Genomic DNA, 57671 nt, shown 5'->3' on the forward strand with positions numbered 1-57671 from the left:
GGGTTTGTGGCTGATAGGTGGCTTTTTATGATGAAACCATTACTTTACCTTTCTTTGCTATCGCCGTGTTTCGGTTGGGCTTTTTGCTTTGATGAGGCAGGGAGATTTTATAATGTCGATCCACAGCTTTTAAAATCCATTGCAACGGTAGAGAGCAGCCTAAAACCGAATGCGTATAATGAAAATAAAAACAAAACCGGTCAAGTGATCAGTCGTGATTTTGGATTGATGCAAATTAATTCCCATTGGTTTGATCGACTATCCGAATTTAATGTGAATGAAACAAGCATCTATAACCCTTGTTTTAATGTTCATCTTGGCGCGTGGGTATTAAGTTCTAATTTTTCTAGTCATGGTTATAACTGGAACAGCGTCGGCGCTTATAATGCGGGTTTTTCAAAACGCACCGAGAACGCCAGAAAAATATACATCCAAAAAGTCCAATCGGTTTATTTTAAGATGAACGTTCAATAAAAGGCTTTGCACCATAACGGTGCAATGTCTTTGGCTTTTCCTCTCGCTTTCTTCCTTCAATTTCCAGATCCCCGCATCCCTCGTTCGTCAGATTCATTCGCCACCTGGTCGGCTTTTGTCTTTCGCTGTCAGTTTTTCCCGTCGCTTTGATTAAGGAACTCAGATCATTCGTTCTGAGTTGTTGGTTAGTTGAGTTGGTGACCACACACCACGCTAAATCGAAAACGATTTAAATGGTTGTCTGCTTTAAACATAAAGACAATACAATCAATAACTTATGATATAAATAGAAGAGTGAATATTTTGGGGGGGAAATTTTCAAAATTTCAACTAATTAGCCGCTGAAATCCAATGTAGATTTACATCATAAATGCATCAATTGTACTTAATCCCTTTTCGAGAAAGGTCTGAGAGCTTGTTTAAAGTGGAAGTGATGTACTAGTGATTTATTAGCAATTAACTCGATGTTTTTAATGATAAATAGTGAGCTTTTTTGCAAGCATGTGATTTAATTGTAATGTAGGTAAAGTGTTGTTTAGAGGGAAATCTAAGAAAGGATGGTGGGATTATGGCGAAAGCTTTTTCTGTACAGAGTTACATTCGGGGTGAATTGGAGCAAGATTTTAAGGTGTTCAGAGACAGAGAAAAGTTAGGTGATGCGGAAGCCGTCAGGCAACTTCTCACGCTGGCATTGAGGATCAAACTGAACGATAAGGAAGATGAGCGGCCGTCTAACCGCGAGTTGATGGAAGAGATGTATCGACGGATCAGGATGATCCAAGGGACGGGTAATTTAACCCACACACAAAGTTTTGATGGTGTCGCGTTCCATGAAAATAAAAAAGATGCAGTAGAAATGCGTAATTTGGTTTCCGCTGATGTGGATAAAAAAGTGGATGCTTATCTTGCAGGCGAAAAAAAAGGGTAGCAGCAGCTACCCTCTTATTATCGCTCTAACTCTCTGTCGATTTCTCTGTCTTCCCAATGTCTCTCTTTCTCTGATTGATTAAATTCCATCTCTTGTTGAGGTGAATATTCTTTTGGCTCAAAGTGGTCGAATGATTGGCTGTCGAGTTCTGTTTTCTCATTATAGTTGAAGGTGTCTAATTCCCTCTCCTGATGAGACGTGTGCGGCTCACTTAATTCAAGGTTATGTGCACTGTTATCTCGCTCTAGTTTATCAATGCACGATTTGATGTCCTCTTTAAGGTTATCATTTGACATGAATTGGATGTCTCGGCCATTAAAGTTCTCGACGATTTTTTCAATGTTGTTCGGGTTTAAATCGTGATTGCCATGATTTAATACAATAATGATGTTCTGTCTTAGTTCATCGGTAGAGATGTTTTGAATGTCGTTCTTATGATTGAGGTTAATAATATCAATCTGTCCTTGGGTTTGGTCTCGAATTAGAAACGATTGTTCAATCGATGTGCTGATGATGGTGGTGTTTAAATTCTCCCCTTGATGGAATCTTGTTAATTGTTTGGATTTCGTCCCTAGGGTTCTTGGGTTAATGTCTAGGGAGGTATCTTTATTTCCTTGAGTGTCTAAATAGGTCACTTCAATGGCTTTGGTTTCGCCTTCTTTATTGTGGATGTTGGTTAGCATTGCAGGGTGAAGGGATCTATCTTCGGATGAATAGACCGCCGGGTGGAATTTTACATGGTTGTTTTCAATGTTATTGACACCGAGCTTGTTTAAGTACGTTTGGGCCAGTGTGTTATCCATCGGTAAGCTTTGATTGATATAATCCTTAGCCCGTTCTTCAAACTGCGCAATATGCCTTGGGGTGGTGCTCAGTAATTTGTCGTGTTTACTGTTTTCCTCCAGTTGATATTTTTCCGGTTCGTTGATCATCTTGTGCGCTTCATTCATCGCGGCTTTATAATTCATTTCCTTATGACTCATGATTAGGTTAATCAATGCGCCTTTTTCGCCTGTGGTGTAGTCTTTGAAATACCCGCGATGCTCTCCAGTTAAGGTGACTTTAATGGCCGATTTTCCAATACCAAAGGTTAAATAATCCCGGTCTGATTTGGATTGATTCGGCTGGCCTAATAACTGAATGGCGAGGCTTTCGGTGTATTTTGGTAGCTGCGTATTGATGTGCTCCCTAAATGTGTTGTAGTCAAAGTCACCGCTTTTATTTTGGAACCGGACGTCCTCATGAGGGAGTGCATTACGGTTAAAGTAGGTGGTGTCTTTGGGTGGAATTTGGTTGAGGGTTTCTATCGCACTGGCTTTATGGCTCTCTTTAGAAAGCCAGCTTTTGACCAATTGTTTTGTGTTGTCGGTATAGAGCCGAATGTGCTGACTGGCACGAGTCACATCGATACCGGCGCGTCTTAAGTTGGTCAGTGCGCCTTTGCTTTGTATCGCGCTAATGACGTGTTGATAGGTGGACCCTTGCGCCATGTCTGCGGTTCGACTGTAAGCGTAGTCCCAGTGCCCGTCTTTAAGCGCATTAGGGTTAAGGTTGAGTGTTTGTCCTGTCTTAGATTGAGCGATAACACGGTCTGTAGTCGCTTGCGTGATGCGGTACTCCACGTTGGCTTTGATACTGCGCTCTTTATCGGTAAAACGGGTGATGATTTTATCGCCCGTTGAGAGTGGTTTTTCTGACGTAGAGAACAGGGTGGTGAAGCGGTGGTCACGGTTGCGCGGTAAGAATGGCCTAGTCTTACCTGTCGCTGCGTCTTGAAGTGTCACCACGCCATGCTCTGAGTCAACGTGAGTGATTGTCGCGTACTCACCGGGTCTGGTGCTCAATATCAAGCCTTTTTGATACGGCATCATGGTAGTGAGCTCTTCACCCGTGGCGCCGATTGAGCGTAGCCGGGTTGCGACGACGTTCTCTTTGCCTAACTCACTCTGTTTCATCAAACCGACACGGATGTGTTCGGTGATGGTGTCTCGCTCCTGGTTGGTGTACGCGATAATCAGTGTGTTGTCTCGCGTTTCGGGGGTGCGCTCTAAATAGTCTTTGGCGACCATGTAGGGCAGCTTCTCTGTGGCGGTGAGCTGCGCTCTGCGTCGGTCTTTGTCGTTTTCATCCAACGTGGAAATGACATGTTGACTGTTGCTTTGAGTATCAGGGGCTTGCTGCTGGAGTTTATCTAGGGCGCTGAGTGGCTGTTTATCAATGGTGTTTTGCTGTGCATTGTGCAGGGTGTCATTTTGTGGACGTACCATATCGGTCATGTAAGCGGTATCGATGCGGCCTTGGCTTATGGCCAGCTCAAAGGGTTTACCGGCACTGAGTGATAAAAGCTGCTCTTTATCGCCCAATTTGGCTGTTTTGGACTGACTGTCATTGACCAGCTTTGTGAACTCATCGGCTTGCTTGTTGCTGACCATGGAGCTTTCATCGAGAAAGAACAAGGTGTGTTGATAGTCACTGGCTTCTCGATTGCCTTGTCGGATGTCAGAGAGCAAGCTTTCCAGGGTTTGCGCTTTCACGCCTTTGCTTTCGAGCTCTGCTACCGCTGCGTGAGTGGGCGCAAGACCGATGACGCTTTGCTCTGGCTGCTGGCTGGCTTCTTTGACTAACTGGATAAGTTCAATATTGGATTCAAGCATGGTGGACTTACCTGTACCGGCTAACCCTTGGATGGCCACAAAGCTGTCCTTGGTGGTTGAGATAAGGGTGATGGCGTCCTTTTGCCCTTGGGTTAAGCGAGGCTTGGTATCGAAAAAGTCTTGCACCTGCTTAGGCGTTGCAAAAGGTTGATGTTGGCCTTTACCATCATCGATGTTTTGTAAGATGCGCTTTTCAGTCTCCAGCGCGGCTTGCGTCGTCCAGCGTGTGCCGTCACTGTACTCTGCAGAGAGGGTGTTGCTGCGTTTATTCAGCTCTGTTTCAACCTGCTCTTTGGTAATAGAGCCTCCGGCTTCTTCAAAGGCGTAACGCACCGCTTCCACTACTAAGGCTTTTTGGCTAAAAGCCGCTTCTCGCTCTGAGAGGTGGTTCAGGGCAAAGCTGACCGCTTTTTCGATGAGTGGGGCGTTTTGCGCTTTGGCTAGTGCTGACAGTGCCTGACTGACATCCTGCTTTAGCAAATCTTGGGTGGCGTCGTTTAGGTAGCGGTCGTTGACGTTTTGCGTCTGCAGTACACGCTCAATGGCTGACGGGGAGACCTGCTCTTTTTCAAGTGCGCTTTGGGCTTTGTCTGGTTTGTCGGTGAAGATATCAAGGCGCTCTATTTTTTCAGTCAGGTCGCTTATCAGGGGCTTAGATAGGGTAAATGCTTTGCCTGACAGTAAAGTATGGGCTTTTGGCTCAATATGGTGGGCGCTATGAACGTAGTCGTATTGCAGCGGCGCGTCTTTTAGGCTCTCTAAGTTGACGCGCTGCGTTTCCCCTTTGCTCTCAAGCGTGAGGCTTTCTTTGTCAATGTGAGTGACAAGGTAGCTTTGGTTCGCGTCCAAGCCAGCAGGGAAGTGTTTGCCTAGCGTTTGAAGGCGTTCGCCTTGGGCGATATTGAGACTTTGCGGTTTATTGATTTGCATCTTCATGTGCTTAAAGGCGCGACTGGACGGGTCAAAGGTGTGTGATTGTCCATCGCGTTTGCTGAGTGCGGTCATGGTGTTGCTCTCTTTGTCGATACTGGCGATGACAAAACTCTGAGGTTTGTTTTTCTCCCAATGGGTGAGTGTCATGCCTGGTTTGTAGTGTTGAACGAGGGGTTGTTGCGCTTTAGAGAGGTGGTGAGGGGTTTGAGTGAATAGGGTGGTTTCGTGTCTGGCGAGGGCGCCGGTATTTTTGAGCTGGCCCCGTATCGCTTCGGTTAACCGCCGCTGCTCGACGCTGGAAGTGGCAATCACTTGCGTGTTGGCTTTATCGGGGAGGTCGGCGTACACCCGCGCTATCCTATCGGTATCATTGTCATGCAGTTTTACGTTGGTGTTGCTGGCTCGCTTGCCAACCCAAGAATGACTCTCCACATTGCCTTTTTGATACAGCGAGATAGCGTTATTGGCTTTAAATCCCTGACGGCTTGATACGCGGTTAAGCATCACCACTTTACTGCTCGATTGTTTGGCTTTATCGGTGAGGGCCAACAATTCATTGGCGCTCATCTTATTGGCGTCATCGATGAGCAAGACATCTTTATTGGTCAGCGGCGTATCGCTTTGCAATAAGCTGTGGGTGGTGTGGCGCTGCTCTTCTGAAAAGAGCTGACCAACCCAAGCGCTGAGTGTTTGACTTTTGCGCTGTACGCTCTCCATGCTATCAGCCTTGGCTTTCACGCTTTGGGAGACCAATTGGACACGTTTACCGCTGTGATTACCTACATTGAGTAGTTGCTGCGCAAGATCTTGTGATGAGCCATGCACATTGACCACGTGGAACTGTTTGGTGGAGTGGTACAGGTCGGTCAGTATACGCTGCTGGTTTTCAGAGATAGCGAGCTTGTTGAGCGTGCTGGATTCAACGTGGGTGCGCATGTGATGCGCACGACCTTGGGTGCTGTCGATAAGCGCTTGTTCGTTATCAATTAAGCCTTTGGTGGTGTATTGCCCTTTGTGACTGAGTCCTATCAAGTCGCCCTGCTTAATCATTTCATCCGCGACTTTTTTGATATCAAGGGCGTTGAGTTGCACGCCGCCTTTGGTGAACTCTGAGGCGGTGAGTTCAATGATTTTTTCAAGGTGTAACGCGGTGCTGTATTGCCCTAGATGGTCAATGGCTCTGCTGATGGCGGCTTTGGTTTCACCAAGTGGTGGGGTGTTTTGCGCTTCTTTTACTTGTTGCGCCATGGTGACAAGCTCTGCGGGTTCATACCCTTGGTCTTTTACGGTGCTTTGCCACTGTTTGTTGAGGTTGTCGTTACTCTGGTGGGTTTTGCTTTTACGAGTGTCGAGGGTCGCGACATCTCGCGCGGCGCGAGAGTCAAAGCCTAAATCGAGTGTGCGTTGATCAATTTGCTGTTTGCGAGTGGACGATGCATCAAGAATAGGCTGAGGGACACCGCTGATTTCGAACTGACCGTTGCCGACGCCTCGCGTGGAATAACCGAGGGTTTCTGCCTCCTTAGCTAATTGGCTCTGGTACAAGATACCGTAGTATTTTTGGAAGTTGTAGATGCGCTCGCCTGTGCCGTTAATGACGCCCCCTTTTTGTTTTAAGCTGGTTGATAAAGCGCGTAAATCCCCTTCTTGGTCTCGAGTCATGTTAGCTGCGAGAGCGTGCGAGTGCACTTGCATGTCGTTTTCACGGCTGGTCTTGTGGCGCACGACCGCAAATATCATCGAATCCGTATTTTCGTATTCTTGAACGCCTTTCTTATGAGTGACTTTGACTTGTGCAACGTCTTTTTCAAGCTCTGTTAAGGCGAACTTCACTGCGTTGTTATGCGCTTCTATTAGGCGGGTGTCCCCGCCAATAAGCGCGAGAACACTGATGGATTTAGGCGCAGAAAACGTCAGGTCGAAGCCTGATTTGTGTTTCCCCCTTTTCCCTTTAATAGTTTCATCACCAAGACTGCCTGAGAGGACCGATTCTAAGGTGGCTTGCTCTACGGGTTTGCCAGCCAGTCCCGCTTCGATGGCCAGCTTGCCATGCCAGAAGGTGTTTTCTTCTTGGTCTTTTTCTTTGAGGTAATAGTTATCACCGGCATCTTTTTCTAAAGAGACGTCAGGTAGGTCTTTGGGGGTTTCTTCGCTTAGGTAGTACTTTGCAGCGCCAGAAGCGGATTTAAGAGGGCTGATAGAAAGCATGACGGTGTTCCCTTGTGTAATGCCAATCACCAATGATGGCGATGAATTGAGTGGTGGGTGCTGTTACTGCGGTTACAAAATGATCCCAACACAAGCAAATGAATTGCTAGCGGTTAACGTTCTTTCTTCGTGAATGGTGACGCCATTTTCATCAATGTGAATGGACGTAATGCCCGCTTTAAATCGGTCTAACGCTATTATTTCTTCCTTGGTTAAATGCTTGCCATGAGTCAGGCATTCTAGACGGTTAAAGCTATATTCATCGGCGGCCATTGCTGGTTTCGAAGAATCAGAATGCTTCATGCACTCATTGCCATACAGCCAATCTTGAGCACACTCTATATTTGGCTCTAACTGGTAAGTCATATGATGGGTGACGCTTGAAAAAGAATGGGACCGGCTTGTCCATTTGTAGCTCACTTGAAAGCAATCAACCTCATCGGGAATGACGGCATACCAACCTCGACTTTTGGGGGAGGTATCTAAATAAACAGACACGTAGCGTTTGTTTGGCCAAAAGCGCTTTGTTTTTGGATTGCCGTTTGGTTTAGCCCAGTCGGGTCCTATAAATTCAAAATGAATGTCTGTTACCTTGTTGCTGGTAAGCTCAGGTGTCAGAAATATTCTGGGCGTAAATTGCAGGTATCGTTCTTTGGGATACAGAGGTAAGTTGATGTTGAGTTGGTGTTTAAGAGCGGAGCGGATCTCAGAGTGCGCTTGAGTGTAGCATTCTGACCATTCAAGATTTTTTGCCGCCTCAATGGGGGACATTCCACGTGAATATAAATAGATATAGGGTGTCCAATCTATTTTGATGTATCGGTATGGGATTTTTTTGATATGAGCTACAAACGCCTTAAACCATCCTTTCCATTCAGAGTCATATTCGTTGGTCATTTTTCCATTTAAATAATTGAAACCTTTTTGTGTAAAAGATACGCATGTTTGCGTGTCGTTGAATTCTAGATACCCCTCTGAAACCAGTTGTCCTAAGATGTCCCTTACTAACATGCCAGAGCGCGGGTAAACATCTAATGAGCGCTTTTTTACTTGTGGCTTACTCAAGTTAATTCGCTTTTCTTTCACGTGCTCTAAATAGTGATTATTTATAGGGGCCACTTGGTGATTTTTGGTGGTAGGCCAGAGCCAATCTAAAAGGTCGGAAGCATAAACAGTATTGGGACCTAGTTCTAATGTATAGGACGTCGGGGCTTTGGGTAAGGGTGGAAGATCACCTTCCTTGCCGTTCATGGCGTTTCGCTCTTCGGGAGTTAAGTTCCTTAGAATGACACAGGCAAATCCTTCAATGTTGTCGATGTGCTCTCCTAGACTTACCCTCACGCTCTGAATAAAAGGGATAATGGACACTTGGTTAAATACAATGTTATGGGCTGAGACGTGGTGCGTTACTGTCTGCGCTTTTAAGTCGTCCCAGTCGCTATAACCTATCGCTTGAGCACAAATCGATAACCATGTGTTTTTTTTAATTGGGCTGTTTGAAATAATTTCAGCATCGGTAAGTTGATTGAGAATAGTGTGTAATTGTTTTTTTAATATCGGTAAATGGTCAGAATTCAAGATGGTCTTACTTGACATGGTAATTCCTTGATAAATGAACGTAAAAAAGCCTTGCAATGGCAAGGCTTGGGACGGGGGTTGAGTGATTAATCGTGATGATAAGGCTCTAGGGTGTAACCTCTATGTTGCGTAAGCTGGATTAGTGAGTACAAGGGGTCACCAGTCGTTGCCGTCGAGCATATCGAGAACAAAGAGTGATTCGGGTTGTTTTTCAGGGGACATATCATGGTGGGTGTTTTAGTTTTTTAATCGCGCACTGTGTTGACGTTTGTGTCGGAATCTTGGTTTCATTGGTGCTCTCCATTGAGGGAAACAACGTGAGGCAAGAGTGGGTGAGGCTCTCCAAGTAGTACTAGCGTTGGAAATTTAAGTTATTAAAATGCAGTGTTTTGATCGTTCCATTCTGCAAATTTTCCCTATTAGTCTTGTTATCATATCCGCCAAAGTTGTCAATTAGCGTGATGGTGAATAACCTCAAATCCATATCATCAAGAATGCTTAGATTGCAGGATACCCACCTAACAAGGCAAAGCAAAAGCGCTGCTTATGGTCGCGATATTACTTTGCTTGTACAGCAGGAGGGGCAACAATAGAAACTCTTAAAGCATATGTAGAAAGCCAATAACACCTAACACCAGATTAAGCCGCTATCGCGACTGACGCCTTATATCCCCGCCCGATCGAGCGAGGATATAAGGCGAAATTGCTAACCTTATTGGGATCCCTTAAATTTCAATTTAAAGTCCTTCTTGACCCTAAAAAAATTATTCACGAATACGTATAGATAAGGTTCTGTTATCATCATAATCAGATGATAAACCAAGAGAATCATTGCTCCTATAACCAGTACATTCCAAATTTTGTTGATTATCGGTAAGGCAATAAGAAAACTCATAGCCGGGTAGGAGCAGCTTTATTGAAGAGATCCCTCCCCTAAAAATATCAGGGAAGTTCTCATTCGTCCCTGTCAGCAAAGGATATTGAGGTCCATGTAACTGAAGGTCCATGTAAGCGAGGCCTATAACATTATTCAAATCACGCTTTTCAATAACAAAAGAGCGATAAGAGTCATTTCTTAAATCACCAAAATAATTACTATCAGCATAGTAGATATCACATGTGCCCCCTAGGTTAGATTGAAGGCAAGCTTTCACTTGATATTGTTTATCGTGCAACCTAAGAGAAGAACTAGTAATACCTACATCCCCTAGCTCTGAAGCATTGTAAACATGGTTAAGCTGGAGCATTTCAAACAATGGAGGCTGTTGGTCTCGATGAGCAAAGAGTGTCGCTAAAGTTAATTGCGGTTGGTCAATTATCTTAACCCCACGTGTGACGTCATTGTCAGAGGCAGCTACGAGTTTTACCGTACCAGTATAGGGAAATTGACAACTGTCTTCCGTCCTTGTATTACAAAGGAGTACTTTTTTCCCTGGAGGCACAACCAAAGATGAAATTGATCGATAGAATGCCCTGTCGTAAATGTCAGTTGTATCATAGAATGCGTTAGTTCGATCAAGAGTCAACTTTTGGCCTTGAAAGTACTGATCAGTATAGAAAACAACATTTTCTGGGTATAGTTCAAGCGGACCAACCTCAAGATGGACAATAGAATCGTTCATTTCTTCGCCCACAAAATCAAGATCCAGCCCCCATACAGTCAAACAATTTGAATAATCAGTACTTTTACATAAGCGAACGTAACTTTTTGGCCCTACCTTAATCGACGAAATCTCTCCTATAGCATTTATCTCTTCAGCAGAAGACCTTCCGTAATTAAGATGGGTCAAGGATCCTTGAAAATTAATATCCTGATAGGCAAGAACAGGAAAACGTTCTAGCTGGGCATCTGTACTCCGCTTCTTAGTATATTGAGAAACACCATTCCAATTATACTCCTCTGATTCTTTACGCTCATCGTTACCCAACATTCCTTCCCAATATTGCTTGGCGACTTGTTCCGCATTGTTTCGGGCACCTACTTTTATAGTATACTTAGTTGTCTGATCTAACTGCCCCCAATAAGAAGCATTGGGAAACATAAGATATTGCTTATTTGAATTGAACTTAGCAGGATTTCTGATCTCGTTTAAAGCTTCTGCACCATATTCACTAATGAGATAATAATCGACTTCATTACTATGAGGAGATGCTTTCATTCTTGGTTCTATAAAGCCATTTGGAGTAATATCGGCGTCTGATATCCAACCACTATAGCCCTCTGAACCAATATATTTTATAAATTCTATATTTTTTTCTTGTTGTAATGTAGTAATCCTACTGTCACTTAGCGCTGAATCAATTTGATTAATACAGGTTTCTCGCTGTTGCTCCCCAGAAAAACTTTCAACATTTAAAAACCATCCTTCAAAATTCAGTCCGTCAGCCAATTCAATGAGCTTTGTCATCAAACTGACTGTCCCTAAATCTCGACAATCTTGAAAATTTCCTCCATGGGAGAGACTAGGCAAAAAGACGCTGCCATAAATCTTGACTCCTTTCACATGAGCTTCTTCAATCCATTGAGGGTCAGGGGCTAAAATTGTGCCTTCTTGAGAGCTTCCTCCCCAAAAGACCATTCCTTCAAGATAATCCCAATAATCAAATCGAACACGGTCAGGGCTAGTGATAGCGTCAGGAATTCTTTCTAATGTAGCCCTAGGACGGACTAGGGCGGTATAACGATGATTTAGCTTGTTTAAGGCAGTATCTGGATCTAGACGATCTTCTATTCTAGCCCAATGATAAACCCAAGGTTGAATAACCCCATCAACGAGAATACCAGTCTGTCTTTCTTTCGTATTTTTACTCAAGTAATCTTCATCACTCAAGATGTCATTTACAGTTAGATCCTTCAAGGAAGGAGCTGACGAGGTTGCATTATTTGGCTTATTGATAAACCAAGTGTAGGTTTTTTTCCCTTGGGCATAGGTTTGTGAACTAAAAATTAACCCTCCGATAAAAAAGATGAAAACACTCTTTATCCAAGTTCCCCATTGACGTCGTTCTCTTTGCTTTTCCATATAAAGACCTCTCTATAATTTACCCTGTACTCTGACTGAGGTTAGATTTAAGGTGGTTTATGATTTATAGAAAATATAATTACCCCTATTTAGTAGACGCCTTAAAAATAATCTTATATATTAAATTATTCATTATTTATATAAATTGCTCTTCTATCATCTCATGGTAATATTTAGCTATTTTCCCTTTCATCATTCAGATATATCGTCCATCCCGATATCTTGAGATATCGCCGACTCTTCGAGATCTTGTTGAGCGCGCTTTTGATAGTGACCGTCTGATTTGAGATTTTCTGCATCATCATTGACAAGATTTTTGACCGTTTTGCTTTGCGTGGCTTCTTTGATTTGGGCTGTCTCGAGCTTCATCTCTTCTGCAGTGTCAAATTGCTCTGATTGGCGGGTTGAGAGAGCATTACGCTCTTCTTCACTAAGGAAAAGCCCTGGAGCAACACACTCACAGTAAACGGCTTCTTGGTATGCTTTAATCATCGCTGGAGATAGGGTGTGTTCACGTTTGATAAAGGCTGGTGTCACATCTCGCATCTTATCAAAGTGCAACTCTAATTGAGTGATAAAGCTGCTTCCTGGTACGCGAAGGTAACATTGTAAATCATCCATGGCTTGGATTTCACTGCTAGAGACAACAGGGCGGGTGACGGTTTGGTGACCAATCGATACCCCATCACGCAACGCATTTGCACCGTAAGAAATGTTCTCTCTTGAGACGTCCACCTCTTGCTCACCCAAATCTTTGGATGAGATTTGCGCCATCTGCGCTGATGGGGCGCGAAAGTAAAAGCGAGAGTTGAGTAAATCAAAAATAACGTCCGCGGTATTTTTTCCGTAGGTTTTCACGAGCTGCGCATAAGACTGGAGACCAATCACATAACAGCCCCCAAACTTACGCACTTCTGAAATGATGTTATCCAGCTCAGGCAGTTTATGCAGACTAGGCATCTCATCCATAATCACCCAGATACGGCGGTCTTCATCGGCTTTGAGTCCCAAAATAGCGTTAGAGGCAATGGCAAGCCAAGTTGAAATTAAAGGACGCAGTGAAGCGTGTTGCTGCGCGTTACTGGATAAGAATAAAAAGCCTTTTTGTTTATCATCTTGTACCCAAGCGGTGATGGAAAACGGCTTGCGTTTGGGTTGACCTTGACCGTCTTTTTCATCCAGTCCATCTAAAAAGCGCAGACTCTTAATGTAAGTGGCCAAAACGGACTTAATCGAGATGGCGGTCTTTTTGATGTCCTTGGAGACTAGGGAAGCAGACTCTGTGCCTTGCAGGAAGTTACCCAACGCTTCGAGCTCTGAGGTTAAAATTAGGCTGAGCAATCGAGCGGTCGAGCAGGGCTTATTATCTTTACTCATGCGATACGCCGCACTAGAAAAGATAGTCCGTGCGGAATCAACCCAGAACGGATCACCTTCACCATGTTGCGGGATAAGCGCGTTCGCAATGTTTTCAAAATCAGGGGCATCCTTAGCATCACACCAGACATCCCAATTGGCGCAGCGTTCATCGAAGGGGTTGAGTAAGGTATCTTGGCTAGGGTCAAAGAACTTACTGGTAAAGGTGCAGCCTTTATCATAAATAATGGCTTTATCCCCACGTTTACGTATCCAGCGCAGGAGTTTACGAAGCATGACGGATTTACCTGCCCCTGTGGTGCCGTCGATGAGCATATGCTGAACTTCAAACTCACGCTTAAACAAGGCCAGCCCATCCACTTTGAAATCAGAAATCCGTCCGTTGCCTACACCCTGTCTTTTGAGTTTCTTTGCCCGTTTTTTCAAATCATTTGTGAGCACTTTGGGTTCTGCGTATTGAAAGCCTCGAACGTGGAAATCTTCACTTTGCTTTTCGCCTTGTCGTTTAAAGAAACTCATGGCGAGCATCAAAATAGCGAAGGCAATACAGATGGCAATTAAGAAGTTGATTTGTGCTTGGCGAATGACGTCATCATAAAGGCTGATGAGTTGGGTATTTTCCAGTTGGGAGGCGAGCGTGCCAACGTAGCGTTTTCCACTCCAGAACGTCGTGACTTCGCTGTTAAGATTGTGCCCAAAGCTGGCATAGATATGATTGCGCCAGTAGTAGAACACAGACCAAAAGGCGTTATCGGGCGCGCGTAGCCAGGTAAGAACGCCAGTGAGCGCTATCACCGACCAAATGGCGGCGTAGACTAAGGTATTGTTGACTTGAAAGAACATCCGAATGGAGTGAAAAGTAATTTGTCCGCCACGGGTAAAGTGGTTGCCGGACGCGCGTTTAGGTCTAGGCATCGTGGTTCCTTGAGAGTGAAATGCAGTGCTTTTTTAGGTAATTACCTGCGTATGCAGATGAGCTGGCCAACAATTGAACGGTTGTTGGCTAATGGTATTGCGGTGTAGGGCTCTGATATGAAAAAAATTTACGCATGCCGAAGGTAAGTCACGGATGTTCACCTCTCCGACGGGGTGGGGGTCTAGAGCCCCGACATGCTGGCAAAACTTGGGTGGTTTATTTCCTTGCGCTGATAATCCTCACGGTCTCGAATGTGGTCAGCGTTATGCTCGAAACCTTCAAAGCAATCCTGATTACTCTTTTTAAGAAGAAAAGCGAAATTGGTCTCTGTGTAATAGAGATGGTGAGCTTTATGTTGATGATGGGCATCACCGGACAGGGATTGGTCGAGTGTTTTTAGAAACGAATGGCTTTGAGCTTATGATTAAAAATGTCCTCGTTGCTTATTGCGCTGGACAGTTATCCATCGTATTCGTATTTTCCCGCGTCGGCTGATTTCAAGGCGATTTCATGGTAAATTTGTCAGAATGATAAAGTTCCTTAATGACCTTCAACTTCTATGAATGACCAACTAACCCCAATCAACAAAGACCATTTAAAAAAACTTATCCGAGCAGAACTGGAACCGACATGGTTTGATAAACAATCAGTTAGCCCTGATATGTCTTGGGTGACTCCTGCTGTGTTTGAAATATTGTTTACTGAGTTGATAACTCATACGCGCGGTAATCAGTCTAAGGCTGCTAGGGTTTTAGGGATTAACAGAGGTAATTTCACCAAAAAGTTAAATCAGATCACAACTCGTGAATTTGGATAGGATGAGAGCTTATAAGTAGGTATCCGCCTATTGGTACCCTAACGAGGGTGCAGAGATTAACCAACCCCCATGACCTCTCAAGAAATCAATGGTAGTTGCTCTAATTTTCGCTTCAAGGAGCACTGGCGGTAATCTACTCCAATTGCAAAGTAACCATCATTGGGCTCTTTTAGAAGTCAACGAATATACCCGCCTCTTAGTGTCGCGATAAGTTTTATAATTGGCGCTTTTTACTTCAATTTGAAAACAATTATCGGCATTTTTAGGTGATTTCGATCTATTTGGTACCATGAGCATAAACTCAACCGACGAAGGTTTTAGACAGGTTACGCCCCAACTTTGTGGATAACTGCTTTAATTTGTTATAAAAAAATAATGTTAGGTTGGAATTTAACGAAGCAAGCAAAACGGAAGGCCAAATTAACCATGGAAAAGATAATTCACTACGATATTCTCAAGGTTAAAGTTAGAAGCGATAAAGAAAGCACTCGACTGACCAGCCAATGGGATCAGGTTCTACAAATCTGTCGTGACAAACCACTCGGAGAGATCGCGAGAGCAAGATTAGCGTTTAACCTTGTCGATTACATCACAAGTGAAGATCTACCTTTTCGCTTATTCATCACACGCGCACCACAAGCTATGGCCACCATAGGCGAGGAAACACGAGTGTATAAAGAGCATCGAGTTATTAATGGTAAACAAAGCGGAATGATTTACGCCAAAAGCGAACAAATGTTACCAAGAGAAATCCACTATACGAATGAGTTTGTGGCAACCCGCTACGTTGCTGGGACAAAAACACCACTCTCTGCCACCTCCCTCGTTGATTGCCTCAAGGCTGGAGATGTCATAACACCACTCGATGGCATCTTGTTTTTAGGCTGTAAACGAATCGCCAGTGATATAGCACGTCTTAAAAAAATCGAACCCACCATGAACATCGAAATGAAACGTATCGAAGTATCAGACAACTTCACAGGCACAACAAGAAAGATGGCAAGTTACGAATGAATAACGAGGCGTAAACGATTGCCGCATGCTTTAACATGACAGATATAACTGAAACTAATCTTCGGACAATTCCGAGTTATGAATCATAGAACACTCTGACCTTTCGAATTACTTCTAATATTATAATCATTCAGCTAGCCTACATCTGGCTGACCAATTCCTCTCATACACTACATATTGAAGTACTATGATTAAAGATAGTTAAGCATGCGTTGATAGACCTTGAACTAGGCCGCCTATGAGCACTAAGTCCAACGATAATGTGACACTCTCTTTCTTTCGAATATTTCGAATGTTGACTTTTTTCGAATATTTCGGATAATGTCATGGTGAGAAGATTTGTATACCATGACATCAGAAACTAAAAACTAGAGAGAAACACGATGAATACTGCTACAAAATTGCCAAGCGCTGAAGAAATGGCACTGGCTAAGCTTGGTAGCCAAGAGTTGTCAGCCGTTATAGAAATTAATGGTGAAGCTCAAAGGATTAACGTTGTCGATAAGTCTGGTAAGACTCACGAAGTAACTATTCCAGCAAGCGCATTAAATATGATGATCGAGATGCTTACTCAATTAGGTCAAGGCAACTCTGTTAGCATCACACCTATTCATGCGGAACTCACAACGCAAGAAGGTGCTGATATGCTAAACATGTCTCGTCCTACTTTCATTAAGCTTCTTGATTCAGGTGATATTCCGTTTAGCCGTACTGGCAACCGTAGAAAGGTAGCTTATACTGATCTTATGGAGTACAAGAACTGCCTAGAAGAGAACAGACTAGCTGCTCTTGCTGAACTATCTGCATTAGACCAAGAAATGGATATGGGATATTAATGGCGTCATATACGGTAATTCTAGACGCATGTGTAATGTACCCAGCTCCACTCCGAAGCTACCTAATGTACTTGGCCAATACTGGCCTGTTTAGAGCGCGATGGACAGAACAGATACATGATGAATGGACTCGAAATCTACTGAAAAATAGGCCAGAGCTAAATGCAGAACAACTGCAAAGAACTCGACAGTTAATGAACGCAAATGTTCCAGACTGCTTGATTGAAGGGTATGAGTCTTTAATTGATGGCCTTACTTTACCCGATGTTGATGATAGACATGTTGTAGCTGCCGCCATTAAAGGTCAGGCTGAGTCTATCATTACGTTCAACCTAAAAGACTTTCCTTCTTGCGAACTCGAGCCTTTAGGTCTAACAGCAATACATCCAGACGAGTTCCTGTGCGATATGTTCGAATTGGACAGTAGCGCATGCGTTAAGGCTGCTCAGCAACAAAGAGCTTCATTAAAAAGGCCACCAATGAGCCAAGATGAGTTCTTAGCTTGCTTACAAAAGCAGAGACTCCCAAGCTTCATCTCACACTTAAAGAGCTTCAAATTGATGCTTTAACTTTGAATTAGTAGATTTTAAACTAGGCCGCTGATTGCGGCCTTTTTGTATACACTCATTCGCGTCTGAAATGTGTTTACTATTTAGCTGTACTCTCCCCGATATTTAAGAGAGCATCATTCGATGTTCTCTTATCTTTTTAACACTTTTGGCATATAAGAAAAAGTACGGTGATTTCAGTAGCGTGATCTGCTACTGAGTAATTACGTTAACGCAGAAAAGGGCACTTTCGAGTTAGAAAGTGCCATAGGTAAAAATTCAGCCTGTGAAGGTTTTGGACAAAACCGGTGTTTCTCCCGTCATTTTCTACTCTTATTTGTGCCGTATACCCTTTGATAATACCGGTTTTTTCAAGTCTGTTGATGCGTTCAGCGACTGCTGTTCGCGACAAGCCGATGTTGCGAGAAAGATTAGCAATCGATTCTCGCCCATTGGAGAGTAGATTCGAAAGAATTTTACGATCTAGTTTGTCTAAGCCTTGTAAACTAATGTTGGACATCATGTGTTCTGCCTTTTCTGAATTATTATTGTATTTGTATTTGTATTTGTATTTTTACTATATGGCTTCGGGTAGAGTGAAGTTATACAGCTCCGCTAACGTAAACGGGTTTTTCTGAGTCAAAGGAGTGATTCGCAAGCTCAGATCTCTGCCTGATACTTTTATATCACTCACGAAGCTACCGTTATGGGTATTTGTTAACGTTGAGTCACCAAATAACCGATAGATAGCCCATTGACCATTCTTGCTCAGTACATGTTGTTTACCTTCGTCTGTTACATCTTGAATTGTTATACTGATATTGAAATCTCCATTTTGAGGAGGCCACTCAAGTTCACGAATTCTGCTGGGACCATGGTAATAGTTGATATTTGAGTCCGCTATTTTTAAGCTTGCTCTGATCGCACTCGAATCCAGATCAAGTACCTTCGCACTAAATGGAAGGTACAAACGGTTTGTACTCTTGTTGATTAGTGTATCTCTGATGACATTGTAATTTCTTAACTGAACAAGTAGTTCTGGTGAGAGAGGCATAATTTCACCTTCTACTTGTTTTGGCGTCCATAGGTTTGTGTCATAAAAAGGAGCGAAATTTTTATCGATAAATGCATCAAGCAAGCCTCCCGATGCGAAAAGCAGCTCAAAGTCTTCGATCGAAATTTCTTCTGTTGCACTTAGATCAAAAGGGTACCTTCCTAAACCTAACTCTTTGAACTTAGAATAGATCTCACTATACCAAAGAGTCTGTATTCCTTTTGATGATTCAGAAATCATCACGGACCAGCTCTGGTTAACTACGTCTAAAAGCCAACTTCTTACTGGCTCAGGAGATTTTTGTGCAATTTGTTTTAAACGAATCAGAGGATCGGCATCCGTACTACTCATCCGGTGTTGTGCTGCAGACAACGCTGCCATTTGAGGGGCCGGTGCGTCTGCTATATCTTTCATATACGTACGAACTCTGCTCAGTGCAGTTATCGTTTCATCCCATGGTGTAGGGGAGTTAGGGGTTTCGTTAATTTGTAATTGATTCAAGATGTGGAAAGCTTGTTCAACTCTTTTCATTAATAAGTAGTCAGGCTTTACAAGTTCTTCAACGAGTTCTGGTGCTGCATTTACGGCACCAGCAAGTTTAGGGTTAACCTGGGCCATTAATGCATTCTGTTGTCCAACCGGGGAAAACTGAGTGTTTGTATAAACTTGTTTTAGAACGGTTGTCATAGGAGAAGAGGGACCAGAGATCAGATCAATGGCGTTAGTAATCTCCCCTATATTGTTATAACGCTTTACTTTTAGTTCGCTTAAAGCATTTCGCCAATAACTGATGTAGTCATCCGTATATTTTTTTCTTACTTGCTTCTTGAATGTCTCTTGTTCTTTGTCTGTTGGGATTACGTGGTTTGACAAACCCAATACCCAGTTGTCGGTGATGACTTGTTGCGACATTAAATCGACGCGAGGGCGGTAAAACGTACTGAAGCCTGTAGATGTGTAAACTTTATCGATTTCTAATCGTTGAGGATCCAAGTTGTCGTTGAAGACATTATTAAAGTCGAAACCGACTGCTCGCTGTAAATTCAAAGTGCCTAAATCAATGTCACCTGCTTGTTGTAACAAGCTGGCGTACACAAGATCTACATTTGAACTAGAGAGTAGAGAACGTCTTGTCGCACGCACCATATTCATGTTGATCGATACAGGTTCAAAATCAGTGCGGAAATATGCGTCCAAATATTTCATCACTGTCGTGATCGTGTCTGGTTGATCACTGAGTTTTTGGAGCGTTGACATCGTTTGCTGACGTAGAAATTTTATCTCGCGTTTTGTAGGATCATTCAACATTAAGTAACCTTTTAGTAAAGGCAGTGCATTATTAACGTTGTCTTGATTTTGTGTTAGTTGCAAACGATAACCTTGCTCAATTACTGGCATTAAGTGGTTTCTAATTTGCATTATGAGGGCGTTATAAGCGATTTTCGTACTTTCATCGAGACGACTTACATTCATATTCACAAGTTCATTATCTAGCGCTTGTGAGCCACTAAGCCATGCTTGATAAGATGGTTGTACAGTTTGGATCGCACTTGAAAGAGAACTTTCAAAAGAATTGCCTTTTGGGTAAGACGATTGTGAATCATCTATACCAATAAGCTGACTAATCACTCTCAGGTTGTCATCTAAAGTCGTTGAAAACAGGTAAGCACCACTACCTAGTAAAATAATGGAAGCTGCAACGGCTAGACGGCTCTGCCTCTGGATCATCCTAAGGTAAGTCTTGTTTTCACCTGCGAAATCAGATTCAGGCAGGATCTGAGAGTCCATTAAGAAACGCGTAAAATAGGGCGTTTCTGTTAACTGAGTATGTTCCGACGCAATGATCGGCAAGTTAAAGTAGTTGCTGCAACTCTTAGCTAATAGGTTGTATTTTCTACCACCTTGGATATTCGATATAAAAAACACTTCACGGATATCAAGAGAATAAGACCCAGTATTGAGTTCTGAAAGTCGTTCTATCACAGAAGCAATTTCAGACTGACACAATTCGAATTGTTTAGGGAATGCTAATATGGCTTGCTTCTCGTTAACTTCATTAGAGTGAGACGACGAATCTAACGCATTGCTCTCCATTACTTTTACTAAATTACGGAAGCTATCATGGTAGTACTCAACAAATACACCTTTAGCTTCCTTTAATGGAATTGATAGAAATTCAACCGAGGTCTTTAAAGAACTAAAGTGTATGTATTCCTTAAATCCTTCTAGCTTGTCGAGCTTAGACATCATTAAATATAAAGGGATCGCTGAAGATGTTTTTTCACTTACTGATTCTAATCGATGGTTAAGCGCGGTTAACGTGTAATCGATTTGTTCGGTTTCAGAGACAATTAGAAATTCAAAATCGATAAAAAACAAGCAACCAGAAAATGGCTTTCTAGGCTTGTGTTTAATGACCTCATCTACAAATGTGTTCCACAGAGCGCTATCGTTACTTGATACTTCTTGAAACAATAGGCGTTGATCCGGTTTGATATACACGGCGGAGTCTGACTCATACCATTCGAAAAAATCATTCTTTGCAGTACGAGTCTGATCCATTGGCTTGATTGCACTGGAGTTAAGTAGAAACTGAGTTCGACCCGCGTATTTATTGCCAATCATTAAATAGATTGACTTTTTATTGGAACCAGAAAGAAGCGGACGGATGACCATGGCTAATGCTTCTTCTTCTGTTTCCAGCTTTAGGGCTTTAGTGTTGTTTTTCTTTTTTAGCCACAACGTTACCTGAAACAACGAATAGAAAATTGTTATAGCACCTAAAGCAATCCATAGGTAAAACTTGTCTGTTATATCTAGCCAAAGGATATAGATTGCAGCGATCGTAGCAGCAAGAAAGAGGAAAATGGCCGTTGATATAACAACAGGGTTCCTCATTAGTTTGTGTTTTAACATAAGCCTATTTCGTTGTTTTGAGTTTGTTGTAATACCGAGTCTTAAGACGGTTTTATGAGTTTTACGGTTTATTTGCTGACAGATCTGATTCTAAGGTTTTTATTTTGTGTAAATAGACGTTCAGTATCCGAAGAGATTTCTGTAGTTCTTTTTGTTGTTGTTCTTTTTCTGCATATTCAATGCGGCCAATCAATGGAAAAAGAGAGTTACTGTACTCATAAGCTCGTGCTGTCTTTTTACTTTCACTTCCTCTAATTACATTCGCAAATACAGTCCTGGCGTTAGAAAAGCGTCGGTGAAGTTGGGCGTAATCTGTGTTTAACTTTTCTTGTTCATTGGTGAACTCTTGGCGTAATCGTAGAATAGAAGACGAGTCCGGATACAGCTTGGTCAAATCAAGCGTCAATCGGTCTAAAATATCGATCTGATACACTTTGATTGGATCGGCAACCCAACCTTTCATTAGTGTGTCTAATTGGTTTACGACATTAGGTCTAACATCTTGAGAAATAGGAGCATATTCATATCTTAATGAATGTGCTATTTCATTAAGTTGTGAGATATCAGATGTGATGATTTGTTTAGTCAGATCTTTTAGTTGGTATTGCTTATAAAAGAAGTGAGAGGACAATGCTAAAGCAAGAAATCCGGCTAACAGGTAGACGACTAAATAATTAGAGGGTGTTTTATCGTCGACTTTCGATGTTGTTGCAGATTGCTTATTTGACACATCAATTTTAATGGTTGATGGTTGAGCCACTGGTGTTGGTTGTTTATTTTCTTCTGGAGCTCGGTACTTTCGTTGATTCTCTGCTTCGCGCAGGTTTGCTTCGGTCTCTTTATGTTCATCAACCCATTGCTTTAAGATTCGACGTACCCCACCTAATGAAGGTGCTTTTATACCGTAATGTAGTCTTAGTTCTTCTTCAATTCTCATACATAAGCGATGGCAAGTTTCGATCAGCAGTACGTCGTCGGGGTTTGTTTTAATCGACTTTATTCGTTTTTCTGTGTGTTCAACCATCCAGTCTATCGCCCCAATCCTTGCGTTTGATTTTGTAACTTCTGGATATGCGGTAAACCAATAAACGACGCATAAGTCCAGAATAGAACTGAGTCCTTCAGCTAAACCTTTTAAGCCATCATTATGTGTTGCTGCGACAGTAAAGTAGCAACTACAACGGAAATCTTTGCTGTTTTTCGAAAGTATCGTTTTTGAAAGAGACTGAACCTTTTTCCAAGAGACTCTCCCTGTCACCTTATTAAGGTTATTAATTTGACGTTTTATCTCTGTAAAATCATCTAATGCGTTTGGGTTAGTTCCGCTAGGCTTTTCTTCGTCAATAGGCCGTCTTGTGAAATCTGAGGAGAACATAATCTTGATATCCAACTGTATATATAACGAAATCGAAATTTAGCGATAACTAATAAATTTAGCCTCGCTTGTTTTTTATTTATATTTTTCAAGGATTCTATAGTCAAACAGAATAATTTGAATGTTAAAAGATTTGAAAAGTTCTTAATTTCAGCACTATGTGACGTTATTCACAAAAATGTAACAATTTACGACTAGGCTTTATAAAATTTCAGTGATGAAAGTCACATTTATGGTCTTTTTGGGGAGAAATAATATGAATCTAACTATTCCTACGTGTGGTTCTTTATTGATTAATAACGGTGTTTTTCAAGGTAGTTGTCATCATTTGCTTACTTATTAAGCAGCTTCTCTTTCTGGATTTAGGTGAACGTCACCAACAGGTTCACAGTTTCTGATATCACCAGGCCAGCGTTCAGGGTTTAGCTCTTTTGCAGCGAGTAGTACCTCCGCTCGGCGCTTCAAGATCTCTTTATCTTTTCCATTGTGACGCTCTGAAGGCGTGACATAATTCAGCTTACTGTGCTTGTGCTCCGTGTTGTACCAGCGTACGAAGGCTTCAACCCAACTTCGACTACTGTCGATTGTTTCAAAGCCCTTTGTTGGCCAGCTTGGCATGTACTTTACCGTGCGGAACAATGACTCAACATACGGGTTATCATCACTGACTCTTGGGCGACTATACGATGAAGTAATACCTAACTCTTCCATTTTTGCTTTGAACGTCAACGACTTCATCGGCGCACCATTATCTGAGTGAAGAACCAGTGCTTGATTGAAGCACTGCTCTCGCATTAACGTTCGTTGCAGAAGTTGTGACGCTAGCTCACCGCATTCATGCTCATACACTTCATAACCAACAATTTTTCGACTGTAGATGTCCTCAATGACATACAGGTAATAGTGTTGGCCTCGAACCTTTGAAGGTAAGTAAGTGATATCCCACGTATAGACTTGGTTTGAGTCCGTCGCTGTGTAACTGGTTGGCTTCGCTTGCTTCTGTCTGCTCCGCTGACGACCTCGCTTGTGAAGTTACCCCTGCGTACTCAGTACTCGATAGTAGCTCGACTCAGAGGCGATATACTCACCTCTATCAAGCAGTGTCGGGACGATTTGAGTTGGAGGCAAGCTTGCGAACTCAGAGCGGTTACACACCTCGACAATCGCATCACGCTCTTCCTGAGACAGCTTGTTAGCAGGCTCAGGTCTGATGCATATTGGCCTTTTGTCAGCTTGAACTTCTCCTTGCTGATACCAGCGACGATAGGTTCTCAAGTCAATTTGAACTTCATGGCAAGCTAGCTGTAAACGGCATCCGCATTGCTTCGCTTCAAGGATTAGAGTCACTATGGTCTGCCTTTCATCGGTTGAGGTTAGTCGTCCTCTGGCTCTTCCCCGTAAAAGGCTCTCAGCTTTTTTCTTAGTACCAAGAGGGCGGCCGTTTCAGCGAGTGCTTTTTCTTTGAGTCGTAAATCTTTCTTCAAATCTTTGATTTCAAGTTTGTCAGCTTTAGCCTGCTTCTTTGCTTCAGCTTCCTGCTCTTTACTCGACTTAAACCCTTGCATACATTCGCTGCGCCAACTTTGGATTTGTTCAGGGAAAAGACCTTTTTCACGACAATATTGGCTGAGTTCACTTTCGGTCATCGAGTAAGTCTCGGCAACAATGGCGAGTTTAGTTTGAGCAGACCACTGCTCTGATGAAGTGTTGCTATTTGGCACGGCGGCTCCTGAACCTCTGAGTTGCTGGCGCCAATGATACAGGGTCGCAGTGCTAATTCCTTCCTCTTCCGACACTTCTTTCACTGACATCGAATAGGGAGGTAATAGCTTCTTTTCTTTCTACTGAGATACGAGACACAATTACTCTTTATCGCCCAAACTGGTTAAATTTTAACAGTGACAACTACCCTGCCAGATAGGGAAACCTTGCCAGTGCCTTTTCTAAATTAGAAAACCATCAATAACTACAGGTATGGCAAATTTACTTGTGAAGTGCTAGTGCGGTGAGTAGCATCGCGCTAGCAAAAGTATTGGGTTAGGTGCGCACTAAGTGCCGTTAAATTAAATTAAGGCAAAATCACACACATCTAAAACCTGATCTATACTCATAATGCAGTAAAGATTAGCTTTCATGACACTCTCTAAGAAAAAGCCTCCCGATTGGGAGGTTTTTTTTGCATCTAAATCTGGGTTCGCACTAAGTGTCGTTATGGTAAATGTGTATTCAGCAACGTTAAATACTACTGTGAAACTACCTCCCCCTCTCTACGCGCCATAACGTATTAAGAGCCAACGTAATGGAAAGGAGGAGGCTTCCACGGATACCGAAATAATGAGCTTTTCAAGCTCACGCTATGCTTACCTTGCCATAAATAACAGGGTTTAGCATGAACGCTAATTGATCAAAAAACCATCATACCTCAACGCTAATTTGGGGTACGTTAATAATTATTAACATTAGTGATAGCAGAAGATAAAGTTGTTGTTTTGTACTTCCAATAAGTAATTTTAGTTGCTTGATTTTTTCCAACATTTCCAAAGTAACTTTCCCAAGCATCGCTACTTGTTAGTAACTCAGAAAACATATTACTCAAATCGCTAGTTGTCCAAACCTTTTTATAACCTTTAGTCCCTGTAGGAGCTGGACTTTTCTTATTTACATAATTATCTACTTTGTACTTATCTTCATAAGCCATAAAAATAGTGTATACAACACCTTGAGGCGCTGATTGTTTATACCATGGAACAACTACAAAATGGTGAACAGCTGACCCCATTAAAAAATGCCACACTTCTGTTTCTGAGTTTGCTCCGGAAAAAGCAAGAGCCGTATTTATTTGACTCTGCATATTTCCTTTATTTTCAATAACAGAACCATTGCCAGAATCGTTCTGAACAGAACCGTAAACAGCACGACTAAATTCAACTGGTACAGATGGGCAATTACTCAATTGCATCAGTTTTGAATTATTCTCTATAGCTAAAATTAGATCTTCACCTGTGTTACTCATATTTTGCTCCGTTAAACGTATAAATCGGGAATAAAAACCAGCCAAATATACTGTATATAAAAACAGCATTCAACCAGGGGCAAGGCCGCTATTTAGTTTATAAAATGGCGCTCCTTATCCTTATAGTAAAGAACACTTAATATCCCTGTGATCATCCTCATCGGGCGAGGTTTTACTGCGAAATTGCTAATTCTTATTGACGCAAGTTTTAGATTGCGGAGGACGGCTTTAAAATTGTTGCAACACAACCTCACAAAAATCGGTGTTTATTATTACTATTTGGTAAATGTGCGAGTTTGCTATCAGAAACAGCCCTCAGACCACCTCAAACGCTCTTAGCGAAGATTTTAGACACTTGATCAAGGCGGTATGCTTCCATAACGCCTTGTAAGTTTGTGACGCTTTAAGATCGGTTTGTAGAGCAAAAGTCATCGAGTTGCTTTGAACTAAGAACTGCACTCTGATACCCAGTTTACGTTCTTTTTGAGTTTGGGTGTCAGATTAGTTCTATTAGGCCAAAAACCACTCGACTGTGAATGCAGACTTTTTGGCGAAACCAATTTAGGTCGGGTAGACGACACTTGTTACCAAGTGCCGTCCCCCTAAGAACCCAGCGTGCAACTTTCACTGCACTAGGCTCAAGCCTTCACGAAGGCATCGTTTGATACCCAGCAACTTATAAAGCAGCGAGAGTAGGCTCCTTCCAAGAGTTGCGAGCTTGCCTTTTTGACTTTCTCTTAGCCAAGTATTCTTGGTGTTGAGGGTCATATGGTGTCGCTGCACTTCGGATTTTTTACATGTCTCTCGATCGGTACTTTGGCTATTTGGAAGAGATTGAACTGGCAATCCATATCCATGATCTTCTGCCAACCATGAAAATGCCATTGGCCTTTTCGGTTGACGAAGTATTTAAGGGCCACCCAAGTTTTGGATTTTGTCGGATGACGCCTCACTACCCAGTACCATAATGCAAGAAATAGCTTATGACCTACATATCCGAATACCTGTTTAGCCACGCAATGGCGATAATAATTAGCCCAACCCCTTAATTTCGGATTTATCAGTTTGATAAGATCGTTTACAGAGGTTGTTGCATGCTTTTTGATGAGTTCGCGCAGATTGCTCAAGAACAGCAATGTGTTAGATTTACTCGGTTTAATGAGCAATTTCCCTTTGTACTTTCTGTGATTGAACCCTAGAAAGTTAAAGCCGTTATCGATGTGTGTAATGTGCGTTTTCTCTTCGGATAATGTTAAGCCTCTTTCCGCTAAAAATTCAGCGATCAACGGTTTGATATCGTTCTCCAACACTTCCTTTGAAGCGCAGGTGACGACGAAATCGTCGGCGTATCCAATGAAATTGGCTCTACTACCCTTTTTGAGGGCCGTAGACTTAATATGCTGCTCAAGTCCAGCAAGAGTCATTAGCATCAAGGTTGGTGATATTATCCCACCTTGCGGTGTTCCCTCATCGGTGCGATAAAACAGACCTTTGTCCATAAAGCCAGATTTTAGCCATTGTTCCAACATTCTCTTATCAATAACGATGTTATCAAGAAGCCATTGATGGCCAATCTTGTCGAAACAAGCTTTAATATCCCCTTCAAGTACCCATTTAGCTGATTTCTTTAATGCCAAACATTTGAAACACTGCCCAACTGCATCGGCAGTACTGCGATTTGGCCTAAATCCATAACTATTAGGGTCAGCAAGCATTTCCGATATAGGCTCTAATGCAAGAAGATGGAGGGCTTGTTGCGCTCTGTCAATCATGCATGGAATGCCTAATGGTCTGAGCTTGCCGTTCTTTTTAGGGATGTAGATACGCTTGAGCGGTTGGGCTTTGTACGCCTTTCGACTCAATTGATTAACTGCTTTTATGCGGCGTGCATCTGTGTTCCAGATGACACCATCTATTCCAGACGTTTTACTACCTTTATTTTGAGATACTCGCCTTACTGCAAGAAGCTTGGCTGAGCGAGAATGGGTTAGTATCCACTGCAAGGCTTTCGCTTTACCGTGTTTACCTTCTCTAGTTGCCTTTGCGATACGCATCTGAAGCTTTAATACATGCGACTCAATAGGTTTCCAGTCGATAGACTGCCATTGAGCACTGTCAGGAGAGGCACTAATCTCTTTAGAAATCATCATTTGCGTTTCTCCTTAAATAAAGTTCTTCAAACTCTCTCGCAACGAAAGACCAGTCGGAAGTGGGCTCACTTTCGTGACCAGACACGAGTCTGTATCTGCATCGTTACAATGCAGCCTTCGCTTTCTCCGACCTCCTTTACCCGCATCACTATCGGCCACAAGGGCTTTCCCATAGGGAGCGATACAGGCTTACCCTGTTCCGTATGTTACGTAAAATGTCAACTTAGATGCCCACTCTAGTGCGGAGAGTACTTTGATCACGAAAGGCCAATGCCCAACTCCTTTCCGACTCTCGTTGCCGTTTTGGCCACAGCGTATTAACCACTTCCGCTGCTTCATCATATGACGCACCTTTAATGGATTCACATACGTTCATCATATTGACTCCCTAGCACTTACCCGAATTGTGGTTTTCAGGAGGAACATCCTCTCACGATTTTGTTCCCACTCAGCCTAACGGCCAAGTTTCGTTACATTGTCAGATCCGCTACTTTATTCAGGATCTTAGGGTCATCTGGTGATACAGATGGTTCACTCTTGTCGTGGTGAACAACGCTTCATACGACTTCAGGTCGCACGGGCAGAAATGAGCTAGAGCTACTACTCTAATGATTCATTAGAACGAATAGCAGCGTACCGATGCGATCGCTGCCATTTTAAGAGGATACTTTATTGCTTGCTACTCATGGAAACAGGAACGTAATACTTTCTTGGGCTATATAAGGGGTTAAAGGAACGTTTTTGTGCCCAAGCAGCGGCCAATGAATACCTAGTCTAGAATAAAGACATTTAACCCGTTCCTACTCTCTCGTACTGGCCTTATACCTGAAATTACATTCACTCTCGATGGATATCCTATGCCGAGATTAATATTTCCAGCCGTTAAATTGTAACGATTTAGGGATAGGGCTGTAGCAAGGGTATTCGGTTTGTAAGCCGTAGTTAATAATCATTGAAATATCAACGCCGAAGGACCCTGCATAGTTTGCTCGTCTGAACTTCTGCGGATCGTTTTTGGCGGTTTTCTCAAGTACCATCCAGATCATATCTTCAAGGAACTCAGGGTGGCGCCTTGGATCGAGTGCCATTGTATCGCGCATACAGAACCAGCTTCCTCCGCCTAGCTGTTTTTGATTATAGGCATTGTCAAAATACGCAGTATGCAAACCTTGTAGGTAGGCGTTTAAGCGTATGGACTCCACGGTGTCCGTCTCGTCAATGTGCTGCAAGAAGTAGGGCAGTTTGGTGATGTCCGGCAGGTTTTGGGAATATGGTCTTTTATTTATCATTGCGAGTTCGTACTGCTCGTGTATCTCGCTCAGCAGTTGAGTGAGCTCGGGAGAGTGGGGTTGAGCTTGCACGCTCGCACAGGTAAGCAGCAGTAATGGTAAGACTGTTTTCATGGTCATTCTCCCTCTAGATACCTGATCATAATACCAGTATTTAGGCGGTACATAAAGTTCTTTTTTATGCACCTAGTTAAGTATTATTCTTTCGAGTTTTGTGTGTATCTTGGCACCGCAGGATAGGCTTGGTCGGAGGTGACGTATTCCGTCCTTTCGGGTCTAGTGATCTCCTTTTCTACCTGCGACTTGACTGTCAGTTCAATCATCGGCTCAGGTTTGATGATGGGTTTCTGCGCTTCCTCTTGTTGAAGTTTTACATCATCGGTAACCCCATCAAAGCGCGCTTGATTAAAGAGTCCGCCCGTTCCCTTGGTATGCAGCATCTCGGTGCGGGTGTGTGCCACGGTATCGACGGTACTAGCCCATCCTTTCTCCATCGTGTTGTTTTGCTCGGGTGTCAGTTCTGGTTGTTGGGTTGGGGTGGTGGTTTCATGCGCTTTCTCCATTGTTGCCACAATCTTCGCCGTGTCACCATCGAGTCCCGCCATGGTGGTGAACTCTTCAGTGCGTGTGTATTCTTGCCAAGACTTTTTAGCATCAGCAATATCTTCCGGTTGGTAAGCGGTCATTAGGCGTTGGACGTCTGGTTGGTTTAATCCTATGTCTTTTTCCAAGTAATTCTGGAAGCCTTGAATCGCGTTGGCCGTAAAGCTGGCACTGCCAGAGTCGAGGCGCGTTTGAGTATTCGAGAGGGCGTTCAAGTCCGATTGGCTTTGCATGGCACTTACACCAAGAGACTTGGTGTTGCTGGCGTTAATCGCAAAGTCATGCGCAAACTGCTCAACCGAAGTTCGGGTGTCTTTATTGTCCACCTGCGTGCCGGCACTGGTCACGGCATTGGCCCCTTCGGTGTATTGCTGCGTGGCTTGCTCAAGCTGCTGCTTTTGCTCGGTATTCATCTTGCTGTAAGCCGTACGTTCATCATCAGACCATTTCACGCCGCCACTGGCGCCTAAATTGAATGGCGATGCCCCTTTACCGGTGCCTACGCCGCCCTCGAAGCCGCCATAGACACTTTGCAGGTAAGCTTGTGATTGGTCTTTCGTCCAACCCGTTTGTTGAATCACGCTGTCAACCGCCGTTTGCATGTCATTCATACCTTGGCTGACTTGAGTATTAAAGCCACTGGTGCTGCCTTCACCGTAAGCCAGGTTTTTACCCACACTATCATGCCAGCGGTCGCTCAGCGCCGCGCCTCCTTGGAGGGTTTGACTCAGTTGGGTACTGGTTTGTTCAAGGTTTTGCTGCGTTTGATTGCGGGCATTCGCCACACTCTCTTGCAGCATGCTTTGCGTGTTGGCGCTGATGTTGCCGCGACTGGTGGTTTGTGAGCTGTCGTAGGTGGTGCGCCCATCTCCGTGTTGTGTGGTCACCGAGCCGTCTGGGTTTTGGGTGTAGCTGTGACCTTGGTTGGCGAGGGTATTGGTATCAAACTTATTGGCATGGGTGTTGTTCATGCTGTGGTTGTCAATCTGCATACTGCCAAAATCCAGATTACCCGTGGACGCTGCAGCGCTCGCTCTGGCATTGGTCGAGTTAATCATGCTCGAGAGCTGGTAGTTCATGCTCGACATGACTTCTTGACCGCCTTTTAAAATGCCTTTGGCTATCATAGGGACGCCTATCATCAAGATACCCGTGATCCAGGCGAAGCGGCTGTGAAGCTCATCCGCGGCATTCGCGTTGGAAAGCACTAGCCCCCCGAACTTCCCCGAGACATCCGTAGACAGAGATTCCAGTCCCCAAAGCTGAAAGCCGTTGATGATGGCAAACAAGGCTGGCCACGTGGCCAAAAAGGCAAACGTCCCAAAATAGTTTTTTAACACCATCATGGTCAAGCCAGGAATGACCGCGGCACCTGCAACAAAGAAGCCTAGGCACGCGAACAACATAAACATCATGGTATGGAGCATCGGCAAGTATTCTCTTGCCATCAAACCTAATGACGCCCACATTGAGGTGGTTTGCAGTTTATTGGTGGTATAAGCGTAATTGAGCGCAGCTTGCGTTGGGTCAAGGCTATCAAGGTTGTAGCGTAGCTCGTTCATCAGCATGTTTTGTTTGATGGTGCTGGACGCGCTGGTACTCATTCTAAAAAATTTGTCGTAGCTGCGGGTGAGTGACTGCACCACTTGCGGCTTATAACGGTCCGCGTCTTTGCCAAGCAATTGATGCGCTAACAAGCTCATGTTTTTATTGGCGGCATCATCAAAGCGCTGCTTGATGATAGGGTAAGCTTCTTCACATCGCTTGTAGGTGCTTCGGCCGCCGCCCTCATCAAGATAAAGGGCGCGCAACGGGCTTTGCCTAACGCCGTCTAAAAAGGCAAAAATATCAGGGGCGGTAAAGAGTTCATCCCAGGTGTATTTCCCATTGATTCTCACATCCCCAATCATGCAGTTATGAAAGTAGTCTCGCCAGAGTTTTTGTAGTGCCAGCTCATTGATTCTGGATTGTCTTGAGAGCTGATACAGCTCCGAGCCAAACAACATCCCAGTACGACCATAACGCTCATCGTCGGAGGTGGTGAAAATGCCTTCCACACCTTCGGCCATCCCCACCATGATAGAAGAGAAAAAGTAAGTAGGCACGGCCACGAGGTAAGGGACATTATCCACCTTGTAAGCCTTACCCGGTTGCGTCTTATCAATGATGAGCATGTCGGCTTTCATGTTGATAAGAAACAGGGGTACGGCAAAGAACACCACCATCCATTTGATGAGGTCTTTGGGGTTACGTGACAGCATGAAGATAAACAAACTGGTGATAAGCCCCAGCATCATGCACATCTGTAAGTAATCCCCAAAGGTATTGGTTCTAAAAAAAGTGGCCAGCGCATTAAAGGCTTTGTTGACCACTTCGCCGGAAGTGTAAGTGTAATATTCGAGTATCATAGGTCAGTTCCCATAAGCCGGGGTAGGTTTGGTGGTCGTGCTGATTTCTTTTGTGCTTTGCTGCGTGGTCTTTCTTTGCGAGTCAATCAGTTGATTGCGGTTGTTGAGCGCCTCAATGGCATTCTCAGCCAGCCCCGCGGTAAAGCGTTTGGCGTTATCGATATCACGAGTGATGAGGGCGATGTCATCCTGGCTGTTGTTGGTGTTGGCCAAGGATTGGCGGGCAACATTTAACATGCTCACGAGGTACTGATTAAGCAGCTCCACCGCTATCATTCGCGAGTAGTTGCTGGTATCGGGGGTTTGATTGGCGGATAAGTCGTCAATAAAGAACTTGAGTACCGGCGTTTGAATCAGCTCCAGAAAACCCTCTTGTTGACGCGTGAGTCTTTGGTCGGTGGCTATCTTTTGCAGTATCGATTCCAGTTGTTTGCGTATCTGGTTTTGTATGCCGTTAGTTTGACTTATGGATAAGTTATTACGCTTGGTAATGGTAATGCACGCATCTGGGCCTGTTTTGCGACACTGATAAACGTCAGCCTTGCCCCCTTCGAGCAGCACGTTGACGAGGTTGTTGTTGTCGGTCAAAAGGCTAGGGTAATAACGCGGATTGCCGTCTTTGTCGTACACGTAAGAGCCTGACAAACTCATCATGAATTGCGCTAGATTTTTGTCGGAGGACAAAAAAGCGTTATTCATGATCGCAGACCAGACCACGTTGTGATTGGTTTGGGTCATGTCTTTCAGGGCTGGATCCTTTTTGGCGTCCTTTAGCTGACCCGCTGCTTTGCCTCCTGCGCCACATTCCTGCTGCCCTTGAACCCAATCTGAGAAGGCGTTGTTTTGTGTACCAAGCGTCGCGCAGACATGCTTTTTGGTAGCAGGAGCGGCAAAGGCGGCCAGTCCACCGATGGACGCTTGCGCGGCTTCACAAGAGTTCACCGATTGATTGAGATATTTGTCGAGCCTGGCTTGGAGATTATCCAGATTTTGCTTGAGCTGCGGTGCCCAGGTTTGCAGGGCTAAGTTGACAATAAAAGGAGGGGCATTATGAATAATGGCTTTGCCCAGTTTCACCAGTTGGTCTGAGCTGATGTGTGAAAATCCCCCCATAAACATATCAATGCCAGTGCACCCGGTACTGATGGAGGGGACAGTGACGCTGACCAACTGTGCATCGACAATTTGATTACGCACAAACAAACTGCCACCGGTGTAGTAGTTGGCCGATTGCCCTTGGTAAGCCGTCGGGGTTGAGACGTTGGCGTTGTACCCTGAGTTATCAAAAAAGCGGGCCAGCGAGTGGTTGGTGTCGGCGTGACTTACGCCTGATAAGCTGATGAGAAATAAAGGAATAACTCGCTTATTCACCGCAACGGTGGACAAGTGGTGGAAAAGTGAGCGCTTCATTGGAGAGCCTCCTGCACTCGCGGATCGTTAAGGGCGTTCTGAATGCTTTGGGCAAGCGTGCTTTCTGGTACGTCTCCAATGCTCAGACGTGAGAACTTACGGCTGTTCACGTTCATTAAGAAGGTCGCAGGCATGACCGTTTTTCCCTGGCCTGGGAAAAAGGTCTTGCCTATCTCTGGTGTGACAGGGATAGGGACCTCAAACCCTGGAAGGCCCGGCCCATCAACAGAGAAGGCGTAAACCGGCAATTGAAATCGCTCGCCAAGACGAGTGATTTTAGGGGCGGTCTTATGGCAGTACGGGCAGGTGCTTTCAAAAAAGAACACTAGGGCATATTGGTTTTGCATGGCAGCGTGTGCGCTGGCGGCATGAATCAAAAAAGCAAGCACAAGGGTACGAAGAAATGGCATAGCGCCTCCTTACGTTTGGGTGGTTTTACATGGATTGAGTGGCTTTAAAAATCCGATTGCTCAAAGTGGGTGGCGACGTTGTAAAAGCGCCCAATTAAATCATTTTGGCTTATCCAGCCGTACGCCAGTGGCTTCATCTCTCCAGTGCTTGGATGCACCAAAATCAAGGCGGGCGTAAAAGGCACCGTGACTTTTCCTTGGTTGTGGCGGTTTTCTTTGAGGTGAGTGATGAAGGTTTCATCATTACTGATCCCAAGGAGCTCAAAATGGTATTGGTCAGCAAACGCTTGAATGGACGGGGCGAGTTGCTGGCTTAGCGTATCTTTTCCTTCATAAACAAAGAAAAAGCCCCATCCGTCTTGTTTCATCTTTTCAACCGCGTCGGTTTTCTTCTTATCCTCCAGTGTTAAATACACTTGTCTTGCCGCTTGCTCTGTCGGATGGTCTTTGGTGTAAGAAAACTCAGGTCTTTCGAGCAGCAGCGCTTTAAAGGTCATGCCTAATTGGTCGGTTTGGTCCGTGATAAAATGATTTAACGCTAAAAACTTCGCGAGCTTGTCTTTATCTTTGGGATGAATGGCCGCGTCGTTTTGCGCTTCAATATGCACAGAGTGAAACCAGGCCATCTGTTCGGTCGCCGATAACGTTTTAGGGCTTGATACGGTGGTTTGAGTGTTGCTTGGTAGCGGCTTAGGTTTGGGCGTTACGGGCATTGCCTTTGGCTCGTTGTACCAGCGCCACCCAGGAGGGGTTTCTTGAGCAAGAGCTGGATGGAGGGGAGTAAGCAGCGCTAGGGTAATGACGCAAAGCAGAGGTTTTTTCATCATCATAGACCTTGATTCCGTGGAGGCGGTTATCCGCCCGTGGCACTTTGAAGTCGTTTCTTGATTTCATCAAAGTTGGGGAGGTTGGTGTTGGCACGCATTTCCGGGTAGAACTCTTTAAAATCAATGTATTCAAAATTGATTTGACCCAGTTCTTCGGGCGTAATAGCGGCGCAGGTGGGATTTTTAGCACTGCCTAACCGTTTACCCAGTTGCTGAAGAGACCCTTGCTCTTGGATGATTTTGGCCAGCTTGTTGTCGTAAACGCAGTAACTGCGCTTTTTACGGGTGCAGACACCCAGCACTTTCTTGGCGCAGTATTGCCCCACGTACAGGGTTAAGCCTTTCTCTTTGGCTTCCCCCAGCGCTTCTTCCGCTTCGCTGCATTTCGCTCCCAATCCTTGCCCCCATCCTGAGTCTTTACAACAATCGTTGAAGCCCGCGAGTTTCTTACTGCACTTCATCGGCTTTCCCGTGAATATTTTGGGTGGGTCGCCGATGTCTTTCACGGCTTCGGCAAGCCCTGCCAGTGCCGCAACGGACTTATCAAAATTGTTATTCAATTTGGGCGCCTCCTCGTAACACTCCCCGTCAAGACAGAAGGAGTGCTCCCCACATTGCAGATCAGTGGCTCGGCATGTCTTCTCAGCACAACGCTTTGTGACCTCTTGCTCGATGCACACCCCATTTTGCTTAAGGCTGCAATGTTGAGTTTGAGTCGTACAGTCTTTCGGGAGGGTTGCGCAGGTATTAGGGCGGTCACAATGATGGTCTATCCGATATTTCCAACAATTGAGCGTGGTGGGAATGCCATTAATGGTGCGGGTGGCTCGACCTTCAATACATTGCTGGCGAGTGACCTTGCACGAGTTCATCAGGCGGCATTGTGTTCGCCAGGTCATGGTGTTTTTGATGCAGTTCCCTCCGGATAAGGATAATCCGTTTGAACAGCTCAAGGTGGCTTTTTTCGTTTGTGTGGTGGGTCGACAAATCTCGTAGCGTTTATCCCAGTGTTCGCTCGCTTGCCAATTAACGTGATCGGTCTGTTTTAACTCGCCAAGCGTGTAGCCTTGGTTGGGAGAGACTTGCTTCCCGCCCCATAAATACGTGGTTCCTGACGATGAGAAAATGCCATCACCTCTCGTTTGCCTCACATAATGTTTATTATTGTATCGGCATTGTGGGAAGGGGCGTTGGCAATCAATCCCTTGTTTTGTCCAGCCGGATGGACAACGGTAGATCACCTTGCTGGTGACCACGGAGGCGACAGGGACTTTGTCACACGGGACCGGGTTGTGAGTCGGTCGGTGACATTGTTTTGTGATGTTATCGATGACGCATTGGGAGCCGCTCTCACAATCCACATAGGCATTTGAGATACCATGAGTGATTTCAAAAGCATTCTCTTGGCCAAGTAAGGCAAAGCGCATCGCCGGGTCGTCTTTAACATCGGGTCGACCTTTATTGAAGTTCGCGTTGATGTCTTGAGCCAATCCATTGGTCACAAACTCTGTCCCTTTTTGTGCATTGATATCACCGTCTGACAGTCTTGACTCTTTTGGACTGCGGATCTCTTGTCGACACGTGGCGTCTTTGCAATAGTCATCGACATTGAGCGGAAGCGCATGAGGCGTGAGAGCTTGGCTTGCCGTTTGCTTCGCCCAATTGGCGCTCTCGGTAAAGGTGTGTTGTTCGCTGGCAAGAGCGAGAGTAGATAAAAAACTGAGCGTGAGCGCAGCCCAGAGGTCAATGCGCATATAGAGCACCTCATCAAAAATTGGGGTGAGAGAGGGTTATTGGGCATAGAGCGTGCGCAACAGTGGGTGAATGTTTTGCTGCGCATCCCCGGCCGCGAGGTAATCCAGAGCTTGGTAAAGTGAAATGTTGCCGTAAAGGATGTCGTAGTCACTGGCTTTGCAAGGCTGCTTAGGTAAGCAGCGGTTTTGTTTGACCGAAACAAAGGCCGGTACGTGCTGAATATCAAATTGCTTAAACCAATCGGGGCTGATGGAAAAGCCGCTTTGAATGGGCGCCTTATTGGGTGAGCGTATCAAGGCCTCGATTCGCTTGACCGTGGCCGGAAAACCTTCAGGTAAGACACCGCGTATCACCAGTGGCACGCCTAAGTGGGCACTTTGCATCAGAAGCTGCTTGAGCGCGGTCTTGGGCATGGTGAGTGACACAAACACCATCACCCCTTTTGGGGCTTGGTCAGGGTGGCGCGTGGGTTTTTGTCGCCCCAATAAAGGGGAAAGACTCTCTTCTTGTATCAAATCTTGAACCTTGCGGCTGAGAGTCAGCGCTTCTTCTCGATAAGCCTGGGCTTTATTTTGTATGTCGTCCGTAGGCCACGTCTTCGCCGCCTCCGGTTGTTGAGTCATTTTTTGCTCAAGCTTGGCAAAAGCTTTGAGCTCTTGCTCAGTGTAAGCCTGGGTGGGTAACGCAATAAAAAAACACAGAAAAACAAGAGAGCGTCCAAAGGCGCTCTCAAAAGATGGAATGGTCATAGTAACCTCTTCTTTATGGCCGCTGAAAGGGTGGGTAGAGGGTGTGAGCGTTTTGGAAGCTGATTGACAGCACCTGACGAGCCTTGAGATCGCGACAAAACGAGAAGCAAAACTGCGAGAGCGGGAAACAGCAGTAAATGTGCTTGTTGTTGGCGAGCTCTGTTTTTAAAAAATCGGTAAGGGAGTCAGGGTGACTGGCAATAAATAGGTCCGTTTCATTTTTGTGGGGAAGAATGGGCATCATCGCGTCACCTTATAAAAAGACACAGTTGCGCTTTCGCCATTGTACAAAACCAAAGTTATCCCCTGTCACCGGGTTGTCATGGCCGGCTTCCCAGAGTGTGGTTGTCGTGGTGTACGGGTGACACCAGGCGGCATCGGGAATAGGTCCCGACATTTGATACCGATAACGAGATTTTGGCAAAATAGGATCGGGATATTGATAACAAATCGCGCCATCTTCGCCGCGCGTCTCCCAGATGATCCCTTGCCGGTGCAGTTTGTAGTTCAGCTTTTCCATCAAGAGTGTCGCCGCCTGGATGGGCGTGTCTCGATAGTTGGTGGTGCCGGTGAGCGGATAGGCACTGCCCTGTGAGCCTAAACACCAAAATAACGCATCAATAGGTAAGGCAGTATTAGTGGAGGTCAACAGGGCTTCGGGCACGCAAGCAAGCTGCGCCACCAGGTTACCAAACAGTAACGCTTCGGGATTGAGAATGAGGGATAACTCATCGTCGTCCCAAAGTGGGTCAATTTCCGTCATGTAGGCCACATCAAAAACGTCCGTGGCCATGCAGGCGGTGGATTGCATCAGTTGCAGCCAATAAATGACGGGGTACTTATACCAATGGGCGTGATAAAAGCCTCCGTCACTGCTGTCACTGTCACGGGCGGTCACGCGCCCACCGATACGCTGAGTGTTAGCGCCGGACATTTGCACACCCATGTTCACCATACAGTAAGGGACGCGCGTGATATCGGTTAAGGCATAAGGCTCCCAATAGCCAATGTTGATGCCTATTTGCACAAAGATAGGCGGCGGTTTAGGGCAATAAGAGATAGGCAGTGTGGGATTGGGCGTATCGGGGTACTTAGAGGGCATGACGGTGGCTGAGCCTATCGTCATCGGAAACAAGCAATCCCAACAAATATCGGTCATGGGGTTAATAAAACGGCTTTTACACGCCGCACTGGCTGCTAGGGTTGATGGGGCAATAAAAACCAATAGGCAGCACAACAGTAAACGAAAGTGTCGTTGTGTCATGGGGTGTCCTTTTTCCACGCCGAGCGTGGTACTCCTTTTGTCTCGACAAGAGGCTTCGCCCCATTATCGCCGCCAAAAGCGAGCTTGGTTAAGAGAAAAAAGCGTCATACTGGAAGCATGATCAAGGGAGGTGCGCACTTCCAATGCGATGTCATTGTTATTGCTCTATCGCCAAGGGGTGCAAACCCGATACGTTCACCTCATCGATGCGCCAGCGCGTGCCTTCTTGGTAGGCAATCGCTGGGACGTGAGTAATGTTAAGCGATTGGGTTAAGTGGCCTTGCTGCGCAAAATACATTCTTGCGTCCAATAAGGTCGCCATTTTATTCGGGCTGCCTCCTGTCAGTACCCACTTGATTGGCTTGGCGTTTTGATACTCGCTAGCGAACCTTCGTTGCTGCGCGTCTCTGGCATCAAAAAAGACCAGCACCTTACTTAACTCAAATTGTGGTAGAACGTTTTGACCGTCGACCTTTGGCCAAGTGCGGGTATCAAAGGGGTTCACTCTGGTGCCCGCTTTGGCAATCACGGCTCCTGTAGTGGGGGCGATAATGTCTTTAGGGAGGGTGATGCTTGGGTCAACGTAAAAGGTGCGGGGGTTGATCGTGGTGGTTAAGCCTGCAACGGGCGGTGGGTTTTCAATGCTTTGCTTGGCGCGCTCCGTGAACTCGTTTTGCATGTCCGCTAATTGACCACTGGCCTCAAACCCTTTCAGTCTTTGGTCAATCCACTCCAGCATGTCAATCTCACCGATGGGGAAGATAGGGGCCACTTGGCCCAAGTTCTTTCCAGCGGCATTTGTCGTTGCCAGTCCAGCGACCAAAAGAAAAAGGGGGGATTTAAGCGCTCGCCCCAATGGCTTGATTAAAGGCGTCAATGTCTTTGCCATAAAAGTGCCTGGAGGTTTGCTCAATGGCGCGCTCCAGTGAGTGGCCTTGTTTATAAAGATTTTCACAATACTCAAACTCCTTAGGCTCGGTTGAGAACATGGCGCGTTTCACCGGAGAGGCGAAAAAGCGGTGATAGGTGACATGGCCACCCGCTTTGATGCGCGCACTGCTGTATCCCGCTTCGGCAGACGGAGCGAAACTTTTAATGAGGCGCTGCTCAAACGGTGAGAAGGCATCCGGGTTTTGGGTCAGATACTCATCAAACCCTTCCCCTTGACGAAGAATGATGTGGATATCGGAGTTGTTGTAGCAGGCTTTGGCTTCCTCGTTGCTAAAGAAGTCTTCAATCCCTTGAGTCACTGTACAAAAAGCGCCGCCGAACTTACGGGCGGTGCGATAACCGGTGTTGATGAACTCCCTCGCTTGCTCGTTTGCCCCAGAGAGGAGGCTCCAGGCTTCTTCAATGATGCACAGCTTTGGGGTAGAGCGAGAGCCAGCCAGGTACATCTGCTGGTTAATCGAAACCATCAACGCAAAAATCACGGGTCTGAGCACAGCAGGCGGAAACCCATCCAGCTCCAGCGTGGTGATTTCCACACTGGGGTCGAGCATGGAGGGCTTGTTGAACACATCTTTGTACATGCCGTCGGTGCAGAACTTTTTCAGTTGCACCGCAATGTCTTTGATGCGTCGGTCGCTTTCTTCTCCAGCAATCTCAATCAAGGCGTCTCTGACATCATCCACCAAGGCTTGATTACCTTTACGCTCCCATGCCGTCACTATCGCATCGCCTAAGACGCTTTGTTGAAACGCCGTCAGTGGGACGTAGGGTGACGCGATGGTGGCAAACAACGCCGTGATATTATCGAGCGCTTCCATCATGGGGTCGACCGGTCTACCGTCATCATCCACAAACTCAAACTCAGCACTTTGCATGGCGCCTAAATGCGTGAAGGGATTTAAGAAGATGTTGGCGTGCGTCATGTACGTCCCCCCAAGGCTGAGCGTCAATTTTTTATAGCTGGCCCCTTTATCGAGGATCCACACTTTACCGCCCATGGCGTAAACCGTTTCGGCAATCTCTTGAACCAGAAAGCTTTTCCCTGCGCCTGAGCCTCCGGTCAGAGCGATATTTTGGTTATCACTGCCACAGGTGAAAGGGTTAAAGAAAGAAATTTGCTGGCGCATCGTGGGCAGCAATACGCCGCCTTTTAACTGACAAAAATCCATGATGAGAGGGAAGAGGTTCACCAGATTAGAGCTTTTTAACGTGCGAACTCGGCCGGCTTTTTTACAATCGCCCCACAACCCTTCGCTCATCATAAAAGGCAACGTTGAAAGCAGCGCTTGTGGCTGATTCATTTTCAGGGGAATGATATCAAGGCCAGCATGGCTGAATGACTCCTTCGCCGCTTGGGTGTCTTTTTTCTGGTGGGTCTTATCGGTAAACAGGGAGACCGTGAGTACCATAGACGCAATGGTAAACTCTTTAGACAACAGACCTTTTTGTAGGGCTTTTCGCTCTTTGAGCTCATCTTCCGCTGTTGGAGCCAGCAGCGCCATTTGGCTGTTCACCGTCTTGGTTAAGTCTTTTATCTTATTATCGTTATCCGCATTTTGCTTACCGGTTGGCTCATTACGAAAGCTCAACGTGACGCGGTGAGGGCAAGTGATATTACGAGAAACGTTGCGAAGAGAAGAAAAGGCCTCAGGTAAGGCGTACAAGCGATAATCCCCAGGCAGACGAGAAAGTCCCAAATTGACCAGCCGTGTGCGCACCTCCTCCCCTTGGTCATTGGTATGACGGGTGGCGATATGGCCACGATGCGTTAACGCTTCGGTATCGGGAGAGAGGGCTTGCAGGTTCAAAGGCTCTAACGGGTTGTAGCCTTTTTCCTTTGGCCGGTCTTGTCGTTTATCAAAGTTTAAGATATCACTCACATCGGTCAGCAACATCTCAGGCGTGACGGGCAGTAAATCAAAACCAAGCTGCGCCAGTCCTGTCTCTAGAGTCATTCGCGCATCAAGCAGCTCTTGTGGGTCTTTTTCCGTGGTGGAGACAAAAAAGAACGCGTCGTAATCGCGCAAATCAAAGCGATTGTTTTTTTGTCGGTGTAAAAAACCGTGCTGCGCGGCGTAGTGGGCGTAAATGGCGTCATCGTTAGCCAGCTTCTGGCAGATACCGCCTCGCTGACTGAGTAGAGCTTGGTTTCCTTCGAGATAGTGCGCCACTCGGTTGTGACCAAACAGCTGCACTTGATAGTCCCATTTATCCCCTGCTGGCAAATCCCCCATGAGGTGGCTTAACGACTGAATTAAATCGTCGTTAGCGCCCCCAAGGACACTGATTTTAAAGCCAAAACCGCGAGAGTGGGGATTGTCGAACACCCGCTCAATGGGATCGTAATCTCGATACGGCAGTTCATGGTGAAGGTGGTTTTGGGCTTGCTTGGCCTCTTGAAATAAGGCGGATAAGCCACTGCGTGAGGAGGAAAACATGGGGGATCCCTTTTTCTATTTTAATGTTAGGGGGCGTGACACAATCTTGGACCGCTTGATGGATTCCCCCCTCATTGAGAGAAGGCTGAGACTGAATGTCGCGCGCCCATGATAAAAATGATGTTTAAGCTTCGTTTCTTTTTTTCCTAATCAATCTTTCCAAATCGCGCGCGCAGGGCGCCCAGACCAACGGCTATCGTCTAAGACAAAGTAAACATCCATCGTATCGATGTAGTGATTGTCTTTGTCGATGAAAGGGAAGACGGTGAGTTTTTTAACGTCTTCTTGGCTTCGCTCTGGCTCCCCCTCTCGATTGCGCCTTGGCAGTAAGGTAAAGGCGGAAGGTGGGGCGAGACGCGCTTGAGAAGAGACCGTGGCGTTACCACTGCCTCCGGTATAACCGTATAGGTTGTCTCGAACTTCGTTCATGGTGACGCAACCTGAAACGCCGCCGACCTGATCGCAACTGTATTCGCTCTCAAAGCCCGCGCTACAACCGGTCAGACCTAAGAGTATCGATAGTGAAAACAAAGCGTGCCTATTCATGGTGATTCCTCACGCCCAAAGCCCACGCGGCTTAACCCTTGTTGGGTGATTTTTTGCGCTAAAGGGTTGATGGGGGCGGTTTGAGTGGTTGGTGGAAGAGAGGGGGTGTTGGTAATGACATCTAACAGTTGATTGCTGTTGGAGACTTGCTCACGCTGCTCATTCATACGCGTTTCGTATTCATCGGCCAGCAATGGATCTAATGGAAAGCCTTCCAAAAAGACAATATTGACGATGGCACCAGGATTGACTTCCACTATCGGATGATAGAGTTCGGCCAGTTTGATGTAGTAGTCCGCCAATTTGCTGCCAACGCTCTCCGTGGCGCCGCCAAGCAGATTCAAGCCAATTTTATCGCTGTTGATGCTTTGACTTGGGCCGAGCGCCGTCGGTGTCGTGGTTTGTGCCAGCGCTTTACCTGCATCCCCTACGCCTTGCAAGATCCCCGCAATGCCGGCCATTTGAACGATCTTACCGTTTTTCAAAATGGTGGTACCGCGAATACCATTGCGACCAAAGTTAAACACGGTCGCATTGACGGGGATATCGAGAATATCGCCATTGGGTTGTATGCAGCTCATTCTACTGGTGCGAGCGACGCCGCGGCTGGATGAGATCTCACCGTAGACGGCGCCGGTGATCGTGCAATCCTTCAATTTAGAGGCCTGACCGTTGGGTAAGACCCCCTGATTGACTGTCTGAAAGACAATCGGTGAGGTATCCCCTTGTCCAGAGACGCCCCCATTAGCATCAGCGCCGCCGGTAATTACGGCGGTCACAAAGGTGCCGGTTGGCACGTAGTTATCGGTCGTGCGACGGGATTGTTTCTCCTCGACACTGGCTTGCCAGTGAAATTCAAAGCTATCAAAGGCATCACCACTAAAGGCCACATCATCTTGCTCTTGGTACTGGAACTCATTCACCTTGGCGTTATCCATGTTGCTATTAATGGCCGGTCTTGGGGGCAGTTTGTATTGGCCAAAGGTGTCTCCTTGGTTGGTCTCGATGCCGTGTTGAGTCGAAGGATCGCCTGCCTTGAGGGTTGAGGCTAATTGCGTCTCAAGCTGCGCCTTGAGCGCGTCAACTTCATCGAGCTTTTGTTGCATCTGCTGCTCAAGCTCTGTCAGTTGCGATTTTGTATCGCGCTCATTGGCCTTTTTAATGTTCTCTAACTCAGAGGTTAAGCTTTGTCCAAAGCGACTTAATGTGCCTTCAAACCGCGCTAAGCTTTGTTCTATTTGGTTGATTTTGTCTTGTTGAAACGTCAGGGCGGACTGGTTGTCTTTGTCGGTAAAATCATCGGTGACGACAGCGCCAAATCCGACATCTTGAATGCCCTTGCTTGGCGCTTGGGGAGACAGTGTTAACCGCCAAACAACAAAAGCCAGGGCGGTCAATATCAGCAATACCGTGAGCGTAATGGTGCGATTGCGCTTTCTTGTCACGGCATTGATCGTGCCGCCGTCTTCAAAGTCCCCGTCGGTGTCTTTGAAGACGCGTTTCTTAAAACGGCCCAAGGCGTCTTTTTGTTTATCGAGCATGGGTGGCGCCTCCTCCAGTAATGAGATAGAGCGTGGTAGTTTGCCCAGGTTTTAATTGATAGGCATCGAGCGCGGCTGAGCGTGCGGAATAGCTGTAGAACTGCGCGGTGGTCAGCGCCATGTCACTGCGGCTTTGATTTTTGAGCTGATAAACCACCCCAGAATAATGACGGCCCACGAAGACCGTTTGAGGGATGATGGCCAGTGACGCTTCATCTTTGGGTAAGGTTTTGGGGTCAACGTCGTGACGTTTAAAACCAGCAATGGGAGCGCCATCATGGACAAAACGTATCATGGCTTTGGTGAGCGCTGTCATGGCGGCGGGATAATCCGCCGCCTGCTCAATCGGGCTTTGCTGCTCTTTGTAATTTTGCGACCAAACAAACTCCGTGACCAAAGATGGTGTAGCTTTGGGGGTAATAAACAGCGCAAACAATCGCCCTTTCTCTGTCGTCAGGTGCGCGGTAAACGGTAAGGGAAGGTTAATTTTTAAGGTGATGGAGCCGGAAGCGTCTTTTTGGTTGCCCGTTGAGGTGCAAAACCCTTTCGGGCAGACGATCGAAATAATACGGTCATTGTTGACCAGTAAACGGTTCACGTTAATGGAAGAGAGTGACAAGGGGATCGTGTCGCCTTCGTCAAACTCATAGCTCACCATGGCGGCATTTTCAGCCAGGGCAAAAGAGGGGATGAAAAAGACCACCCAAAGCGCGATGGATAAAAAATAAGGGTGCCATTGCTGCGATGGGGTGAATGATTGCTCATAAAGATTCATCGGTGTTGACCTCGACTTCTTCAATGGAGAGTAAACCTATGACGCCTTGGTCATAGCTAAAGTTGACTTGATACCACTTCATCTCCGGATCTAGTGCGCGTTGGCCTACGTGCTTTTGGAGTTTCCCGTAGAGTTGTACTTGGAGAGTGTCGAGAGAAATTCGGACCAACTCGACAGAAAATTGGCTGCTGATGTTATCTTTTTTAACCACCGTGGCTTCTCGAAGCAGCTTAGGTTGAACGTTGTACCAGCTTGTCTCGTCTAAATATTCAAGTAACTGACCAAACTGACGTCCAACGCTTGCCGGCGTGATGTTGAGTTTCAGGTAGAGAAGATAATCCGCCATTTGCTCAAGATAAGGTTCATCGACCGCGCCATCCGAAACCGTAAAGGCTTGAGAGAGGGTGGGCGGGACTAGGGTTCGGCTTTGATGGGTAAGGGCTTGATAACTGGTGTAACCCAACACCAGGTTAGTGATAAGCATAACAAGAAAGCCTGCACTCAAAAAAAGATTGAGGAGGCTTTTGACGGCCAGCTTATCCCGTTTAACAAACGGATCCATGATGAAGGGTCTCCTTAGAAAATCCAGTAACGACGACAGGCTGAGGGGGTACGCTTAAAGAGGGTGGGATGGACAAAGGAAGCCCCCCACCAATAAAGTGACAGGGTAACTATGTTGTCACCGTATTGCGCTTTGATGTAACGTAATCCCCCAAACCAAGCCAGCGATAACGTCAGCCCTATCATTTCGTGTTTAAGCCAGAATGAGAGGCCAAAAATGCAGAGGGCAGGCACGAGTTCATCAACTGGGAACCCGAGCCAGCGACGACCTTTGTTCATGTGTTTTGGAATAGAAAAAAACTGATGAGGGTCTTCCATTGTGACTCCTTAGCCTAAGCCGACGAGTGGTGCTCCAACATTCCACAAGACTGAGCCGCCAATGAACCCGCCAACGGCCGCAAACCAGTTACGGCTCATCAGTCCAGTGACGACCGCCCCCGCAAGCCCAGTCCCCAGCATCGCGGTTTCAACCGCAGAGCCTTTGCCCGCCGAGTCTTTCATGGCTTGTTTACCTGACGCGAAGATATCGGCAGCCAGAGCGGGCTGAGTGATAAGAAGTGTCGAGACAGCAACGCCAAGCCCGACAAGGAGGGTGCGCTGGGTGCGTTTTTTCATAATAAATATCCTTATTGAGTGATAAATTTATCAAGTGTTTGGTCATGATGGAGTAAAAGACCTCCTTGCCTGAGAAGCTGGGAAGAAGGGTTAGGTTGTCCTAGGCAGACCGTGCAACGTGCAAATTAAACGGCGCGTGGGGAGAAAGGTTAAAATCGACAGGTATAGGCACGCATCATAAAGAAAACAGAGAAGATTTCGCGTACTTCAAACCGCGATTACGACTCACATGTTGCTTCCAATTTTGAGCGCTAATGATGGTGTTCTTAAGCTTCCGATAACGTTTTTTACAAGCATTCTTTGAAGCTGGGAGAGTGAGACGGTTAACTGATTGAACTTGTTTTTGAACCGCAACAAAATGAACACCCTTCCAATAGAAAGGGAATGAAAGGTGTCCAGTAAAAGACAGTAAGGCGGCAAACGCCATGTGTTCACGCCCGACCGTTCCCAGTTCTTTGACGCTGACAAAATCCCCTTGTTCAACAAAGTGGCCTAATACATTCGCCGCCTCATCTGTACGACAATGTCCGTAGATAATCTGCATCGTTCACACTCCTTTTTAGGACATTGTTTTGTTCTTTTAAAAAAGCAAAACAATGGGCTCTCTTTCAAGAGCCGTGCTACAAACTGGCTTGAGCATTCTTGTAGTAGAATGCGCACATCCAAAGGGTGTGGTGTCTGGTATTCCCAAGTAACTCTATTTCACCACTCAACCAGCGTGCTTAATTGAGTAGAAAAACAGCCTTGGACGTCGCCCCAGAGAGGGCTCCTGAATTTGTTAGGCATATTACGCAGGCCTGCGCCCCTCTGCGGCGCTTTTTGCAATCGTGAAGGCAGCCCACCTTCGAGGCCATCTGAAATAAGATCTCAGACGGCAATATCATTCGTTACAGCGACCAATTGGGAAAACGTTTGAGATGATCTTCTAATCGAAGTTTCCCTTCGCGCTTTTTGGCCCGTTCTGCTCTTTTCGCCGATAGCGTTAACGTTTTATTCGCGTTTGCTGAAAGACTAAAAGCGATACCGACTTCCTTGTTATCAACCCTACATTCTGATTTCAAATTCATACAAAATCCTTTTCAATTAAGAAAAACCGAAACGACCGAGTTCAAACTGAAATATCGCTGAACCCTCTAATCGTTCAAAAGTGACCCAGAATTATTAAACTTATTTGCTTTTGTGATGGGCCTCTCAATCTTGCAATTTAACATAACAAATATAATGCGTAACCAAAAATAGCAGATAAATAACAATGAGATAACAAATAACCTTGAAAAATTTATAGCACATCAAAGAATCCCAATAAAAATAATTAATGGATTAATTATTTAAAATTAAAAACAAAGGCAACGTTAAATTTAATAAAATAACCATTAAAATCAAAAGTTTAATTTGGTGCGTATTATATTTGTTATGTTAAGGGAAAAATCCCAAGGCACACTTAGCGTTTGAAATATCAGGCGACGACACGCTATACTTACCTGAGGTCTATAAGGTTAAAACACACGACATTGCTTACTCCTGTAGTGTCCAATGTCGTGTGTTTTTTCTAGGATTTAGAGTGTGTTAGAGGTGGTACTCTGACTATATAGCACTCGCAAAAAAGCCGACTTTCCAAGAGTAGTCGGCTTTTTTGTGTCTAAAAAACCGGCATTTGATTTCTTTTCCCGGTTGAGATAGGTTGAAATTTCACCGTTTGGACGGCCAATCCAAACACCCCAAAAACCTCTTGGACTTCAAAATATGACGCATTTGACTCAGCCTTGGCTTGGGCTAACGCTCAGGAGAATCCACTTTCTGCCTAACACCGCCTTTTTTGTCCCTCAGGATGAAGCGAGGTGTGTTTTAAACGTGGACGGTGAGTCTTATGAAAACGTTTAGCTCCTCCCCTCCCCCGTTCGATAAATCGAGTTACGATGCGCAGTATCGCTGTAAGCGTAAGGCTCGCAAACTGGATTTGATTGAATTGTATCAACGCGTCATTGAAGAAGAGAACGCGCGGAACCCTAAGACGCCTTTTGAGATCGGATTTAAGTCTCGCCGGTTGCTCCGAAGCGGTAAGGTAGAAACCCTGCCGCCAGAATACGCGCGGATCTTAAAAGGGTGTGAAGAATTTATTACCAACCCCAATCGTTTCCCGTCACTCAATGCATGGGGCGGTGAAGCGGTGAATAATGTCCAATGTCGCACCTTAATTGCGAAAGTATTAGCGTGCACTCTGCCGAACACAGACCTCATTGGCGGGCGCATCGGTTTGCCCACCGAAGCGGGATTGAAAACCATCAGCTACGACCAGCTTCAAGAAGATTATGCGTTGCGCTTTGGAGAGTTTATTTCGCCGAAGTCCTTTGCTAAAGCGGTGAAGTATCTAAAGCGTGCCAGCTATTTTCACAGTGAGCGGATCAATGTGTGTGTCGACCAAGACGAAGGGACGATACGCAGTGCACCCGCGTACAAACAGTTTACACCTCGCTTCTTTAATGACTTAAAAGTCGTGCGTTACACCAACATCAGCGAATTGATCCTCGCAACACGGGAACGCCAGACAAAAAAAGGACTGAGCTTTCAATGGCTCTCTTTCCGTAAGATAGCGTCAGGGATACAAGAGATCTTCAATGCGTCAACGTTAAACACCTATGCGCAATCAACCTCAGCCTTCTTTAGTGAGTATCAACCGGACCTGGCCCCTAATTAAAAAGACACGTTCGTCTCCGCGAAGGCGGAGGGATCAGCACGTCTGAACCTTAGCCTACCCTGCTCTATCTCTCATTTTTCTGGTTTCTCCCAACAGGTTATTCAGGGTTATCTTGCGCACGCAGTCTCATTCGGAAGGGATTTCTCTATTCACGGTTTTTTATAAGAAAGGCCGTGCAAGAAAGGAAGGATAAAAAAGACCGCTACAATGGCCATCAATAAGGGGCTGCGCTTATGAACACTACGTATAAAGATAAATAATTAAATCAATAGAAAAATAAATACTTAAGGACAAGCAAAAAAAACGGCGCGGCAACCTTCTTTTGTCATACGACAGGGACCTTCTTCGATTAAACGCTGAGTCAGGTGGCTCCCTTTCATCATCTCCTTACTTAACGTCCACCTTCATCCGGATGGTATGGCTTAGCAGGGCGAGGGTTTTTAGTGCTGTCAATATTGCAGCCTAAAAAGAGCAGTATGGCGCTGTGAGAGGCTTTCTTCTTAATTTCATTAAATGGTCACGGTTCTTATTCAGCCGCTTAAGCTTACTGCTTTACAAAATGAATGGCCCCTTGAATACTAAGATTAGCGTTTCGATTTATCAGCGTCAGAGGGTAATTCAAACTCAAGGAACATAAATTAGTATTACTTCGAGGTGTTTCTCTTCTTACGCTGTTAGCCTAGAAAAACACATGGGTTACTAGAAGAGAAAAGGACGGATATGACACTTCCTATTTTTCACTCAAACAACGTTCCACATTCTCAGTCGGATTATTTATCTGAGCTCTGGAGGAAGATTGAAAAAAATGAACGGCGTAATCAAAAGGCCGAGATCAAGGTCAATCAGCTTTTTTCTGAATACAAAGATAAACTGACTCCCTATGATAAAAAGCTCGACCATCTTCACTGTGCCTGGGTTAAGCACTTGATGTCATTTTTGACCTCAAAAAAACTCAAAACCAATATCCGCAATCGCTTGATGCAAGCGATTGAACAGGAGTTAATTGACTTGCTTGATCGCCCTTTTATCAATGATAGAGACAAAGTCGAGGCGTTATGCGAAGAGTATGAAACCTATCATAATAAAGTATTTCAGAAAGAGAAACAGCAAGCGCTCAATGCAGCTTGTCGAGAATTTGAAAACGGCATGAAGGAGATGTTCGGCGCTGATATTGATTTACCCCACAAAAAAATCCGTGAAATTCTGGCTTCTGGTGATCCATTCGCCATTGAAGCTTTTATCAGTGCCTTATGGGCCTCTTTTGTTAAACATAATAACGACTCATTTTCACCACGAGCCCAAAATGAGGACGATTGGGACGATTTTGAATTCGATTATTTTGAGAGTGAAGACGACGACGCGCTTAACATCAAAGAAATGTTCCGAGGTACTCAACTCAACAAAATGTACAAACGCATTGCGAGTGTTATCCATCCAGATAAAGAGTCTGACCCGTTAAAGAAAGAAGAGAAACATCGTTTAATGCAGAAACTGGCGGTGGCCAAACGAGAGAATGATGTGATGACCTTAGTCCGAATGCTGACAGAATATGTCCCCGATTCTGAGCACCTTCTTGATGAAACAACTTTAGTGAGAATGGAGCATTTGCTCGAAATGAAGCTCCTGGATTTAAATCGGGCCCACCGTGACATCTTTAGCCAACAAGGAGTTAAGTCTCAAGTCTGGAGACAATTCTCAGCACCAAGCAAGAAGAAGACGCAAGCCAAAATGGAAAAGTATCTTAAAATGATTGATGATTCGATAGTCTCGCTTGAAAAAAGAATAAGAAAAGTTAACAGTATCAATCAATTAAAAAAATATTTAGGATCTCTTACCTTCTATTGATTCTGTGTCTAGAAAAGAGGCTTAATCATGGTGGTTTAAGAGGTTCGAAATACCGCTTGCTCACCCTTCGACTGGCTTCGCCAGCTACGGGATTGCGACGAGCGGTGCCATTAAAGTTTGAGCAGGTATATGTTCGCGTTTCCCGTTAATTTTTGAATGCGCCTTATTATTTAAGCCTTAATACACGCTGATTACGCACTCAATTTAAAATCGTGAAAAACAGCTAGGAAGCTTCAATTAAAGAGAAAGAATAAATTCATGAGTCGAAACCTTAAGCACTATCAAGCCCTTGATGAGATCGTGACGAATGCGCTTCTCGCACTGTATTTAACCATGAGTCAACAAGGTGGATATTGGACAACGAAAATAAGAAATGAACTGTTGGTAAAATTCATCAAACCAAAAGTAAAACGGCCTCAGTTCTCGACATGTAAAAATGAACTCAAAACCATGCTCAGTATTGGCCGAAGTGTAACAGGCAACCTCGAACAAAAAATGTGGGAGGTAAATCAACTGAATCTCGGGTATCAAGCCAAGTTCTCACAGGCTGATGAACTCTATATCATGTTAACGGAATTATTTGAGCAGCATCAGTTTCCAACTATGTTGGAAGACCCCACAAAAGAAATGGAACGAGATACTCTTTACATGAAAGAAAAAAGCATAGAGCAAGGGTTTGATGAAGACAATAACCAGATAAAACCCCTGGCTATGACGGTGAAAACCCATCGGTTGGAAGCGTTAATTGAAGCGCTAAAAGCCAAAGGCTTTTATCGCGTTGAAGTTGACTCTGAAGAGAAAGATGAAGTCATTCACCTTTTATTGCACCGAGAGTGATAACGATTATACGATTGAATAGTGCCTTTCTATTTCTCGGTTTTACCTTGGGTAGACAATGTCCGACTAAATACCCATCTTCAACCTTGACTGAAAGCTTTCCCATATGACAACGCACCCAAAGCCAGTCTGACCAAATAGGTCATAAAGAGAGAGCTTTTCAATACGCAACTCTGGCTTACGCATGAACCTTTTAAAATTGGCATTAGCTAGGCTAGGTTTGCGCATAGGGTCCAATTCTCTTCTTCATTTTTCCACCTAAATCCGGATTTAGGTCTAGTATAATATACTGCGATACTCACCTTGTGACACGGAGCCTTCCATCCTAGTGGTAGGTGAAAATTTCACCCAAACCTTACGGACGCCAGTTTTCAATGCAGAGACACAATAAGAGTTTAGGACTATTCATACTTTTCTTTATGCAGACACATGCAATAATCAACATGCTATGACGAGGCTGATGGTTATATGAGATGTTCCGAAATACCCCCTTTGCTCTACATGGTTACTGAAACTCAACTTGAGAGTGCTCTATCCTCTATAGCCATCAATAACTTGCATATTTACTGTGCGTTTACTCATGAAAGTTTGAACACTAAATTAATCAAAGATATTCAGTACAGCCACTTTAAATCCATAAGCTTTAGCGACGCTCGAACTATTTACCCTAAAAAAGCATCATTCTCGGATGAAGATAGGCAATAACTCATTGATATTTAGAAAAATATGCCTAAGAGGGAATATTCACAACGCTATTTTTGGAGAAAACGTGTTTCGACAATTTTTGTGTATCTTATTGATTTGTAATATTATCTCAATTTAAATGTAAATGGACTCAACATGACCGAAATGATAAAAACTTTACTTAATATCCGCTCGCTTCGTGCGTTCTCTCGTGAATTAACACTTGAGGAACTTGAAGAAGCACTGAATAAGTTAACGACCGTCTTTCTTGAACGCCAAGAGAGCGAAGAAGTAGAGCGCGAAGCTCGTGCTGAACAAGAATCCAAAGTCGCTGAAATCGCAAAGCAAATCAAGGTCGATGGTGTTAATATTGAAGCTCTTATAGAAGCTCTAGCAGGTCAATCAAAGAATAAAATAAAAGGTAAACGTAAGCCTCGCCTTGCTAAATATAGTTACACAGACGGGAACGGCATAGAAAAAACCTGGACCGGTCAAGGTCGCACCCCTTCCATAATTCAAGAACAGCTTGATGCTGGAAAATCAATTGAGGATTTCTTGATCGCGAAATAGTCGCTTCTTTCAAAACCCTCACTACACCCCCCTCAATTAAGAGGCCCAGAATTCATATAGAAACTAACAGAGCCCTTGTTTAGGTTAGTTTCTATAGGGCAGTCAGCTCACTTTAAATATCTCTCCCATTGGCCAATCTTAAAATGAATGCGTGAACAGAAATCAACCTAGAGGCGTTAATTACGTCACTGGCCTCATCAGTACCGAAACACGAGAAAACACTTATGACTATTGCAGAACAATTGCGCCAACAAGGCGAGCAACGTGGCCGCCAAGAAGGACGCCAAGAAGGACGCCAAGAAGGACGCCAAGAAGGTCGCCAAGAAGGACGCCAAGAAGGTCGCCAAGAAGCCCTCAAGGAGATGGCGCACAAGATGATGCTTAATGGTCTAGATCAGGAAGCCATTATGGATGTCACAGGATTGAATAAAGACGAACTAGCACAACTTTCTCATTAGCCGAGCAAGTAAATGGCCATCAATAAAGGACTGCGCGTGGGGAGATAAATAGTTAAATCAATAAAAAATAAGGATAAGAAAAAAAAACGGCGCGGGCACTTTCTTTTGTCATACGACAGGTCCCTTCTTCGATTAAACGCGGAGTCATGTGGAACCCTTTCATCACCTTCCCACTTAACGTCCACCTTCATCCGGATGGTATGACGTTGTACGAAACTTTTAGACTTTTCCTACCCATCGGCCTTATTGTTATCATATTCAGGTACTAATTGAGTGAGGGGAATTATCGCCTCACCCAACTTTCATTGTGACAACGTCATAAAAAAGACCGAAAGACTAAGGTTATTACCTTCCTTGAAGCCCTTATATAACGTTCTGGTCAAAGTTTTATAAAATATTCAACGTTTTACTGCCCACTTTTAAATCGACTCTCTTTATACCCAAACGATAAAGGTAAGAGAGTACGTCATTTTTAGAAACATTGTATTGACTACGATTTAGAAGTAATAAATATTCTTCTAACAAGTATGGAAAGTCGCTTAATCAACGCCCATGAGTAATGTCAATCTGAGTGATATGTCGGCCAAGCACGGCATTATTGTGAATCGTCCTATATTTATCGTTGGTTCATCCAATCAAGTCCCGCTTTAGACGTAAGAAACTACTCTGCTATCAATTCATTAGGAGCGACATCTTATCGCTATTAGAAAAACCAAAGCATCAAGGTTTGAACTAGCAACCTAGTGAATACGCTTTCATTATGTAATGATTTTACTTACAAAGTCATACTGTAAGAGACAAAAGATTCCGGAATAATACGTCAAATGGTCTGGGCTAAAACTTATATGGCGGTTCGTATCATTGGTGTTGAGTTTGGCTACACCAATTACGCAAACTACAAAAATAGTGCAGAATAGCTTTCGATAACATTAGCTGCAATATTCCAGAGTTTTGTCTATTTTAGCACTGCGATTGGCCATCTTCGATAACATCAAGATTTGGCCTGTACCAAAGCAAAAGGGTAACCAGCACTCTTTCTTTTGCGCTTACCGAACTCGTTGTCCAAATTTGAACTCGATGTGAGAGCCAGAGCGAATAATGAGAAAGCACTCGTCAATGGAGTGAACGTCACTGTTGAGTGCAAAGGCGGTAAGAGAAGAGCCACCATTTTAGTTGATAAGTGACATACAACATGTAACTGGCTTAGAACACGTTAAAGCTCTCTTTCATTACACTAGTAAGCACTCTAGCAGGGATTTTGTTTTGGTTCTTGTAACGGGACTGTTGCAAAAATACTGTACGGACCCTTTTTTTTAATCATCGTGGGCAACGCTTGGAACTCATATTTCTGTCATGGGTGCAGACAAAATAGGAAACAAGAACTTCCATCCTCATTGTTTGAGAAAGCATACTCTACTGTGACTATATACCTTAATGAAAAACGATTGGCGAGTTCTAGCATGCGCCAGATAAAGAGATCTATAAGATAGTTGAAGAGCCTATGTTAAATGACAGGAACAAAAGCGGCATTACCATTTTGATAACTCAAGATTAGCTTATCAAGATCCTTACATTGGCCAGTTACTTTTAATGAAATACCTACCCAAGGTAAATAAGCATGAATAAAATTAGCTTTTTAAAAATAAACAATACCATTATCGATGACATTATTGCTCTCTCAGTGGAAGAGTCTCAAAAACAACTCATTGCTAACAACGCAGAGTGGCTTGCAGAAGCCAGTTTTAACGACGATAGTATCAACTATGGTATTTACTTAAACGATAAACCTGCGGGCCTGATCTCTCTGATTGACCCTAGAATACTGGACACACACGATGAACACTTTCAAAAGGAGCATTTATATGTATGGCGCGTCATGATTGACCATCGTTTCCAAGGAAAGGGATTGGGGAGTCAAGCGATTAACTTCAGTAAGAAATACGCTTCCATTATCGGTTTAAAAGGCGTCTCCCTGACCACGATGGATAAAGAAAAAGGCAATGCGCTCTCTATTTATCAAAAACTTGGTTTTATACCAACGGGCAGAAGACTTGATGATGAAATTGAATTAATTTTTGGCTTAAAGGAATGAGTGAATAAACAAGTCAGATGGTGTGTCTGGGACGGCTATTTGGCCGCCTCATTTTATACTTAAACTGTAAATGTATTGAAGAGTTCATTCAAAAACGCTGATCCCTCGTGCACTCTCACCTCTGCCCGGTCACGGCTTAACCAAAAATCAAATTGACTCTTGTTCAATATCCGTAACCTTTAAAGACCTTGAATCGCTTCGATGAGCTTTTTGATTAGAGCATGGTCTGACTCTATCGCATTGTCATGGTGTAATTACTCTTAATTTTTTTGCTCATATTTTCAGCTATCATGCGCTAATCTAGAAAACGTTAAAGTTCCAGCTCAGTGCTCTAAAGATCGTAAAGCCTCACCTAGCAGGTCTTCTGGCGAAAGGTTAGAATGGGTGTTCATTATACTTTCGATTCTCCTTGTAGGAAAAGAATTACAAGTCTTCCCTCTACCATCAAAGTCCTCTTGTCTTCTGCCGTATGCAATGTACACATTAATGAGAGTACACTCCCTCTCTCTCACTGAGCAGGTAATTTTCCTGAGTTTTTTTTGAAGACCTTCAAACATTCTATCGAGGCTTTGGTCACTATTTGCCTTAGTAAAGTGGCCATAGACTTCAGAGATAGTGCTATTTATTGATAGCTCAAACCTATGTACTTCTTGTTTCATTTGAAATAACTCAAGTATTATTGGGATTTGTATTACACATACTATAACCAAAAACATTGAAAGTTATTGGTTAATCAATTTAGTCAGCTTTGGCTCTCTTTGTTATCAGCTCTTATCGACAAAGCTAATTGCTTGCAGTTACAAAATATATCATTGGAACTCGCCTTGAGTCGCGACGACGAGTAAAACTTCAGGTCTATGAAGCCTCTGGACATTTCCGAGTTACGTTCAGATTGGCGACTAAGTCGTTCGGACAAAATTTACTACTCCGAATCATACAATGTATCGGAAATTGGTAGACCAAACGCAATGCCCTACTAAAACATCAAATGATGTTTTAGTAGGGCTATCAGATTATATTACTATAGGTAAACGGCCCTTTAAGGTTACTAGAAAGCCCCTATTTCAATGCCACCACTGTCGTTTTCAGAAACCACAACATTCATCATGTGTAATGGGTTGGCATTCTCTGATGAACCTTGAGCTTCCCCAAGTGTAACTGACTTAGTTAGAACATCCGAAATACTACCTGTCGATATTTGAACAGTTGCAATTCGACCTTCTGCACGAGCGTAGTTATTCACACCGATACTATATACCCCGAGTTCGAGGCTGTCTCTGTCACAAGTGGCGAAGTAATGCTCTGGCCCATAGCCGCTGGTGTTATCAACATCTAACTCACCAACGTTACCTACCCTATTTTGGTAGTACACCTGCATCCCATTGGGTTCAAACGTATGCAAATCAACATCACCTAGACCATTCCAACTGAGTGTTGCTGTGAACGACCCTGTAGAAGCGATTGCTTCAGGAGTTTGTAATGACGCCAGCTCCGATTGGAGATCGTTTCTTATCATTCCAGCTGGTTGTAAAGAAGTATTTAAATAGGTTTGTATGAGAGTGTGACCAGATGGATCAACCTCTAAATGGCTGACTGGTATCGAGACATTTGTATCGGGCACTGTCCCTACAGCTCTTAAACCATTTATCACCAAATCGAGATCGGCTAGTGTATAAGGTCCATTCAGTTGTGGTGAAGCTGGTGCAATGTGGACTACCCCAAGATTAGATTCATCTAGGTTATCCAATTCCAATGCTGCGTTGTAGGCATTATTAGCAAAAAGATTACCTTGGGAGTGGGCGATAAACAGCATTTTTGCGCCCTGTGTGCCTAACGTCTGAATCCTCGTGTTATGACGAGCGTAATCGCTTGCTGTTGGCGGTGAAGAAAACAAATGACTAACAAGTGCAACTGTTTGGGATGATGCCCAGTCGTAAAGCTCAGTAAGTAGCCCCAACACCAAGTCACTAGGGGCGCTGACAATATTGTAGACTTTATCTAAGAAACCATCAGCTCCACCACCAGTAATTGCTGACCAAAAGATATCAAATCTACCGCCGAGATCGGGGTCTATTTCTTCCGCTCGCTGAATAAATACTTCTGCTATATCTTGAAACGCTGATGCACTAACCGATGAACCAGTTACGTTATAAAAAGTCTCGTATGCTACAGGCTCTGAATTGTACTCATTTCCAATTTGCTTTTGGAATTCAAATGTCGCTAATTTCGCTTCATTTTTTGTATTCCACACTCCATTAAAAAAGCCAACGACATACCCTGGTACTTCACAAACTGTTGCAGAACTTACATTGAAAGAGATTGACGCAGCTAAAGCGGTTATAATAATTTTTTTCATACATCATTCCACGCAATCGATATTAGATGGTAGGCGCGTCACAGTGCCATCAAGAGCTTCATTGAACGCTGAATATGCCGCTGCGCGCTCACGAGTGTTTGCTGTGTAATGTTCTATCGCTTTTAGAATTTGATGTGCATCGGCAGGGTTATCAAAAGCTAAACTCAAGCAACCGATA

Annotated in this window: 38 protein-coding genes and 6 pseudogenes (1 of these 44 running past the window's edge); 13 read left to right on the forward strand and 31 right to left on the reverse strand. The window is 44.6% G+C overall.

The window, feature by feature from the left end:
* Nucleotides 1-30 precede the first annotated feature (30 nt).
* Both LMH68_RS22860 and LMH68_RS22865 read left to right on the forward strand, forming a co-directional pair.
* Entirely contained in the window at nt 31-474 is a 444-nt protein-coding gene (locus LMH68_RS22860) for a lytic transglycosylase domain-containing protein (protein ID WP_029203697.1), read from the forward strand.
* Nucleotides 475-1042: 568 nt separating this feature from the next.
* Nucleotides 1043-1402, forward strand: a complete 360-nt coding sequence (locus tag LMH68_RS22865; protein WP_016800120.1) for a hypothetical protein — start codon at nt 1043-1045, stop codon at nt 1400-1402.
* A 17-nt stretch (nt 1403-1419) separates the two neighbouring features.
* Here the strand turns inward: LMH68_RS22865 and traI are convergent, their stop codons facing one another.
* The gene (gene traI, locus LMH68_RS22870; RefSeq protein WP_229648120.1) at nt 1420-7197 is read right to left on the reverse strand and encodes a conjugative transfer relaxase/helicase TraI; all 5778 of its coding nucleotides are present in this window, start codon (nt 7195-7197) and stop codon (nt 1420-1422) included.
* A 72-nt stretch (nt 7198-7269) separates the two neighbouring features.
* The gene (locus LMH68_RS22875) at nt 7270-8793 is read right to left on the reverse strand and encodes a hypothetical protein (RefSeq protein ID WP_102533714.1); all 1524 of its coding nucleotides are present in this window, start codon (nt 8791-8793) and stop codon (nt 7270-7272) included.
* Nucleotides 8794-9197: 404 nt separating this feature from the next.
* Here LMH68_RS22875 and tnpA point away from each other — a divergent pair.
* Nucleotides 9198-9400: pseudogene (gene tnpA, locus LMH68_RS22880) on the forward strand (IS200/IS605 family transposase); the annotation flags it as partial.
* Nucleotides 9401-9539: 139 nt separating this feature from the next.
* On the opposite strand, the gene LMH68_RS22885 reads toward tnpA, so the two are convergent.
* Together LMH68_RS22885 and traD are read right to left on the reverse strand one after the other, a co-directional pair.
* A complete protein-coding gene (locus LMH68_RS22885; RefSeq protein WP_102428832.1) occupies nt 9540-11798 on the reverse strand; it encodes an endo-beta-N-acetylglucosaminidase in 2259 nt (752 codons plus the stop codon).
* A gap of 192 nt (nt 11799-11990) precedes the next feature.
* Nucleotides 11991-14090 (reverse strand): type IV conjugative transfer system coupling protein TraD, encoded by a 2100-nt coding sequence (gene traD, locus LMH68_RS22890; RefSeq protein WP_102561054.1) that lies wholly within the window; start codon nt 14088-14090, stop codon nt 11991-11993.
* Nucleotides 14091-14650: 560 nt separating this feature from the next.
* Here traD and LMH68_RS22895 point away from each other — a divergent pair.
* From LMH68_RS22895 to LMH68_RS22910, 4 genes are all read left to right on the forward strand, one after another.
* The gene (locus LMH68_RS22895) at nt 14651-14908 is read left to right on the forward strand and encodes a helix-turn-helix domain-containing protein (RefSeq protein WP_016800114.1); all 258 of its coding nucleotides are present in this window, start codon (nt 14651-14653) and stop codon (nt 14906-14908) included.
* A 375-nt stretch (nt 14909-15283) separates the two neighbouring features.
* Entirely contained in the window at nt 15284-15922 is a 639-nt protein-coding gene (locus tag LMH68_RS22900; RefSeq protein ID WP_017101949.1) for a hypothetical protein, read from the forward strand.
* A gap of 383 nt (nt 15923-16305) precedes the next feature.
* Nucleotides 16306-16758, forward strand: a complete 453-nt coding sequence (locus LMH68_RS22905) for a helix-turn-helix domain-containing protein (protein ID WP_048667525.1) — start codon at nt 16306-16308, stop codon at nt 16756-16758.
* Nucleotides 16758-17327: a PIN domain-containing protein gene (locus LMH68_RS22910; RefSeq protein WP_017098631.1), complete on the forward strand. Its 570-nt coding sequence runs from the start codon at nt 16758-16760 to the stop codon at nt 17325-17327. Before LMH68_RS22905 ends, LMH68_RS22910 begins: the two co-directional genes overlap by 1 nt.
* A 292-nt stretch (nt 17328-17619) precedes the next feature.
* On the opposite strand, the pseudogene LMH68_RS22915 reads toward LMH68_RS22910, so the two are convergent.
* The 24 genes and pseudogenes from LMH68_RS22915 to LMH68_RS23030 form a co-directional block, all read right to left on the reverse strand.
* Nucleotides 17620-17829: pseudogene (locus LMH68_RS22915) on the reverse strand (Lrp/AsnC family transcriptional regulator); the annotation flags it as partial.
* Nucleotides 17830-17883: 54 nt separating this feature from the next.
* Nucleotides 17884-21276, reverse strand: a complete 3393-nt coding sequence (gene tssM / locus LMH68_RS22920; RefSeq protein ID WP_372147295.1) for a type VI secretion system membrane subunit TssM — start codon at nt 21274-21276, stop codon at nt 17884-17886.
* 61 nt (nt 21277-21337) lie between these two features.
* A complete protein-coding gene (locus LMH68_RS22925; protein ID WP_102429258.1) occupies nt 21338-22651 on the reverse strand; it encodes a type VI secretion system ImpA family N-terminal domain-containing protein in 1314 nt (437 codons plus the stop codon).
* 339 nt (nt 22652-22990) lie between these two features.
* Nucleotides 22991-24462, reverse strand: a pseudogene (locus tag LMH68_RS22930) (IS3 family transposase).
* 632 nt (nt 24463-25094) lie between these two features.
* The gene (locus LMH68_RS22935) at nt 25095-25664 is read right to left on the reverse strand and encodes a hypothetical protein (RefSeq protein ID WP_016799065.1); all 570 of its coding nucleotides are present in this window, start codon (nt 25662-25664) and stop codon (nt 25095-25097) included.
* Between the two features lie 676 nt (nt 25665-26340).
* Nucleotides 26341-27814: pseudogene (gene ltrA / locus LMH68_RS22940) on the reverse strand (group II intron reverse transcriptase/maturase).
* An 866-nt stretch (nt 27815-28680) separates the two neighbouring features.
* Nucleotides 28681-29217, reverse strand: a complete 537-nt coding sequence (locus LMH68_RS22945) for a hypothetical protein (RefSeq protein ID WP_229648365.1) — start codon at nt 29215-29217, stop codon at nt 28681-28683.
* A gap of 83 nt (nt 29218-29300) precedes the next feature.
* Nucleotides 29301-32114: a conjugal transfer mating-pair stabilization protein TraG gene (traG, locus tag LMH68_RS22950; protein ID WP_229648364.1), complete on the reverse strand. Its 2814-nt coding sequence runs from the start codon at nt 32112-32114 to the stop codon at nt 29301-29303.
* Nucleotides 32115-32117: 3 nt separating this feature from the next.
* The gene (locus LMH68_RS22955; protein WP_016800101.1) at nt 32118-33524 is read right to left on the reverse strand and encodes a conjugal transfer protein TraH; all 1407 of its coding nucleotides are present in this window, start codon (nt 33522-33524) and stop codon (nt 32118-32120) included.
* Entirely contained in the window at nt 33521-33934 is a 414-nt protein-coding gene (gene trbB, locus LMH68_RS22960; RefSeq protein ID WP_016800100.1) for a type-F conjugative transfer system pilin assembly thiol-disulfide isomerase TrbB, read from the reverse strand. Before trbB ends, LMH68_RS22955 begins: the two co-directional genes overlap by 4 nt.
* 44 nt (nt 33935-33978) lie before the next feature.
* Nucleotides 33979-34764 (reverse strand): type-F conjugative transfer system pilin assembly protein TraF, encoded by a 786-nt coding sequence (traF, locus tag LMH68_RS22965; RefSeq protein WP_229648363.1) that lies wholly within the window; start codon nt 34762-34764, stop codon nt 33979-33981.
* A gap of 23 nt (nt 34765-34787) precedes the next feature.
* Nucleotides 34788-36515 carry a type-F conjugative transfer system mating-pair stabilization protein TraN gene (traN, locus tag LMH68_RS22970; protein ID WP_229648362.1) on the reverse strand — a complete coding sequence of 576 codons (1728 nt, stop codon included), beginning with the start codon at nt 36513-36515 and terminating at the stop codon, nt 34788-34790.
* A 36-nt stretch (nt 36516-36551) separates the two neighbouring features.
* On the reverse strand, nt 36552-37265 hold the full coding sequence (gene trbC / locus LMH68_RS22975; protein WP_137001264.1) for a type-F conjugative transfer system pilin assembly protein TrbC: 714 nt from the start codon (nt 37263-37265) through the stop codon (nt 36552-36554).
* Nucleotides 37266-37518: 253 nt separating this feature from the next.
* A complete protein-coding gene (traU, locus tag LMH68_RS22980) occupies nt 37519-38529 on the reverse strand; it encodes a conjugal transfer pilus assembly protein TraU (RefSeq protein ID WP_207895005.1) in 1011 nt (336 codons plus the stop codon).
* A 157-nt stretch (nt 38530-38686) separates the two neighbouring features.
* Nucleotides 38687-39418 carry a type-F conjugative transfer system protein TraW gene (traW, locus tag LMH68_RS22985; protein WP_102488789.1) on the reverse strand — a complete coding sequence of 244 codons (732 nt, stop codon included), beginning with the start codon at nt 39416-39418 and terminating at the stop codon, nt 38687-38689.
* On the reverse strand, nt 39369-41918 hold the full coding sequence (gene traC / locus LMH68_RS22990; protein ID WP_229648361.1) for a type IV secretion system protein TraC: 2550 nt from the start codon (nt 41916-41918) through the stop codon (nt 39369-39371). The genes traW and traC overlap by 50 nt, the downstream gene beginning before the upstream one ends.
* A 150-nt stretch (nt 41919-42068) precedes the next feature.
* A complete protein-coding gene (traV, locus tag LMH68_RS22995; RefSeq protein ID WP_017104313.1) occupies nt 42069-42464 on the reverse strand; it encodes a type IV conjugative transfer system lipoprotein TraV in 396 nt (131 codons plus the stop codon).
* Entirely contained in the window at nt 42461-44005 is a 1545-nt protein-coding gene (locus LMH68_RS23000; RefSeq protein ID WP_048666133.1) for a TrbI/VirB10 family protein, read from the reverse strand. The genes traV and LMH68_RS23000 overlap by 4 nt, the downstream gene beginning before the upstream one ends.
* Nucleotides 43995-44780: a type-F conjugative transfer system secretin TraK gene (traK, locus tag LMH68_RS23005; protein ID WP_017096434.1), complete on the reverse strand. Its 786-nt coding sequence runs from the start codon at nt 44778-44780 to the stop codon at nt 43995-43997. The genes LMH68_RS23000 and traK overlap by 11 nt, the downstream gene beginning before the upstream one ends.
* Entirely contained in the window at nt 44767-45342 is a 576-nt protein-coding gene (traE, locus tag LMH68_RS23010) for a type IV conjugative transfer system protein TraE (protein WP_016800090.1), read from the reverse strand. Before traE ends, traK begins: the two co-directional genes overlap by 14 nt.
* A 14-nt stretch (nt 45343-45356) precedes the next feature.
* Nucleotides 45357-45659, reverse strand: a complete 303-nt coding sequence (traL, locus tag LMH68_RS23015) for a type IV conjugative transfer system protein TraL (protein ID WP_016800089.1) — start codon at nt 45657-45659, stop codon at nt 45357-45359.
* Between the two features lie 9 nt (nt 45660-45668).
* Nucleotides 45669-45956 carry a type IV conjugative transfer system pilin TraA gene (gene traA / locus LMH68_RS23020; protein WP_016800088.1) on the reverse strand — a complete coding sequence of 96 codons (288 nt, stop codon included), beginning with the start codon at nt 45954-45956 and terminating at the stop codon, nt 45669-45671.
* 175 nt (nt 45957-46131) lie between these two features.
* Complete coding sequence (locus tag LMH68_RS23025) at nt 46132-46500, reverse strand: hypothetical protein (RefSeq protein ID WP_048660709.1); 369 nt, start codon at nt 46498-46500, stop codon at nt 46132-46134.
* Nucleotides 46501-46843: 343 nt separating this feature from the next.
* Nucleotides 46844-47023: a TraY domain-containing protein gene (locus LMH68_RS23030; protein ID WP_016800598.1), complete on the reverse strand. Its 180-nt coding sequence runs from the start codon at nt 47021-47023 to the stop codon at nt 46844-46846.
* Between the two features lie 800 nt (nt 47024-47823).
* Here LMH68_RS23030 and LMH68_RS23035 point away from each other — a divergent pair.
* The 6 genes and pseudogenes from LMH68_RS23035 to LMH68_RS23060 all read left to right on the forward strand — a co-directional run bounded on the left by LMH68_RS23035 (nt 47824) and on the right by LMH68_RS23060 (nt 55137).
* Entirely contained in the window at nt 47824-48651 is an 828-nt protein-coding gene (locus LMH68_RS23035; RefSeq protein ID WP_102428374.1) for a hypothetical protein, read from the forward strand.
* Between the two features lie 720 nt (nt 48652-49371).
* Nucleotides 49372-50496 carry a hypothetical protein gene (locus LMH68_RS23040; RefSeq protein WP_102428375.1) on the forward strand — a complete coding sequence of 375 codons (1125 nt, stop codon included), beginning with the start codon at nt 49372-49374 and terminating at the stop codon, nt 50494-50496.
* Nucleotides 50497-50754: 258 nt separating this feature from the next.
* Nucleotides 50755-51333: a DUF2913 family protein gene (locus LMH68_RS23045; protein ID WP_017104238.1), complete on the forward strand. Its 579-nt coding sequence runs from the start codon at nt 50755-50757 to the stop codon at nt 51331-51333.
* An 840-nt stretch (nt 51334-52173) separates the two neighbouring features.
* A complete protein-coding gene (locus LMH68_RS23050; RefSeq protein ID WP_069592252.1) occupies nt 52174-52587 on the forward strand; it encodes an H-NS family nucleoid-associated regulatory protein in 414 nt (137 codons plus the stop codon).
* Between the two features lie 164 nt (nt 52588-52751).
* Nucleotides 52752-53045 (forward strand): annotated as a pseudogene (locus LMH68_RS23055) (ISNCY family transposase); the annotation flags it as partial.
* A 1618-nt stretch (nt 53046-54663) separates the two neighbouring features.
* A complete protein-coding gene (locus LMH68_RS23060; protein ID WP_016800590.1) occupies nt 54664-55137 on the forward strand; it encodes a GNAT family N-acetyltransferase in 474 nt (157 codons plus the stop codon).
* A 59-nt stretch (nt 55138-55196) separates the two neighbouring features.
* Here the strand turns inward: LMH68_RS23060 and LMH68_RS23065 are convergent.
* The 3 genes and pseudogenes from LMH68_RS23065 to LMH68_RS23075 all read right to left on the reverse strand — a co-directional run.
* Nucleotides 55197-55382 (reverse strand): annotated as a pseudogene (locus LMH68_RS23065) (IS6 family transposase); the annotation flags it as partial.
* Nucleotides 55383-56185: 803 nt separating this feature from the next.
* Nucleotides 56186-57493 (reverse strand): YfaP family protein, encoded by a 1308-nt coding sequence (locus tag LMH68_RS23070; RefSeq protein WP_229648405.1) that lies wholly within the window; start codon nt 57491-57493, stop codon nt 56186-56188.
* A gap of 3 nt (nt 57494-57496) precedes the next feature.
* Nucleotides 57497-57671: the end of a hypothetical protein gene (locus LMH68_RS23075; RefSeq protein ID WP_017100441.1), read on the reverse strand. 368 nt of this gene lie beyond the right edge of the window; 175 of the gene's 543 nt are visible here — the last part of the coding sequence; the start codon falls outside the window, past its right edge; its stop codon occupies nt 57497-57499.

Origin of the sequence: Vibrio sp. F13, from assembly GCF_020806305.2 — a bacterium.
Taxonomy (GTDB): domain Bacteria; phylum Pseudomonadota; class Gammaproteobacteria; order Enterobacterales; family Vibrionaceae; genus Vibrio; species Vibrio crassostreae_C.

Excerpts from the sequence above, each read along its gene's own strand:
- LMH68_RS22860 (WP_029203697.1), top strand. The coding sequence starts at position 31 with ATGAAACCATTACTTTACCTTTCTTTGCTATCGCCGTGTTTCGGTTGG.
- LMH68_RS22865 (WP_016800120.1), top strand. The coding sequence starts at position 1,043 with ATGGCGAAAGCTTTTTCTGTACAGAGTTACATTCGGGGTGAATTGGAG.
- traI (WP_229648120.1), bottom strand. The coding sequence starts at position 7,197 with ATGCTTTCTATCAGCCCTCTTAAATCCGCTTCTGGCGCTGCAAAGTAC.
- LMH68_RS22875 (WP_102533714.1), bottom strand. The coding sequence starts at position 8,793 with ATGTCAAGTAAGACCATCTTGAATTCTGACCATTTACCGATATTAAAA.
- LMH68_RS22885 (WP_102428832.1), bottom strand. The coding sequence starts at position 11,798 with ATGGAAAAGCAAAGAGAACGACGTCAATGGGGAACTTGGATAAAGAGT.
- traD (WP_102561054.1), bottom strand. The coding sequence starts at position 14,090 with ATGCCTAGACCTAAACGCGCGTCCGGCAACCACTTTACCCGTGGCGGA.
- LMH68_RS22895 (WP_016800114.1), top strand. The coding sequence starts at position 14,651 with ATGAATGACCAACTAACCCCAATCAACAAAGACCATTTAAAAAAACTT.
- LMH68_RS22900 (WP_017101949.1), top strand. The coding sequence starts at position 15,284 with ATGTTAGGTTGGAATTTAACGAAGCAAGCAAAACGGAAGGCCAAATTA.
- LMH68_RS22905 (WP_048667525.1), top strand. The coding sequence starts at position 16,306 with ATGAATACTGCTACAAAATTGCCAAGCGCTGAAGAAATGGCACTGGCT.
- LMH68_RS22910 (WP_017098631.1), top strand. The coding sequence starts at position 16,758 with ATGGCGTCATATACGGTAATTCTAGACGCATGTGTAATGTACCCAGCT.
- tssM (WP_372147295.1), bottom strand. The coding sequence starts at position 21,276 with ATGTTAAAACACAAACTAATGAGGAACCCTGTTGTTATATCAACGGCC.
- LMH68_RS22925 (WP_102429258.1), bottom strand. The coding sequence starts at position 22,651 with ATGTTCTCCTCAGATTTCACAAGACGGCCTATTGACGAAGAAAAGCCT.
- LMH68_RS22935 (WP_016799065.1), bottom strand. The coding sequence starts at position 25,664 with ATGAGTAACACAGGTGAAGATCTAATTTTAGCTATAGAGAATAATTCA.
- LMH68_RS22945 (WP_229648365.1), bottom strand. The coding sequence starts at position 29,217 with ATGAAAACAGTCTTACCATTACTGCTGCTTACCTGTGCGAGCGTGCAA.
- traG (WP_229648364.1), bottom strand. The coding sequence starts at position 32,114 with ATGATACTCGAATATTACACTTACACTTCCGGCGAAGTGGTCAACAAA.
- LMH68_RS22955 (WP_016800101.1), bottom strand. The coding sequence starts at position 33,524 with ATGAAGCGCTCACTTTTCCACCACTTGTCCACCGTTGCGGTGAATAAG.
- trbB (WP_016800100.1), bottom strand. The coding sequence starts at position 33,934 with ATGCCATTTCTTCGTACCCTTGTGCTTGCTTTTTTGATTCATGCCGCC.
- traF (WP_229648363.1), bottom strand. The coding sequence starts at position 34,764 with ATGATGATGAAAAAACCTCTGCTTTGCGTCATTACCCTAGCGCTGCTT.
- traN (WP_229648362.1), bottom strand. The coding sequence starts at position 36,515 with ATGCGCATTGACCTCTGGGCTGCGCTCACGCTCAGTTTTTTATCTACT.
- trbC (WP_137001264.1), bottom strand. The coding sequence starts at position 37,265 with ATGACCATTCCATCTTTTGAGAGCGCCTTTGGACGCTCTCTTGTTTTT.
- traU (WP_207895005.1), bottom strand. The coding sequence starts at position 38,529 with ATGACACAACGACACTTTCGTTTACTGTTGTGCTGCCTATTGGTTTTT.
- traW (WP_102488789.1), bottom strand. The coding sequence starts at position 39,418 with ATGGCAAAGACATTGACGCCTTTAATCAAGCCATTGGGGCGAGCGCTT.
- traC (WP_229648361.1), bottom strand. The coding sequence starts at position 41,918 with ATGTTTTCCTCCTCACGCAGTGGCTTATCCGCCTTATTTCAAGAGGCC.
- traV (WP_017104313.1), bottom strand. The coding sequence starts at position 42,464 with ATGAATAGGCACGCTTTGTTTTCACTATCGATACTCTTAGGTCTGACC.
- LMH68_RS23000 (WP_048666133.1), bottom strand. The coding sequence starts at position 44,005 with ATGCTCGATAAACAAAAAGACGCCTTGGGCCGTTTTAAGAAACGCGTC.
- traK (WP_017096434.1), bottom strand. The coding sequence starts at position 44,780 with ATGAATCTTTATGAGCAATCATTCACCCCATCGCAGCAATGGCACCCT.
- traE (WP_016800090.1), bottom strand. The coding sequence starts at position 45,342 with ATGGATCCGTTTGTTAAACGGGATAAGCTGGCCGTCAAAAGCCTCCTC.
- traL (WP_016800089.1), bottom strand. The coding sequence starts at position 45,659 with ATGGAAGACCCTCATCAGTTTTTTTCTATTCCAAAACACATGAACAAA.
- traA (WP_016800088.1), bottom strand. The coding sequence starts at position 45,956 with ATGAAAAAACGCACCCAGCGCACCCTCCTTGTCGGGCTTGGCGTTGCT.
- LMH68_RS23025 (WP_048660709.1), bottom strand. The coding sequence starts at position 46,500 with ATGCAGATTATCTACGGACATTGTCGTACAGATGAGGCGGCGAATGTA.
- LMH68_RS23030 (WP_016800598.1), bottom strand. The coding sequence starts at position 47,023 with ATGAATTTGAAATCAGAATGTAGGGTTGATAACAAGGAAGTCGGTATC.
- LMH68_RS23035 (WP_102428374.1), top strand. The coding sequence starts at position 47,824 with ATGAAAACGTTTAGCTCCTCCCCTCCCCCGTTCGATAAATCGAGTTAC.
- LMH68_RS23040 (WP_102428375.1), top strand. The coding sequence starts at position 49,372 with ATGACACTTCCTATTTTTCACTCAAACAACGTTCCACATTCTCAGTCG.
- LMH68_RS23045 (WP_017104238.1), top strand. The coding sequence starts at position 50,755 with ATGAGTCGAAACCTTAAGCACTATCAAGCCCTTGATGAGATCGTGACG.
- LMH68_RS23050 (WP_069592252.1), top strand. The coding sequence starts at position 52,174 with ATGACCGAAATGATAAAAACTTTACTTAATATCCGCTCGCTTCGTGCG.
- LMH68_RS23060 (WP_016800590.1), top strand. The coding sequence starts at position 54,664 with ATGAATAAAATTAGCTTTTTAAAAATAAACAATACCATTATCGATGAC.
- LMH68_RS23070 (WP_229648405.1), bottom strand. The coding sequence starts at position 57,493 with ATGAAAAAAATTATTATAACCGCTTTAGCTGCGTCAATCTCTTTCAAT.